Source organism: Candidatus Abawacabacteria bacterium, assembly GCA_016207805.1.
Lineage (GTDB): Bacteria > Patescibacteriota > Gracilibacteria > RBG-16-42-10 > RBG-16-42-10 > JACQZO01.
In genome coordinates this window covers 1-57,671 of sequence record JACQZO010000002.1, presented here as the reverse complement: position 1 = coordinate 57,671, position 57,671 = coordinate 1, and the positions used below count along the sequence as shown (strand labels likewise).

46 protein-coding genes (1 of these 46 running past the window's edge) are annotated in these 57,671 nt (G+C 39.8%); 28 read left to right on the top strand and 18 right to left on the bottom strand.

Annotation, left to right across the window (positions count from 1 at the left end):
- The 6 genes from HY817_00595 to HY817_00570 form a co-directional block, all read left to right on the top strand.
- On the top strand, positions 1 to 455 hold the 3' portion of the coding sequence (locus HY817_00595; GenBank protein ID MBI4835737.1) for a PH domain-containing protein. 154 nt of this gene lie to the left of the window's left edge; 455 of the gene's 609 nt are visible here — the last part of the coding sequence; its start codon lies off the left edge, out of view; it ends in the stop codon at positions 453 to 455.
- The gene (locus HY817_00590; protein ID MBI4835736.1) at positions 452 to 1,402 is read left to right on the top strand and encodes a hypothetical protein; all 951 of its coding nucleotides are present in this window, start codon (positions 452 to 454) and stop codon (positions 1,400 to 1,402) included. The genes HY817_00595 and HY817_00590 overlap by 4 nt, the downstream gene beginning before the upstream one ends.
- Positions 1,403 to 1,550: 148 nt before the next feature.
- On the top strand, positions 1,551 to 4,202 hold the full coding sequence (locus HY817_00585; protein ID MBI4835735.1) for an ATP-dependent Clp protease ATP-binding subunit: 2,652 nt from the start codon (positions 1,551 to 1,553) through the stop codon (positions 4,200 to 4,202).
- Between the two features lie 52 nt (positions 4,203 to 4,254).
- Entirely contained in the window at positions 4,255 to 4,935 is a 681-nt protein-coding gene (locus HY817_00580) for a response regulator transcription factor (GenBank protein MBI4835734.1), read from the top strand.
- A gap of 27 nt (positions 4,936 to 4,962) precedes the next feature.
- A complete protein-coding gene (locus HY817_00575; GenBank protein MBI4835733.1) occupies positions 4,963 to 5,400 on the top strand; it encodes an HIT family protein in 438 nt (145 codons plus the stop codon).
- 3 nt (positions 5,401 to 5,403) lie between these two features.
- Positions 5,404 to 6,282 (top strand): nucleotidyltransferase domain-containing protein, encoded by an 879-nt coding sequence (locus tag HY817_00570; protein ID MBI4835732.1) that lies wholly within the window; start codon positions 5,404 to 5,406, stop codon positions 6,280 to 6,282.
- Positions 6,283 to 6,288: 6 nt separating this feature from the next.
- Here the strand turns inward: HY817_00570 and HY817_00565 are convergent, their stop codons facing one another.
- Both HY817_00565 and HY817_00560 read right to left on the bottom strand, forming a co-directional pair.
- Positions 6,289 to 7,962: a hypothetical protein gene (locus HY817_00565; GenBank protein MBI4835731.1), complete on the bottom strand. Its 1,674-nt coding sequence runs from the start codon at positions 7,960 to 7,962 to the stop codon at positions 6,289 to 6,291.
- Positions 7,963 to 8,019: 57 nt separating this feature from the next.
- Positions 8,020 to 8,364 (bottom strand): cupin domain-containing protein, encoded by a 345-nt coding sequence (locus HY817_00560; GenBank protein ID MBI4835730.1) that lies wholly within the window; start codon positions 8,362 to 8,364, stop codon positions 8,020 to 8,022.
- A gap of 166 nt (positions 8,365 to 8,530) precedes the next feature.
- On the opposite strand from HY817_00560, the gene HY817_00555 reads away from it, so the two are divergent.
- The 7 genes from HY817_00555 (at position 8,531) to HY817_00525 (ending at position 15,401) form a co-directional block, all read left to right on the top strand.
- Entirely contained in the window at positions 8,531 to 9,529 is a 999-nt protein-coding gene (locus tag HY817_00555; protein MBI4835729.1) for a hypothetical protein, read from the top strand.
- A 77-nt stretch (positions 9,530 to 9,606) separates the two neighbouring features.
- Positions 9,607 to 10,722, top strand: a complete 1,116-nt coding sequence (gene recA, locus HY817_00550; GenBank protein MBI4835728.1) for a recombinase RecA — start codon at positions 9,607 to 9,609, stop codon at positions 10,720 to 10,722.
- 17 nt (positions 10,723 to 10,739) lie between these two features.
- Entirely contained in the window at positions 10,740 to 11,708 is a 969-nt protein-coding gene (trpS, locus tag HY817_00545; GenBank protein MBI4835727.1) for a tryptophan--tRNA ligase, read from the top strand.
- Complete coding sequence (locus HY817_00540; protein ID MBI4835726.1) at positions 11,705 to 12,223, top strand: hypothetical protein; 519 nt, start codon at positions 11,705 to 11,707, stop codon at positions 12,221 to 12,223. Before trpS ends, HY817_00540 begins: the two co-directional genes overlap by 4 nt.
- Before the next feature lie 9 nt (positions 12,224 to 12,232).
- A complete protein-coding gene (locus HY817_00535) occupies positions 12,233 to 13,570 on the top strand; it encodes an O-antigen ligase family protein (GenBank protein MBI4835725.1) in 1,338 nt (445 codons plus the stop codon).
- Positions 13,548 to 14,333 carry a prolipoprotein diacylglyceryl transferase gene (locus tag HY817_00530; GenBank protein ID MBI4835724.1) on the top strand — a complete coding sequence of 262 codons (786 nt, stop codon included), beginning with the start codon at positions 13,548 to 13,550 and terminating at the stop codon, positions 14,331 to 14,333. Before HY817_00535 ends, HY817_00530 begins: the two co-directional genes overlap by 23 nt.
- Before the next feature lie 51 nt (positions 14,334 to 14,384).
- The gene (locus tag HY817_00525; GenBank protein ID MBI4835723.1) at positions 14,385 to 15,401 is read left to right on the top strand and encodes a hypothetical protein; all 1,017 of its coding nucleotides are present in this window, start codon (positions 14,385 to 14,387) and stop codon (positions 15,399 to 15,401) included.
- Here HY817_00525 and rlmN read toward each other — a convergent pair.
- A complete protein-coding gene (gene rlmN / locus HY817_00520; protein MBI4835722.1) occupies positions 15,391 to 16,425 on the bottom strand; it encodes a 23S rRNA (adenine(2503)-C(2))-methyltransferase RlmN in 1,035 nt (344 codons plus the stop codon). The two genes, HY817_00525 and rlmN, sit on opposite strands and share 11 nt — an antisense overlap.
- Positions 16,426 to 16,536: 111 nt before the next feature.
- Here rlmN and HY817_00515 point away from each other — a divergent pair, with 111 nt between their 5' ends.
- On the top strand, positions 16,537 to 18,510 hold the full coding sequence (locus tag HY817_00515) for a hypothetical protein (GenBank protein MBI4835721.1): 1,974 nt from the start codon (positions 16,537 to 16,539) through the stop codon (positions 18,508 to 18,510).
- 61 nt (positions 18,511 to 18,571) lie between these two features.
- Positions 18,572 to 19,156 (top strand): LOG family protein, encoded by a 585-nt coding sequence (locus HY817_00510; protein ID MBI4835720.1) that lies wholly within the window; start codon positions 18,572 to 18,574, stop codon positions 19,154 to 19,156.
- Here the strand turns inward: HY817_00510 and ruvC are convergent.
- Positions 19,116 to 19,625, bottom strand: coding sequence for a crossover junction endodeoxyribonuclease RuvC (ruvC, locus tag HY817_00505; protein MBI4835719.1), 510 nt, complete (start codon positions 19,623 to 19,625; stop codon positions 19,116 to 19,118). The genes HY817_00510 and ruvC overlap by 41 nt on opposite strands.
- Positions 19,626 to 19,670: 45 nt before the next feature.
- Between ruvC and HY817_00500 the strand changes: the two genes are divergently transcribed.
- The gene (locus HY817_00500) at positions 19,671 to 19,976 is read left to right on the top strand and encodes a YbaB/EbfC family nucleoid-associated protein (protein ID MBI4835718.1); all 306 of its coding nucleotides are present in this window, start codon (positions 19,671 to 19,673) and stop codon (positions 19,974 to 19,976) included.
- On the opposite strand, the gene HY817_00495 is transcribed toward HY817_00500, so the two are convergent.
- The gene (locus HY817_00495; protein MBI4835717.1) at positions 19,973 to 21,151 is read right to left on the bottom strand and encodes a hypothetical protein; all 1,179 of its coding nucleotides are present in this window, start codon (positions 21,149 to 21,151) and stop codon (positions 19,973 to 19,975) included. The two genes, HY817_00500 and HY817_00495, sit on opposite strands and share 4 nt — an antisense overlap.
- Positions 21,152 to 21,197: 46 nt before the next feature.
- Here HY817_00495 and recR point away from each other — a divergent pair, with 46 nt between their 5' ends.
- Genes recR through HY817_00475 form a run of 4 tightly spaced genes read left to right on the top strand, consistent with a single transcriptional unit; the run spans position 21,198 to position 25,564 of the window.
- Positions 21,198 to 21,818 carry a recombination protein RecR gene (recR, locus tag HY817_00490; GenBank protein MBI4835716.1) on the top strand — a complete coding sequence of 207 codons (621 nt, stop codon included), beginning with the start codon at positions 21,198 to 21,200 and terminating at the stop codon, positions 21,816 to 21,818.
- Positions 21,819 to 21,820: 2 nt separating this feature from the next.
- Complete coding sequence (locus tag HY817_00485) at positions 21,821 to 22,879, top strand: D-alanine--D-alanine ligase (protein MBI4835715.1); 1,059 nt, start codon at positions 21,821 to 21,823, stop codon at positions 22,877 to 22,879.
- Positions 22,880 to 22,883: 4 nt separating this feature from the next.
- Entirely contained in the window at positions 22,884 to 24,020 is a 1,137-nt protein-coding gene (gene alr / locus HY817_00480) for an alanine racemase (protein MBI4835714.1), read from the top strand.
- 47 nt (positions 24,021 to 24,067) lie between these two features.
- Positions 24,068 to 25,564, top strand: coding sequence for a YifB family Mg chelatase-like AAA ATPase (locus HY817_00475; GenBank protein MBI4835713.1), 1,497 nt, complete (start codon positions 24,068 to 24,070; stop codon positions 25,562 to 25,564).
- Here HY817_00475 and HY817_00470 read toward each other — a convergent pair.
- The gene (locus HY817_00470) at positions 25,561 to 27,312 is read right to left on the bottom strand and encodes a hypothetical protein (GenBank protein ID MBI4835712.1); all 1,752 of its coding nucleotides are present in this window, start codon (positions 27,310 to 27,312) and stop codon (positions 25,561 to 25,563) included. The genes HY817_00475 and HY817_00470 overlap by 4 nt on opposite strands.
- A 207-nt stretch (positions 27,313 to 27,519) precedes the next feature.
- Here HY817_00470 and HY817_00465 point away from each other — a divergent pair, with 207 nt between their 5' ends.
- From HY817_00465 to HY817_00455, 3 genes are read left to right on the top strand one after another with little or no spacing between them, the layout of a single operon-like run.
- Positions 27,520 to 28,008 (top strand): nucleoside-diphosphate kinase, encoded by a 489-nt coding sequence (locus tag HY817_00465; protein ID MBI4835711.1) that lies wholly within the window; start codon positions 27,520 to 27,522, stop codon positions 28,006 to 28,008.
- Between the two features lie 57 nt (positions 28,009 to 28,065).
- Positions 28,066 to 28,653: a sigma-70 family RNA polymerase sigma factor gene (locus HY817_00460; GenBank protein MBI4835710.1), complete on the top strand. Its 588-nt coding sequence runs from the start codon at positions 28,066 to 28,068 to the stop codon at positions 28,651 to 28,653.
- Entirely contained in the window at positions 28,613 to 29,476 is an 864-nt protein-coding gene (locus tag HY817_00455; protein ID MBI4835709.1) for a hypothetical protein, read from the top strand. The genes HY817_00460 and HY817_00455 overlap by 41 nt, the downstream gene beginning before the upstream one ends.
- On the opposite strand, the gene HY817_00450 is transcribed toward HY817_00455, so the two are convergent.
- Positions 29,412 to 29,858: a DUF192 domain-containing protein gene (locus HY817_00450; GenBank protein MBI4835708.1), complete on the bottom strand. Its 447-nt coding sequence runs from the start codon at positions 29,856 to 29,858 to the stop codon at positions 29,412 to 29,414. The genes HY817_00455 and HY817_00450 overlap by 65 nt on opposite strands.
- A 100-nt stretch (positions 29,859 to 29,958) precedes the next feature.
- On the opposite strand from HY817_00450, the gene HY817_00445 reads away from it, so the two are divergent.
- Positions 29,959 to 31,512 (top strand): HD domain-containing protein, encoded by a 1,554-nt coding sequence (locus HY817_00445; GenBank protein MBI4835707.1) that lies wholly within the window; start codon positions 29,959 to 29,961, stop codon positions 31,510 to 31,512.
- Here the strand turns inward: HY817_00445 and HY817_00440 are convergent.
- Positions 31,494 to 32,165, bottom strand: coding sequence for a response regulator transcription factor (locus tag HY817_00440; protein MBI4835706.1), 672 nt, complete (start codon positions 32,163 to 32,165; stop codon positions 31,494 to 31,496). The two genes, HY817_00445 and HY817_00440, sit on opposite strands and share 19 nt — an antisense overlap.
- 96 nt (positions 32,166 to 32,261) lie before the next feature.
- Here HY817_00440 and HY817_00435 point away from each other — a divergent pair, with 96 nt between their 5' ends.
- On the top strand, positions 32,262 to 32,891 hold the full coding sequence (locus tag HY817_00435) for a CDP-alcohol phosphatidyltransferase family protein (GenBank protein MBI4835705.1): 630 nt from the start codon (positions 32,262 to 32,264) through the stop codon (positions 32,889 to 32,891).
- 95 nt (positions 32,892 to 32,986) lie between these two features.
- Here the strand turns inward: HY817_00435 and groL are convergent, their stop codons facing one another.
- The 4 genes from groL to HY817_00415 form a co-directional block, all read right to left on the bottom strand.
- Positions 32,987 to 34,639 (bottom strand): chaperonin GroEL, encoded by a 1,653-nt coding sequence (gene groL, locus HY817_00430; protein MBI4835704.1) that lies wholly within the window; start codon positions 34,637 to 34,639, stop codon positions 32,987 to 32,989.
- A gap of 28 nt (positions 34,640 to 34,667) precedes the next feature.
- Positions 34,668 to 34,970 carry a co-chaperone GroES gene (locus HY817_00425; protein ID MBI4835703.1) on the bottom strand — a complete coding sequence of 101 codons (303 nt, stop codon included), beginning with the start codon at positions 34,968 to 34,970 and terminating at the stop codon, positions 34,668 to 34,670.
- Positions 34,971 to 35,099: 129 nt separating this feature from the next.
- Positions 35,100 to 39,470 (bottom strand): right-handed parallel beta-helix repeat-containing protein, encoded by a 4,371-nt coding sequence (locus HY817_00420; GenBank protein ID MBI4835702.1) that lies wholly within the window; start codon positions 39,468 to 39,470, stop codon positions 35,100 to 35,102.
- A gap of 98 nt (positions 39,471 to 39,568) precedes the next feature.
- The gene (locus HY817_00415; protein MBI4835701.1) at positions 39,569 to 40,936 is read right to left on the bottom strand and encodes a hypothetical protein; all 1,368 of its coding nucleotides are present in this window, start codon (positions 40,934 to 40,936) and stop codon (positions 39,569 to 39,571) included.
- A gap of 305 nt (positions 40,937 to 41,241) precedes the next feature.
- Between HY817_00415 and gyrA the strand changes: the two genes are divergently transcribed.
- The gene (gyrA, locus tag HY817_00410; protein MBI4835700.1) at positions 41,242 to 43,734 is read left to right on the top strand and encodes a DNA gyrase subunit A; all 2,493 of its coding nucleotides are present in this window, start codon (positions 41,242 to 41,244) and stop codon (positions 43,732 to 43,734) included.
- Positions 43,735 to 43,826: 92 nt separating this feature from the next.
- Here the strand turns inward: gyrA and HY817_00405 are convergent, their stop codons facing one another.
- Genes HY817_00405 through HY817_00395 form a run of 3 tightly spaced genes read right to left on the bottom strand, consistent with a single transcriptional unit; the run spans position 43,827 to position 47,699 of the window.
- Positions 43,827 to 46,565: a SpoIID/LytB domain-containing protein gene (locus HY817_00405; GenBank protein MBI4835699.1), complete on the bottom strand. Its 2,739-nt coding sequence runs from the start codon at positions 46,563 to 46,565 to the stop codon at positions 43,827 to 43,829.
- A 49-nt stretch (positions 46,566 to 46,614) separates the two neighbouring features.
- A complete protein-coding gene (locus tag HY817_00400) occupies positions 46,615 to 47,298 on the bottom strand; it encodes a HAMP domain-containing histidine kinase (protein MBI4835698.1) in 684 nt (227 codons plus the stop codon).
- Between the two features lie 38 nt (positions 47,299 to 47,336).
- Positions 47,337 to 47,699 (bottom strand): single-stranded DNA-binding protein, encoded by a 363-nt coding sequence (locus tag HY817_00395; protein ID MBI4835697.1) that lies wholly within the window; start codon positions 47,697 to 47,699, stop codon positions 47,337 to 47,339.
- 145 nt (positions 47,700 to 47,844) lie between these two features.
- On the opposite strand from HY817_00395, the gene secD reads away from it, so the two are divergent.
- Entirely contained in the window at positions 47,845 to 50,907 is a 3,063-nt protein-coding gene (gene secD, locus HY817_00390) for a protein translocase subunit SecD (protein ID MBI4835696.1), read from the top strand.
- 3 nt (positions 50,908 to 50,910) lie between these two features.
- The gene (gene recJ / locus HY817_00385; protein ID MBI4835695.1) at positions 50,911 to 52,566 is read left to right on the top strand and encodes a single-stranded-DNA-specific exonuclease RecJ; all 1,656 of its coding nucleotides are present in this window, start codon (positions 50,911 to 50,913) and stop codon (positions 52,564 to 52,566) included.
- 59 nt (positions 52,567 to 52,625) lie between these two features.
- Here the strand turns inward: recJ and HY817_00380 are convergent, their stop codons facing one another.
- The 3 genes from HY817_00380 to HY817_00370 all read right to left on the bottom strand — a co-directional run bounded on the left by HY817_00380 (position 52,626) and on the right by HY817_00370 (position 57,325).
- Positions 52,626 to 53,696, bottom strand: coding sequence for an S-layer homology domain-containing protein (locus HY817_00380; GenBank protein MBI4835694.1), 1,071 nt, complete (start codon positions 53,694 to 53,696; stop codon positions 52,626 to 52,628).
- 156 nt (positions 53,697 to 53,852) lie between these two features.
- Positions 53,853 to 56,048, bottom strand: a complete 2,196-nt coding sequence (locus HY817_00375; GenBank protein MBI4835693.1) for an S-layer homology domain-containing protein — start codon at positions 56,046 to 56,048, stop codon at positions 53,853 to 53,855.
- Between the two features lie 119 nt (positions 56,049 to 56,167).
- A complete protein-coding gene (locus tag HY817_00370; protein MBI4835692.1) occupies positions 56,168 to 57,325 on the bottom strand; it encodes an S-layer homology domain-containing protein in 1,158 nt (385 codons plus the stop codon).
- Positions 57,326 to 57,671 lie beyond the last annotated feature (346 nt).

The window sequence follows — 57,671 nt, the reverse complement described above, 5'->3', positions numbered from 1 at the left end:
TAATTATCCGGATGTTCAATTTACCTTTTAATGGTTATATCCAAGGTTTATTCTTTTCCTTGCTATTTTTGGCAGTTATTACCACCATTATGGCCGCTTGGTCCCTGTGGTATCGTTCAGTTTGTATTATTACTGATTCACGTTTAGTTAAAATTGTGCCTAAAGGTTTCTTTTTTAATTATACTCGGGAACTTAAGTTGGAAGGTATCAAAGACACATCTTTTAGCTATGAAAATTTTTTCCAAGGCATATTTAATTATGGTAAATTACAAGTAATTGGTGGCGGGCAATTTATTGTAAAATACATTCCCAACCCTCGAGACTTACATCACTATATCACTAAACTAGTTCGAACGATTGATACAGTTAAGGCTAAAGGAGGAACAGTTGAGTTTCCTGAATTTATTCCGCGCCCCATTTGGAAAGGCAAAAACTTTCGCGCCCCCAAATTATGAACACTCACGCTTCTCACCTGCTTGCTAGTTTATCTATTTTCGCTCTTTCCGGCTGCACTTTTTTTCAAGGAATTGAGAGCACAACAAATCCGGTACCGCCGGCACCAAGCGCACAAGAAATTATTAGTCAGGCTATCAATACCTTATACAATGTTCACAGTGGCTCCCTGGTAGAAAATTTTGATCTGTACTTACATAGAAACACACGAGCAAGTGATCATTGGACTGCAACTATCCGGGAAAATTGGCGGGATCAACCAGCTCAGAGCATCGCTGATATGCATATTACTTTAGCAGTAACAGACGATGATTCTGCCTCATCTACTCAAGGGATACTTAATATTACCTCAGCGAAAGATGCGAATCGCACTAAATTCATCAAATTAAATACTGTTCATTTTTCTGGTACTGATGGCCATCTACTGGACACAATAGTGGAACAATGGCTTGATCAATGGTTTTCTTTACCAGAGAATATTCAAAGTATTCCTCAATTAAGTTGGTACAATAGTATTATTGCTACTATTGATAACTTCAAAGGCCTGCCAAAAGAACAAGTAGTTGGCAGCAAATACTTCCGTGTACAAGAAGCCCAAGAGGTACAGATGAGCGAGGAGGTTGCTCATCAATTAACAGTAAGCCTGGACCAAGAAGGCATCGCTGCTTTTTTAGCTCGGGTACCAGCGGACCCTCTACTTTCTCGGCTAATTACTTCTAGTACATTTGAAGGCAGACTATATATTGGGAAAAATAGTCATTATTTAAGAAAAATTGATGGCACTTTACAAATCCAATCACCCAATGATGCCGCCCAAAAGATGGTCATACAATTGAGGATTGAAATGAATCATATTAACGAAAATGTTCCTGTAGCTATCCCCTCCCAGCATAGTCCTTTACCATCAGCACTTTTGGATCAGGCCATCGAAAACAAAGTATTAGAATAGTGAATAAAAAATTCAGCAAGCCGAAGCGTGCAGAAAAATAGCAAATGAATGAAGAAAATTAGAATATATTATTTGTAAGGATTGCAAATAATATAGTTAGCAGTATAATTGTCAGAGTGCTAATCACCCTCCAATAATCCCCCAAATTATGAATGATTTTTTTAGCAAGTTTACTTCAGAGGCCAAACAAGCCTTAATTGTTGCTCAGAGAGAAGCTGCACAAATGAAATTACCCTTTATTGGCACTGAGCATATTTTGCTTGGTATTCTCGATCAGCAAAATGGCCTAGGGAGTGTAATTCTACAAAATTTAGGTATCTCAAAAGACAGTGTTAGTCAAATTCTCAATACTCGTACCGGTCATCAGGTTCCCGATAAAGATGTTTTAAAAAATGGCCTTTCCGAATTAGCTAAACAAATTATTGAGAATGCCACTGCGCTAGCATTTAAATATGGGCATAATAATGTGGGCACCGAACATTTATTATTAGCTTTAGTCGGTCAAAAACAGACAGCAGCAGCATCAGTATTAGAAAGCCTTAACGTTTCACCAACTAGAATTCGGGAAGAGATTGAAAAGTTGTTCCAGCAACAAAGCAATGCGCCAGCTACACAAGAAAATGATCCAAAGAATGATCCTTTGGAAGCATTCTTTGGTAATTTCTTAGGAAGCATTTTCAATCAAATGCAGCAACCATCGAAACATCGAAATAGTCGCGCAGCTGTGGCTGATAGGAAACAGAAACGTGAACCTGGTGACACTCCGGCGCTAAACTATTTTACGATTGACCTTACAGCCCAGGCAAGAAACGGTAAAAAGCTCGACCCAATTATTGGTCGTGAAAAAGAGATTGCTCGTGTAACTAGTATTCTTAATCGACGCACCAAGAACAATCCTATTTTAATTGGTGAACCGGGGGTAGGAAAAACCGCTATCGCTGAAGGCTTGGCTCAAAAAATTGTGCAAGAGGAAGTACCGGACAGTTTATTAGGAAAGCGCATACTTACTTTAGATATGGCTGCTTTAGTAGCCGGTACAAAATACCGTGGAGAATTCGAAGAACGTATCAAAGCAGTGATTAACGAGGCTAAAGATGCTGGTAATATTCTTCTTTTCATTGATGAATTTCATACTATAATTGGTGCTGGCAGTTCAGAAGGTGGAATGGATGCGGCCAATATCTTAAAGCCCTCACTTTCCCGGGGAGAAATACAAGTAATTGCCGCCACCACTTTAGATGAATACCGTAAATATATTGAAAACGATGCCGCCTTGGAGAGACGCTTTCAACCAGTGGTAGTTGAAGAACCAACCCCAGAAGATGCCGTGCAAATTTTGAAAGGATTAAAAAAAGCATTTGAAACTCATCATCAGCTGACTATTACTGATGAAGCCATTCAGGCTGCAGTGTATATGTCGAAGCGCTATATTGGTGACCGTTTTTTACCTGATAAAGCGATTGATCTTATTGATGAAGCTGCTTCACAAAAAGGCATTCGCTCTTACAGGACTACCGACAATCTCAAGAAGTTACAGAAGAAACTAGCAGCACTTATCGGGCAAAAAGAACAAGCGGTAGCTGAGCAAGATTACGAAACAGCAGCAAGCTTGCGAGAACAAGAAGTATTACTTAACGAAGAAATTAAGTCAGAAAAAGCAGCGACGGTCTCAACCCCACATGCTGATCAACAAGTATTAACTGAAGACATTGCTCATGTAATTGGACTAATGACAGGTATTCCCATTACTCGCCTATTGAAAACGGAAAGTGAACGCTTACAAAATTTAGAAAAAGCCTTAGAAAAACAAGTAATTGGTCAAGATGAAGCCATTCATGCTATTGCTCGGGCAATTCGTCGTTCACGTGTGGGGATAGCGAGCCATCAAAGACCGATTGGGTCATTTATCTTTTTAGGTCCCACAGGCGTAGGAAAAACAGAATTAGTAAAAGCCTTAGCAAAAGAGGTATTTAATAGTGAAGAAGCTATGGTGACAGTTGATATGAGTGAATTTATGGAGAGACATAATGTTTCTCGCTTAGTAGGTGCTACTCCCGGATATGTCGGTTATGAAGAAGGTGGACAGTTGACCGAATCGGTTCGACGCAAACCATATTCTATTGTGCTTTTCGATGAAATAGAAAAGGCTCATCACGATGTATTTAATCTTTTATTGCAAATACTTGAAGAAGGTCGGTTAACTGATGGTAGAGGCAGAAAAGTAGATTTCAGAAATACCATCATTATTATGACTTCTAATATTGGCGCCCAGAAGCTAACTAGAGAAGCTGCTAAAATTGGCTTTGATAATAGTGAGGATACAACTCAAGAAGAAAAGAATTATGACAAAATTAAAGATACCGTTTTGACTGAACTAAAAGAACATTTTACGCCTGAGTTTTTGAATCGTATTGATCAAACGATAGTCTTCCGTCCTCTAACCAAAGATCATATTAGTAAAATTGTTGATCTAGAATTGGCGAAACTACATAAGCGTTTAGAGGATCATCATTTGACGCTAACTTTTACCCCCAAGGCAAAGACTCTACTGATTGAGAAAGGATATAGTAGCGAATTTGGTGCCAGACCAATGCGTAGAGCTATTCAAGAATATGTGGAAGACTCTTTATCAGATGGCTTACTGTCAGGCATTATCCAACCTCATGCCACCGTGCAATTTGATGTTAACAAAGAAAAAACTCAATTAGAGTTCAAAGTAAAAGGTGGCCTACCTTCAGAAGAAAGCACAGCAAAGCAACTTAAGAAAAAGCGGATTACTAGGAAAAAAGTAAAAGTTTAATCTTCTTTTAAGGAAAGATATTGTATAGTTGGGGCGATCACAGAGCTCTTATATGAAAATACTTTTTGTCGAAGACGAACCTGAAGTGGCCTACACACTAAAAAGAGAGCTCGCCGACGCCCACCACGTCATTGATATCGCAAGTAGAAAAGATGAAGTTTTCTATTTACTAGGCACCACACATTATGATTGCTTGGTGTTAGATTTGATTTTGCAAGAAACCAATGGTTTGGCCATTTGTCGTGAAGTGCGAATGCGAGGCCATGATATTCCTGTGCTGATTTATTCCTTACTAGATGATCCCTATACCAAGATTGTGGCACTAGAATCTGGGGCCGATGACATGATTGGCAAGAACACACATCATCGTGAATTACTTGCACGCTTACATGCCTTGAATCGCCGCAAAGCAAAACCAATCGTGCATTCACTAATTATGTATCGCAATTTGCGTTTGGACGAAAAAAACAAAACGGCCTATATTCATGACCATCTATTACAACTTTCTCCCAAAGAGTTTCAGCTGCTTAATCTTTTTCTACAATTACCAGAAAAAGTTTTTTCTCGATCTGAAATTTTAGAAAACATTTGGGATATGTATGCCGATCCATTCACTAACAAAGTTGATGTCTATATAAACTTTTTACGAAAAAAGCTACAAAAGCATTATCATAAAGATGAGCAGTACTTACAAACAGTAAGGGGTTTTGGTTATAGATTGGCTTGGAAATAATGTGAGACTAATTATTTACCATTAATTATGATGGATGTAACGCTACAAAAGTTCGGCTACCCCGCAAGTATGATTAAAGAATATAAAAGCTGGCAGCTTTTATGTAGACCGAAACAAGTAACTTTAGGTTCATTAATCCTCATCTCAAAAGAGCCCGTTACTGCCTTCTCCCACTTGTCTTCTGCTAGTTTCATTGAACTAGGCGGTATCATCAAAGAAGTAGAGCATGTCCTCAAGGAATTGTTTAATTATGAGAAGATTAATTATTTAATGCTCATGATGGTAGATCCTGAAGTTCATTTTCATATATTCCCTCGATATTCAAGCACTAAAAGTTTTTCTGGTAGGAATTTTATTGATAAAGGATGGCCACTGGCACCCGATCTAAATGTTAGCAATGAATTGGAAGACACCACTTTTGCTGCTTTGAGCAATCATCTAAAAAGCGCTTTTAGTAACTTGTAATGCATGCTAGTTTCACTCCCTACCGAAAAGTTACTTGCTTTCTTAACGCCAATTGCTTTTTTTAGAGCCATTAATGGTTCCTATGAACTTAGTCATATTCGAAGCCTTACCTATGAAGCAGTTCTATCAGATGCTGAGTGGCAACAGTGCCTAGCACTTTATGGGGATAACCTCAGCTTTGAAAAAAATCGTAATACCAAACAAAAGTCAGCCCATACTCAATTACAAGCTGGTCTAGGAAAGAAAATTGATGTCCTAAGAGTGATAGCTAACAAAATTCCTGAGATAAAAGATATCTTACTAGTAAACTCTTATGCCCTAGGAGCTTTAAAACCAACTAGCGACATTGATTTATTAGTAATCACTGCCCCTCAAACATTATGGTGGGCCAGACTGAAATTAACCGCTGCCTTGGAACTTGCTGGCATAAGGCGAAAACCTGGACATGTTGAAGAGCAAATATGCTTAAGTTTTCTTGTAACCGAAAACGCTTTGGACATGTCAAAAATAGCGATACCAAATGATATTTATTTACTCTATTGGACAGCGCAAGTAATTCCCCTATTCGCGACACCTAGAGTGTCATGGTGGTTGAGTAATCAATGGCTACACCAATTTTTACCAAATTTCCCCTTTCCAGAAAGTGCTTATTCATTGCCAAGAAAAGCACATTATATTAGTCAACTGCTTAATTCAGCAGTTCAGTTACCCCTGAAACTACGGCACCAGTTGAAAAAGAAAAAATTAGGAAAAGAAAGTTCTATCATTATTTCTGATAACATGCTTAAGTTTCACAATGAAGACAGAAGAGCGCTCTATCGGCAAAAAACTGACAATGAATTACAGTTTTTGCTTTCACAAGTTGTAAGCCACTTTAAGTGATAGAACTTAATAAGTGACCAGCAAATAGCAGTCTTCACAGTAAATAACTTCAGGCCGATTGGGAGCAAAAGTGGTCTGAAGAGTTTTATTACATTTCATGCACACTCTAGTCCATAACTTTCTAGGATTTTTACGTTCATTGCGAACTTGGTGACGACAATCAGGACATTGCCTGGGAATGGGCAAAGACATTCTTCTATAGAAAGCGAGTTCTGGTTTTACAATTCGATAATTTTTGGTGCATTTTTCACAAGCCAGAATATTGTGGCAAATAGCATCGCTCACCAGCTCAATATCCATAGGAACCTCATATGTCTGCACTTGACATTCCTTACTGTCGTTTTCCTTCCAGTTCCATTTATTTCCTACTACCTGCTCTCGAGTCAGTGGATAATATTCTTGAGCTAATGTTTCATTATAAGCAAATGCTGATAATTCAATAGGGAAAAACTCTCCCCACTCTTTTGTTTTCTGCATATGGGCAATAACTTTGGGTAGTAATTCTTCATACTGCTCCTTGGTATATTGTTTATTTAAGATGCAATACTCCTTATGCCGGAGACCTACGCAGCCGAAACAATTAGCACAATTGTTAAAACACTCTTGGCAATACATGAGATTGTTACAATACCAAGACAAATTTACAAAAGAACAGGATTGACCAGTAAAGCTGGTACACTCATATGAAAGTTGCGAGTCATTGCCACCAGCAATAGTACAATCCATTGAATCGGTCATTTCAAAACAATCAGAAATATTTAGTGTATCTTCTAAACTATTCACAGAAAAACAATGTTGAGCATTTTTACATGACTGTAAATAATCGCCAGTACAGTTCTCAATATTAAAGCCATGATAAAACTTTTGCGGCACAGTTCTTTTGAGATTATCGAGTTGAACTTTTATCTGTGCTACAGCTTCGAAAGTCAAGTTCAGCAAAGTCTTTAACTTCTGCTCATACCCATCAGCTGTATATTGCTGATTAAAAATACAATACTGCTTATTATTCAAGTTAAGACAACCAAAACAATTTTGGCAATTAATACAATTCTCTAAAAAATATGAATCAACACAGCTTCTACAAGATGTTAGATATTGGCAGTTATAACATTGATCGACATCAATACATTGATAACAAAGCTGAGAATTATAGGTATATGTGATATCGACACAGTCCTTACAATTATTAACAAATCTACCATAATAACAATCTTCACAATATTCTCCCCAGCCTAGAATCATATAGCAATTCTTACAGTCGGCTAAAAAGTTATTGTAATAAGAATTCTCATTTTTACCTACCACCAAAGCGATTTTCGGAACAGTTAGTAATAAATCTTGAAATTGAGCAAAGAAGGAACGAGAAAAATCGTATTCTTTGCCATAATTTAAAGGATCCCATTGATCACTCCACCATACTGCCTGATCATAAACTACATAAGGCTTGTCAGAGGAGTAAATAGACAATATTTCTTTACCCGTAAAATGACACCTTCGAGTATATAGCTTTCTCTCATTACGAAAAGCTAGGCGTCTCTGTTCACGGCAAAGCAAGCACAAAGTAGGGACCGGAATCGGATAAACAACACCTCTTATGACTGGCGAAACTTTTCGATAAAAAAACTTTTCTGTTTCACTAATCTTAAATTGAGTTTCACATTGTCTACAAGTGCCCAGCATAGAACATGATTAACAATTGGGGATTATCATAGCCATTTTCTCACCTAATGCAAAATGTTACTCAATCACCACTTTATCATTCTCTTTCGCAGCCAGAACAACAATAAACTCTAATTCTTCGGAAATTATCTTTTGCAGGAAATGGATTTCGCCAGGTTCTACTTGAATCATTTTTTCTGGAACCATTTTTGTCTCTTGACCATTCACATTCAAAGAACCTTCTCCTGCTAAAGTAACAAAAACTTTTTGATGTTTGGTATGATAGTGCTTCTTCTCCATTTGATAATTATTCCTGGTTAATTTCGCCCACGAAATACTAAAAGGTGCCTTGGGATTATCATCAAATTCACCGAAATAATAGGTGCCTGGTACTGTTTTAGCTTTTTGCGGGAAAATATGCATGTGTAAGTTTATTAATCACAGTGGTAAACTATATTAAGATATTTGCCTAATACAAGTGCATCTGAATAACTATTCTACCACTAAAGAAAATGAAAATTTTGTTTCTATTGAACATCGCCAAAAAGAATGCTCTAGATTATAGTGAGACTGGAATTTTAATGATTTTATGCAGGTATTACTTATGGCTGGTGGGGGCGGAACAAGGCTTTGGCCCTTGAGCACAGAGGAGAAGCCTAAACAATTTTTAGCACTTTTTGATGATCGAAGTTTACTGAGAACCACATTTGAACGAGTCCTACCTTTAGTTTCTCCGGATCAAGTATGGTTAAGTGGCAACGCCAAACATGCCGACTTATTGAAAAAAGATTTACCCGAACTAAATACAGAACAAATTATCTTAGAGACTGCAAAACGTGATAATGCTGCTGCCATTTGCTTAAGCCAATTACTGATGAACAAAGCTGGTATTGATGCTAATGAAGTTATTGTGATGCTCCCGTGCGATCACAGAATTAGTAATGAAGAAGAGTTTCGGACCCTGATTCAAAATGGTGAAGCATTTTTGAAGGCCAATCCCGAGTATCTTGTCACTATTGGTATAGTCCCCACTCATCCTGAAACCGGTTATGGTTATATTGCTCACAATCAAAAGGCGTTGAGCCAGCAAAATGATGTTCCCGTACTTGCCGTAGAACAATTTGTTGAGAAACCCAATATAGAAAAAGCAAAAGAGTATGTTGCCTCAGGTAAATACCTCTGGAATAGCGGAATCTATATGTGGACACTGGGTACAATGTTACGGCTATTTGCTGACCTTCTGCCTAATATCTACTCATTATTAAGTGCCAACCTTACTGACTGGGAACAGATTTATCATCAAGTAGACGCCACATCACTTGATTATGGTATTTCTGAGAGAATCAAGACTATTGCTACTATCCCCGCACATAATCTTGGTTGGAGCGATGTTGGAGATTTCTCTGCTCTCGGAGAATTTCATGATGAAAAAATCCGCACACTTGATGTTAGTGATAGCTATTTAAGAAATGAAACCTCAACGCAAATTAGAGTGATTGGTATGAAAAATATTATCGTGGTAAATACGCCCGATGGTTTAGTTATTTGTGACCGAAAAAGGGCTCAAGACATTAAAAAGTTAGCCTAATTTTAGCACTCACCTTGACGGTGAGTTTAGACTCACCTATAGTCCAAATGTTTATTACTAATTGACTAATTTATTTTATGGCTACTACACAAAACCCAATCAATAAAGACAAGAAGCGGGCAATAGAATTGGCCATGAGCCAGATCGAAAAACAGTTTGGTAAAGGCGCCATCATGACTATGTCTGACGGCAATAAAGTGAGTGTAGAAATGCTACCTACAGGTTGCCTATCATTAGATATTGCTCTGGGTGGTGGTGTCCCGAAAGGAAGAATTATTGAGGTATTTGGTCCTGAATCTTCTGGCAAGACTACTTTAAGCCTTCACATAGTAGCTGAATGTCAAAAGAATGGTGGCTTAGCAGCCTTTATTGATGCTGAACATGCTTTTGATCCTGAATATGCCAAAAAGTTAGGTGTTGATACAGAAAATTTGCTTATTTCTCAACCAGACAATGGTGAACAGGCACTAGATATTACTGAAACATTAGTACGCTCCGGAGCCGTAGACATTATTGTAGTGGACTCGGTAGCAGCATTGGTACCTAGATCAGAGATCGAAGGTGAAATGGGCGATCAACACATGGGTTTGCAAGCAAGATTGATGAGTCAAGCCTTACGCAAATTAACCGGTATTGTTAATAAATCAGGAACTATTGTCATTTTTATCAATCAATTACGACAAAAGATTGGGGTAATGTTTGGCAATCCAGAAACCACTACCGGTGGTAATGCTTTGAAGTTTTATGCTTCTGTCCGTATTGATGTGCGCAAAGGAGATAAAATTGAGGTTGGGTCTGGTGATCAACGGGAAATTATTGGCAATCGAACCAAAATCAAAATTGTCAAAAACAAAGTAGCGGCACCATTTCGTACTGCTGAAGTCGATATGCTTTATAATGAAGGTATATCTAAAGCTGGCGATATTTTAGATATAGCAGCAAAGTATCAGATTATCGAAAAAACAGGTGCTTTTTATAACTATGGTGAGTTAAAAATTGGTCAGGGCAAAGAAAATGCCAGATTATTTTTGAAACAAAATCCTAAATTATTAGCAGAAATTGCAGACAAGGCTAGAGAAGCTTCCAAAGCAAGTAATGTAACGGTAGATACCAAACCGACCACTATTGATATTGAAAGCATGCCGATCACTATTGAACATATAGCTACTTCTAAGGTAAAAAGCAGTAGGTAGTAGTCTTCAACGCTTTTATGCAGATATTCTTTTCGGGAACGAAACCAACAGGTGAACACACTCACTTGGGCAATTATTTTGGCGCAATCAAGCAATTTGTTGATTTACAGAATGGTGAAAATAGAACAAATATCTATTTCATTGCTAATTATCATGCCCTTACCACCGAAAGGGATGGGACAAAACTAGTCACTAATACTTGGAATATTCTAAGAGAATATATTGCCTATGGCATTGACCCAAAGAAATCTATCATTTTCATTCAATCGGATGTTCCAGAGCATACAGAACTCGCTTGGATATTCAATTGTCTTACTCCTTTCGGCTTATTAGAAAGAGCCCATGCTTACAAAGATGCGCTCAGCAAAGGAAAAGAAGCCAGTGCCGGCTTATTTGCTTACCCCGTACTAATGGCAGCTGATATCTTAATCTATCAGAGTACGCATGTGCCTGTCGGAAAAGACCAAAAACAACATGTAGAGATCGCCCGAGATATTGCGGAGAAGTTTAACCACTATTATGGTGAAACATTTGTTTTGCCTCAAGCAGTAATCATGGAAGAAACAGCTACAGTTACTGGCATTGATGGTGAAAAGATGAGCAAATCATACCATAATACCATTAGCCCATTTGAGGATGAAAAAAGCTTGGTAAAAAAGATCATGAGCCTCAAAACAGACTCCAAGGGCATAGATGAACCCAAAGATTTGGCAGGCAATATTATTTATCAGTATTTGGAGCTAGTGGGAGACGAACATTTATGTAAGCAGGTCAAAGAAAGATTCCTTAAAGGTGGTATGGGCTATGGCGAAGCCAAAAAGTTATTGGCCCAAGCAATGCTAGATTATTTTGCCCCTATGAGAAAAAAGTATCACATGATTACTCAAACTGATTTGGAAAATATTGTAAAAGAAGGTGCTATCCAAGCTAAAGTGATAGCTAGAAGAACTATCGATACTGTACGCAATAAAGTAGGCATTGTATGAAACAAAAAAGAATTGGTGAAATCATTTTAATTGAGAATGAGAGTATCACTGTCGAATGCTATATGCCCACAGCTGTCCGGATAGGGAGCTTAATCAGCACCGAAAGTAATTCTCATTATGGCATCGTGACTAGTGTTGCATCTGTCTGCATCGAAGAAGGCAAGGCTAGTCAGGCATTTGGTGATGCAGACAGTAATGACCACTCTTTACAACAAAACTTTCCTCACTTAGAGAATAACCTGCGTTTAATTGCCAAAATGTATTTTTGGGAGAAAGAAAATGCCATGCTACAAATTAACCAAGGCATTCATGAAGAAAGTTTGTCTCCTACTATTGGCGAAGACAAATTATATTGGCAAACTCTTGGTAAATTGTCCCAATTTGTCATTGAAAAACATATTAACTGGTTACAATTACAAGATCCTTTATTCAGTGTTGAACAGTTTATTGAAAAGCTAAGTAAAAAGTCTAGACCATTAGCTTGGCACTTATATTTGCAGTGTATTGAACATTAATTCCTTCCCATGCTCTTCGATCACTTATTACTATTAGCACTAGTGGCAGCGGCAGGGGTAGGAATTGCACTATGGTTGCTTTTTTTACGCTATCCGAAGTTTGGCTATATTTGTTTATTTTTAAGTATAGTTGCTGGCCAATTGGCCCGTATTTCTCTAGGAACAGATGAGCGGGGTGGCGCTGCGATCATTGTCACTGACATAGTCGTGCTCTTCATTGGCTCAGCCTGGATCATGCACAAATTGATCTATGAAAGACAATTGACAAAAACTCCTTTTAGCATGCCAATTTTAGTCTTTTGTGTAGTCGCTTTGCTTTCCTATTTGGTGGGATTAGTGAATCTGCTCAATATTGATAGTCTCAATTTAAAATCCGCCATTGTCAGCTTTTCATATTGGTTCCGCTTTGCCGCCTATGCATTGCTTTATTTTATTACTGCTGAATTTGTGCAGAAAAGTAAAAGCAGGCTAAATTTCTTACTAAAGCTAATACTGTGGACCAGTATTTTAGTTAGCATTGGTGGCTTCATTCAGCTAGTGATTATGCCAGATTTCACAGCCTATGCCATTCAGTACGGCTGGGATCCTCATCAAGATCGCTTATTAGGCACTTTTTTTGACCCTAATTTTATTGGCACTTACTTTGCCATGATTATGGCCTTAGCTATTAGTATATATCCCACGAGTAGTAAACATATTAAAGCTCTCATCGTTTTTAGTGTCTTATTTTGTAGTGTGGCTTTATTGCTCACCTTTTCTCGAACGGGTTACATCGCCTTTATTGCTGCATTTTTGTTAATCGGCATATTGCGATCACCCAAAATGCTTTTAATTGGTGCTATTTGTATTACATTAGGAGTAGTCGCTTCCCCTAGAGCCGTACAACGTATTACAGATGGGCTTTCGGTGGATGAGACAGGACTAAAAAGAGTTTATTCATGGGATAAAGGAACGAGAATCTTAAATAATTTTCCCATATTAGGAGTTGGCTATAATAATTTAGCGACCGTTCAAGACTTCTACGCTTTAGTAGATGAATTTGATGTTAATAATCGGGGCGGCTTAGAAAATACTTTACTAACTATTTTTGTCACTACTGGCATTACTGGTGGTCTTGCCTATATATGGCTATGGTGGGTTTTTCTATCAGCAAGCTTTAAAGCTTGGTATCGAAAAAAGTTATTTAATTCAGCTGACCGAGATCTGGGCCTCGGTATTGCTAGCGCTTTTATTGCATTACTAGTGAGCTCAATGTTTATGAATAGCCTTCTCTACCCTTTCCTTTTGGTCCATATTTGGATTCTTGCTGCTTTAATACCATCTTATGATAGAGCTCTTACTTATTGATTTTCCACCGATTAGTCCTATTGCTTTTCAGTGGGGCACAATTGCCATCCACTGGTATGGAATTATGTACTTGTTAAGTTTCATTTTGATATATATTGCTTTAAGCAAGTCGAAACTAAAATTAACACAGGCGGAAATTACTGATTATATTTTCTATGCTGCCTTAGGAGTCGTTATCGGCGGCCGCCTGGGATATGTGCTTTTTTATAATTTAGGCTATTACTATCATAATCCACTTGAGGTGATTGCTTTGTGGCAAGGGGGAATGTCTTTTCATGGAGGATTTATCGGTGTGGTGGCAGCAACTTATTTATTTTGTCGTAATTACAAAATTACCTTCAGTGGTTTGGCTGATTATGTGGTGATGTTTGTACCATTTACCCTAGCTTTAGGTAGGATTGGAAACTTTATCAATGCCGAATTGTATGGCAGACTAAGTACCTTACCATGGGCAATACAATTCCCAACAGCAAGTGGCTATCGTCATCCAGCTCAATTATATGAAGCCCTTCTCCATATTATTGTCGGAATATTACTACTTAGGATTCACCGTTTTACTGCAAAACCTTGGTTGCGAACAGCTCTATTCTTACTCTTCTATAGTATTATTCGAATAGTAGTAGAATGTTTCCGTGAGCCAGATCGACAAATTGGCTTGATCGGTGGAATTATCACTATGGGACAAATACTCACTTTTCCGATCTTGGTATTCGCCATCGTATGGATACTACAGCTTTCACGGAAGACAGATGGACGAGGATGAAAGAGTAGATTATCTTGTTCAGGCAATAATTATTTTATTTAGTACAATTTTATGAAGAAAGCTCCTTTGCTTGTTATATGTCTCTTCACCTTAATACTCACTGCCTGTGGCGGTAGCGTTACTGCTAATTATGAACTTACCTACCGCCCCATTCCTAAACCGGGCATGACAAATAACGATATCGAGACCATAAAAACTCATCTCGAGTCACGTTTGAAACTTTTAGCGATAGATGGTAGTGAAGTAAAAGTTAACAATAATGATCTTGTCGTCGCGCTAGACACTGATAATTTTGATATTAGCAAGGCGATAAGCTTAGCAACTTCTTATGATCTTACCCTACAAGAACCCAGACAGACATTGACTGCTGCTGAGAAGGAAGAGGTTGCTAATTACAATCAAGGTCAAAAGAATATTATTAATGAAGCTTATAAAAAAGTAACTGAAAAGAAATTGAGTATGGACGAAGTGGTAATGAGCTTTAGTGAAAAAGTGAATCACTTAGAAAAAGGGATGCGTGGACCCTGGCTACAAGCTAGGGTAAAAGAAAATGCCTACTGGAGTGCTTTACAGAAAACTGGCATAGGTGAAATGACTCCTATCGTTGAACTCGATACTACTATTTGGTTCGCTAAAGTATTAGAGAAAATCGGCAATGGTGAGACTGAGCAGATTCGTTATCAAGAAGTATTGCGTTATCTCAAACGCCCTGAACCTAGACTAAACTTCGCCCCCATTACTTCATTAGCAAAATTTATCACTAAAGCCGAAGTGATAAAGAAAGATCCTAATTCAGACCGAAATAAGAACTATGCTGTCAAGATCACACTTGATGAAAAGGGTAAAGCAGAACTAGCAAGAATTAGTGAGCAATATCGAAATAAGGAATTAAAGATCTTTGTCGATGACTTTCCTCATGCTTCAATCACTTTTACTACCAGAGTAGATGATGGTACCTTTCTCATCTTCGATGATTTCAATCAAGAGGAGGCAACAAAGATAGCAAGTCAGTTAAGTATGCCCTTTATGCCAGCATCTTTGAGTTTGATCTCATTTATCAAACACTAATCTGTTCCTGAGAGCGATTGGCTAGTTGCCCGCAAGCAGCATCGATATCAGAGCCAATTGTGACACGAATGGTTACTGGCACACCATAATCTTCCAGAATATGGGCAAACTTAAATATTGCACTACGAGTTGATGGTTTAAATGTAGGATGTGTAGTTTGATTCCAAGGAATTAGATTAACATGACATAATTGATTTTTGATCTTTTTCCCCAATATATGAGCCAATTCTTCGGTATCATTGAGACCATCAATCAATAGATACTCATAGGTAACACGACGATGTGTTTGCTCAATATGATGATCCACTGCAGCAAATAATTCTTTTAAATCATACTTTTTCGCAATCGGCATAATTTGGGCTCGAATTGTTTGATCTGGTGCATGCAAACTAATGGCTAAGTTGACTTGTGGTAAATCCTTAGCTAGATCATAAATACATGGTGCAATACCTGAAGTGGATATGGTGATGTGCCGCATACCCAAACCAATTAGATCGGGGTTATTGATCATTTTAACTGCTTCAATTACTGCATCGTAATTTAATAAAGGTTCCCCCATCCCCATAAATACTAAATTTGAAATACGTTTACCTTCTTTTGTTAATTCGCTTTGTAAAGACCAAACCTGCTCCAAAATTTCCAAACTAGAAAGATTTCGTTTGAAACCAAAGTCACCAGTAGCACAAAATGAACACTTCAAAGCACAGCCAACTTGGCTTGATATACAGGCTGAATACCTACCATCTTCGAACTCCATAAGTACTGCCTCTACCATTTGACCATCAGCACAAGCAAACAATATTTTAGTACAATTATTATCTTTTGAACGAGATACTAACTTTCTGACCATAGTAGTCAGAGAAAAAGTATTTTCTAAGTCAGTACGTAAGGCTTTTGGTAAAGTAAGAATTTCAGCAAATGATTGCTTCCCTTCTTTAAAAATTGCCTGCATTATCTGTTGATAACGATAAGCAGGCTGTCCTTTTGTGATAAGCCATTCCTTTAATTGATCAGGAACAAACATAAAATCCAGTTACTCTAATGTTATACCACAAAATCGTGGGCTTTGTTCTGGTAATTCTTTTAACCCCCACGGTTTTTTGCTACCATCGCGATGTATTTGCTTTACTTTTCCATGTTTTCGCTTAAGCAAAGTTCTCTTACCCTGGGCAAACGAGACCCACAACACCTTATTGTCACTAGTTCATATGTGCCAGACGATAGTATGGAGGCTCAATATGGATCCGTCTTTTTTACCTTTGTTCTAAAAGATCATCGAGAACTGGCTGCTGAGCTTAAAAATATTATTATTGAGTGCTTTAAGCAGCATTTTTATCAAGATTTAGACAGAAATCCTGAACAAAGCTTTGAAGAAACCTTACAAGTAGTCAATGATTCTGTCCTTCAGTTAACTGAGGCTGAAGGTATCGTATGGCAAGAGAGTCTCAGTATTGCCTTGGGTGTATTTTCACAAAGCGATTTACACTTATCGGTGGGAGGTATGGGTAGTGTTTATTTAGTCCGAGGGCAACACATTACATTGATCAGTGAAGGTTTGGTCGCTGAATCCAATGAAAATAAAATTTTCCATTCACTCGCCAGTGGTAATCTTTTGGCCAATGATCATATTTTGTTGAGCACAGAAAAATTAGATGAGATCGTAGATATGGGCGCTTTGAAAAACAAGATTAAAGGGAAAGGGGACGATGAGGTAGAGATTCCATCTCTGCAACATGCGCATGTACAAGTGATTGAATGTCGGGCAACAACAACTGCTCCAACAATGGTTGAGGAGCCTGCTAGTAAAGAAAAACCTGTTGTTGGTCATGCTCATGCCACTTCAACTACGAATGTTGGCAATCTATCTTCGGCAAGCAGATTGGTAAATACTCTTGATATTCTAAAAGAAAATTTGCAAAAAAGTTTAGAGCGTATTTTTAATCGTGATCGGCCTTTAGTTAGAAAAGGCTTACCATTAAATAAAATTATTGCTGGAGCGCTAGTTGTCATTGTCGTCATTGGCGGTATTTATTGGTTCAGTGCTGTTCAGCAAAGTAATGCAGCAAAAAAAGACTTACAGAATCTGCTGACTCAAGTAAGTAGAGATCGTGAAGAAGCTAAAACGCGACTTAATATCGATAGAGAAAGTGCTAAAAATTTATTGGTAGCTGATCAAAAAAAGCTTAATGATGCTCTAGCCACTACTAGTGAAGGAATTTTGGTTGCCCAAATACGAGGCGAGCTGGGAGAAATAAAACAGTTATTGGAAACAGCTGACCGTGTGTATCGGGTAGATAATCCCAAGGTAGCTTATGATCTTAGCAAAGAGCGGAGTAATTTTGAGGGCAAGGGTTTGGTGAGATTGAACAATGATTTATATGCATTTGACAGTGATGCTATCTACCGATTAGCGATGGACAAACCAACTCGAAGAACAGTAATTGTCAATGGCAATACCGTTAATGAGTTACAATTAGCTACTGCTATTAGCAAAGAAAATAGTATTGAGCTTTATACCAAAGATCATCAATTGGTTGAATTCAAAAATGACACCTTCAGTTTAATAAAAGCCCCTGGAACAGAAGAAACCAGCTGGAAAAATGCCGTAGATATTACTGAATATAGTGACCGTAAATTCATGTACTTCCTGGACCCAGCAGGAAATACAGTGTGGAGATATGGTCGTGATAGTGCAGGATTCCAAGCTCCCGTGAGTAAGAATGTTGCTCAATTACCTATGGAGAAAGCGGTGTCTATTGCAGTTGATGGCGCTGTATATATTCTTTCCAGTGATGGCAAAATTTACAAAACATATGCTGATGAGAAAAAAGACTTTATCATTGATGGCCTGACTGATCCATTCAATGAACCAACGAAGATACTAGCTGATAAAAATCCGGATAGCGGCGTACTATATGTCTTGGACGCTAAGAATCAACGCATAGTAGTACTTAGTAAAAGCGGCAAATATCAGGAGCAGTATGTATTCGCTGATACTTCTGATTTGTTAGATATAGAGTTGCTACCAGGCCTTACCAAAGATCAGTTAATGGTGATGACCGCATCGGGTAAAGTCTTCCAAATAGAGCTTAAATCACTTAGTAATTAGTTCTCGCTTAAGATGAATATTTTGTGTTACAATGATATGAACACAAAAACTCATCTATTGTATGGCGGAAAATCAGGTTTTACCGATAAGAATTGGTATAATGGGCTCAGCCAAAGGCCATATCACCAAAACAGCTGAAAGAAAAGCCTATCATTTAGGTGAGCTCATTGCTGAGCAAGGCCACTATCTAGTTACTGGTGCAACGAATGGTTTGCCATTGGAAGCAGCAAAAGGTGCTGCTAGCAAAAATGGCAAGGTATTTGGTATATCACCAGCAAAAAATGCCACTGATCATGTTTATCATTGGCATTTGCCATTAGAGCCACACACTTTTATTACTTATACCGGCATGGGATTTGATTTCCGTGATCATTTTAATATTTTCAATAGTGAGATCGTGATTTTTGTTGGTGGCGGTATTGGAACCCTCAATGAATTTACTCTTGCTTATCATGAGAACAAGATAATCGGCATTCTGGAAGAAAGTAATGGAGTGAGCCGCATGATTCATCAAGTAATTGACTCATTGGCTTATAGAACCAATGCCCGTATCTTTTTTAGCGCTAGTCCGGAAGAGCTATTGGAATTGACTATTAAGAGCCGTATCACTGAAGGCCTGGATGAATCCACTTTTTATTACGAGTAGCCAGATAGCCACAAATAGCAAGAGCAAGGCCATCAGCAGCATCATCCGGCTTAGGTATCGTATCGAGTTGCAAGATAGACTTTATCATTTGCCCCACTTGTAACTTTGACGCATGGCCATGGCCAGTAATCAATGCTTTCATTTCTAGTGGAGTGAACTCTAATAATGGGACACCGGCTTTTACTATTTCATATATAATTACTCCTCGCGCTTGGGCAACAGAAATACCATTAGTAATATTCTTAAAAAAGAATAATTCCTCTACAGCACAAATATCAGGTTTTTGTTCAGCAATAAGTTGTGCAATATCGGTACCGATTTCATGTAGTCGATGCTCCATATTCATACTTTTCTGAGTTTCGATTACCCCACATTCAAGAAACTGTGGTTTATGAGCCTCAACTTTTATAATACCATAGCCAACGGTAGCAGTGCCTGGATCAATTCCTAAAACTTTTATCATTGCCATAAGCTTTTCAAGCAGATAATATCAATTTGCTTTAATACTATCTACATGTTTGAAAAGCTTCAGAATTTATACAAGTTACAGAAACAAGCAAAAACGATGCAAAATGAGCTCCAAAAAATGACTTTCACTGCCCAGACTAGTGACAATATGATTATGGTCGTTGTAAACGGTGCGATGGAAATTGTAGAGCTAACCATTCAGGAAGGTGCATTTACCCATTACTCTGAAAAAAGTCTAAGCAAAGCAGTCAAAGAAACCATAGACAAAGCAATGACCAAAGCAAAAAAGGCTAGCTCTGAAAATATGAAGAAAATGATGGGTGAAATGGGAGGACTACCAGGACTTACTTAAACAGAGGAAATAAGAGTGCGAAGTTCTTGATAAGAGAAATTGCACTGCTGAGTATCACTATATTCTTGGGCTGCCATTAAATATGTTGGGCCCAAGTTATTATGAGTCAGCCCCAAAGCATGACCAATTTCATGGGCCAAGGTTTCTCCCGGTCGTAATGTTTGGTCAGTAATAAATATCACGTTTCCTACACCAGGAAATCGATAATTCATACCTACTTTGCTTTCACGATCAAGAGTATAATCCCAGACAAAAAATACTGAGGCGGCAGCAGTAGGATTTACCATACTACTTTGTACTACTAAATTTTCTTCGAAAGAAATCGCATCGCTAGCAGCATCGACAGCAAAGCCCACACTATTAGGCAAGTAGACATCTTTCTGCTCACCAATGGTAATAGTAATACCTGCTTGGTTAAGAATCTTTTCTGTTTGTTGTAAATAAGCGATCATCTCTGTTTGTCTTAATCTCCAAGCAGAATAACCAGCCGGATCGTGGATATGATAAAAGTTAACCACCACGCTCTTACTAGCAATAAATTCTAATGACAGTTGATTGAGGATCACTTCTCCTAAAGAAGTATTTTGGATTAGTTTCAATATTGCTTTTCCGGACTTTTTATAGGAAATTTCCACAATGCCCGGCATTGAAGTATTGATATTGCCCAATGTAGCGTCAGAAAGGCTTACTTGAAAATTATCAGGATTAGTTTTTGTTGGTATACCAACCAGGCTGAACCGCATTGGCTGAACAGGGGAAACTGAGCCAAAGTTTTCTTGCTGGTTAAAACCATGGCAAGCCTCTGCCTGAAAAGTCACCTGATAAAAAGTAAATAGTATTGGCCGAGAAACAACTTTTTGGCCATCAGCCCTAGTTTCTTCTACTTGCATATACATACTGCCAGTTCGATGGGGAGTGATATATAAGATATTTCCTCTGACCGCATGGAACGCCGGTAATGCATTGACATCACCCAGAGGAGAAATAGCACTGATAAAGCTGTCTTGATAGCTCGTTACAGCATGCAATTTACTAGGAATATTAGAGACATTTAACGGTATACTGGTCTCCCCCACTAAATATGGCGTGCCAAAAACAAATGCATTTGCTACAGTAGGATTGCTGAGAGAAAGCATTATGGCTGCCAAAACTGTGTAGACGCGCAATGACAACATAAGTAATTACAAAAGACACATATTACAATAATCACCAATAATGTCAATGGACTTACAATTACCGCTCAAAATTACAACCGCCATCCAGGCTTTAGCCAAATTACCTGGTATTGGACCAAAGAGCGCTTCTCGATTGGTATATCACCTAATCAAGAAACCTTATAATGAAATTGAAAGCTTGGGACAAGCAATAATAGCTCTTACCAAGGATCTGCATTTCTGTGAACTTTGTTTTCAAATAGCTGATAGCAAAAGATGTGGCATTTGTGGAAATGAAAAGCGCAATCATAAACAGGTTATGGTTGTTGAAGAGCCGTTAGATGTATTAGCTTTTGAGCGCACCAAAGATTTTCAAGGGGTCTATCATGTTCTTCATGGCATACTAAAGCCGATGGAGGGCATTGGTCCGGAACAGTTAAAAATCGCCGAATTGGTACAAAGAATAAAGATTTTAGCCCATAACTCTCAGCCAATTGAAGTAATTCTGGCCATTAACCCTAGCCTTGAGGGGGAATCAACCTCAGCCTATATAGCACAATTATTACATCCTATTGAGCATATTAGTATCAGTCGCATCGGTGTCGGCATTCCAATAGGATCAAGTGTAGAGTATGCCGACGAAATTACCCTGACTCAGGCGCTCCAGGGCAGAAGAATTATTCAATAAATATGAAACCCATTATTGCGGTGATCTTTGGCGGTGTGTCAGTTGAACATAAGATTTCCTTGCTTTCGGCAATGAATGTAATTGAGCATATCAATCATGAGGTGTATGACATATTACAAATTGGTATCGCCCAAGATGGCAAAATGTATGTTGGTCCTGAAGTGCTTTTGAGCCTTCAGCACAACAAACCTTTGGAGCATTTGCCACAATGTATTATTAGCACCAATCAATGCTTGCCAGGAATACATATATTCAGCAAAGGAAAAGATACATTTCAACAAAAAGTGGATTTATTTTTTCCAGTTGTTCATGGGACCCAAGGAGAAGATGGCAGCTTACAAGGAATATTAGAATACACTGGCATCCCTTACATAGGTAGTCATGTATTAGGATCAGCCCTAGGTATGGATAAGATTATTATGAAAAAAGTCTTTGCCACCTACCGACTCCCACAAGTACCATTCTTGCCTTTTACCAAGAAGCAAATCAATACTGATATTATATCGGTAAAAGAAGAGATTTTAGCTAATTTGCGCTATCCCCTATTCATCAAGCCAGCAAATTTAGGTTCTAGTATTGGAGTGAAAAAGGTCAAGACTAATGGGAAACTGGAAGATGCTCTTGAAGAAGCTTGTCATTTTAGTGAACGAGTAATTGTAGAACAAGGTCTTACTAATATTAGAGAAATAGAGTGTGCTGTACTCGAAACTGAGGGGGAATTAGCAACAAGCATGGTAGGAGAAGTGATACCTTCAGGAGAATTCTATGATTATGATGCTAAATATAATGATGAGAATACCCAAATGATTATCCCAGCATTACTAGATAAAGTGACTACCAGTAATATTCAGAAAATGGCCAAGGACGTCTTCACAATGCTCGACTTACGGGGTGTCGCCCGGGTAGACTTTTTTGTTAATGATGAGCAAATTTTTATTAATGAAGTAAATACTTTACCCGGCCTTACTGCCGCAAGTATGTATCCCCGGCTTTTTGCCGCCCAAGGTATGAATATCGAAACGCTCTTACAAAAAATGATCGATAATGTATTAACCAGTTAATCCAGTGATTTCTATTATTCCTGCTACTAGAGTAGAAGTCTCACTTTCTGCGCTAAGGTATAACTTGTTACAATTTAGTAATATTTTAACCGAGCCCACTAAAATACTTTCAATAATTAAGGCTAACGCCTATGGCCACGGGTTAGAAATAGCCAAAGCATTAGAAGAGTTAGTGATTGGTTTTGGGGTGGTTACGGTAGAAGAGGGTGTCAGATTACGCCAATTAGGAATCAAAAAAAAACTCATTGTCTTAGGCTTGATTGAGAATGCTAAAGATTTTTTAGCCGCACAAGAGTTTAACCTCGAGGTAGCTTTAATGGATTTAGACAACTTACAATCATTGTCGACACAATTACCACCACTAGCTATTCACATTAAGCTAAATACGGGACTGAACCGTTTGGGAATATTACCTGAACAATTGCCAGCCTTTCTGCACACTTTAGGCAACAACCCGTTAATAAGGGTACAAGGAATATATTCACATTTAGCTGATGCAGAAAATCCGGCATCATTCCAAACAAAAGAACAATTAAAGAGCTTTCGGTTAGCTCTTGATACCAATCAACCCTTAGTTGAGAAACTAGAGAAACATATTGCCAACTCAGCCTCGACACTCCTTTTCCCTCAAAGTCATTACGATTATGTCCGTGTTGGTATCAGTACCTATGGCATCTGGCCTTCCCAAGAGACATTAGATGCCTGGGAGTATACGGATAAAAAGTCTCACGACTTTCAACTCAAACCTGCCCTTAGTTATCGGACAAGCATTGTTGCCATACAGGAAATCTCTGCTGGAAGCCTGATTGGTTATGCTGGCACCTACAGGACAAGACGGAAAAGTCGTATTGCCACAGTACCAATTGGCTATTACGAAGGTGTCATGAGAACCTTAAGCAATAAAGGGATTATGCTTGTGAATGGCAAGCGAGCGCCAATCATAGGTAATGTGTGTATGAATATGACCATGCTAGATGTGAGTGATATTCCCATGGCCAGAAAACATTCTGTTGTTACTTTTATTGGCAGTGATGGAGCGGAAACAATTAGCGCTACTGAACAATCAGTTTTCGCGGACACTATTCCTTACCTATTATTAAGTAATATTCCCCCACATATCCCCCGAATTTATCAAGAATAAGTTTTCATAATTTCTCCGGTAGCATAGAGATTGTCATTACTTTCTTTATGGCCATTATCGTTGCTTCAGGCTGTGTGGTAGGAGTAGAGGGAAAAATTATTTTGGTAGAAGTAGAGATATTTAATTTGCTCAATAAGTTTATTATTGTCGGTTTAGCCGACACAGCGATCCAAGAAGCACGTGAACGCGTACAATTTGCCATTACTAATAGTGGCTTTTATTTCACCAAAAGGGGCATCATGGTAAATCTTGCTCCTGCCCAAATGAGAAAAGATGGTACTCAATTAGATCTAGCGATTGCTGTTGGAGTATTAAGAGCAACCAAGCAAATCTGCATAGAGGATCCTACTCATACTATTTTTTTGGGTGAGTTGGGATTGGAAGGTACAGTACGCGCTATACCAGGGGTCTTGGCAATATTAATCCATGCCATTTCTTCCGGCTATAAGTACGCTTACATTCCTGAGAAGAACAGTCAGGAAGCAAGCCTCATTGCCGACAAAGTAGCTGTTTTTTCAGTGGCAATATTAGGTGAGCTACAATCTGCTCAAAGGGTGAATAAATTGAATCTAATCGAACTTTCACAGCTTGCCCCATGTGACATCAACTTTGCTGATATTATTGGTAATTCTCATGCCAAAAGAGCACTCACTATCGCAGCCAGTGGCGGGCATAATGTATTGCTAATTGGGCCACCAGGTACAGGAAAAAGCATTTTAGCAAAGGCTTTCGCTGGAATATTACCCACTCTAACTGAGCAGGAATTATTGACTATCATCACTATTCAATCTATTAGCGGTAAACTGATAGAGAATACAAATGATCTAAAGTTACTCAGACCATTCTGCGCTCCTCACCATAGCGCCTCAGCCAATGCTATCCTTGGTGGTGGCGCTATTCCAAAACCAGGAATCATCACATTGTCGCACCTGGGAGTACTTTTTTTAGATGAGTTTCCAGAATTTCATCGTGATGTCCTAGAAAGCCTACGAGAACCCCTAGAAGAGAATGTGATTACTATTGCACGGACTCAAGGCAGTGTCACCTTTCCAGCATCATTTCAACTCATCGCTGCCATGAATCCCTGTCCATGCGGCTATAGTGGAGATAAAGAGAAACAATGTTCATGTAGTCCCTATCAAAAAGCACGGTACCTCAAAAAAGTATCCGGCCCCATCTTAGATAGAATAGACTTGTTTAGCTATGTACCCAGAATTAAACATGCTGAATTCCACAATTACCATGCAGCACTCAGCTCCACCCTCATGCAACAAAAAGTGCAAAATGCTTATCAACTGCAAATAACGCGCCAAGGAAAAAGTAATAGCAAACAGAAATATACTTTGGCGACAGCCCTACAAGGACTCGATTTGTCATCCGAAGTAAAAAATCTAGCAACTAGTAGAGATGATATATCACCTCGTAGTTTAGTGCGAATTCTGCGAGTAAGCAGAACTGTGGCAGATTTGGCAGAAAGCAAAAACGTTGAGCTAGAACATTTCCAAGAAGCGATAAACTTTCGCTGTCCAGAATCGCTGCTCTAGAAGGTGATAGTTACTTGCGCTCCACGGACATTACCTAATACTGGTGTCACGTTGAAAGACACAGGAGCAACACTCGTTCTTCGTCGAGCTGCCGGAAGAACAGGAGTCCCTCGTGGCGTATCGATAGGAGTATTCTCAACTCTAGTGGTAGTGGTTCTATTCCAAAAAAGGACTGTACCAACACCACCTATCGCAGCAATACCAACACCAGCCCAACCTAGCCCAGTGAGAAGATTAGCACGACCATTCAATGACTCTAAGTGTGTTATTGCCGATTCAGAACAGCCATTCCTTTCACATTCAGTCACTCTATCATTGGCTTCTCCACTAGTTACCGCCCAACCGATTCCCCCAGCTAAGGCGGCTCCAACACCAACCCCGGCAACAATCATAGCTGGCAATCTCAATGGATGAGCTTCAGTGACGGTAACTACTCTTGGATTAGCTCCACGTGGATGTGGAGTAGAGTTGATCGCTAATGGATTAGGTGAACCTACACCTTGATTAATGTTAGTTTCTGGTGAACTCCAAGCTGTTTGATTACGACGAACATCAAGCAAGCGGTCTCGCAATGCGTTGAGCAATGCCACTCTATTATGATTTTTATTTATAGCACCTTCATACTCTGCTCTTTGAGCTGATGTGGGATTTGCTGCTAAAGGTGGAACAACAGCAGCCAGATCACTACCCATCACTCTACTCAAGGTCAAGGCTGCTTGGCTAACTAGATATACCAAACGATCAAATCTTGCTTGATTTATTTCACAAAAGCCCGAATTCGGATTAGATCGAGTCGAACATGCGGATGCCAAGCCTATGGGAGCTTGACGTTGTTCTGTGTGTGGTGTGGGAGTGCTCACTTGAACTGAGTATGGGATTGCTGGCGCCGTAGATATCATTACAGGTTCCCCTACAGCCAGCCTGCCAGTAATAGATGCTAATACATTATTAACAAAAGCCCGTTGAGGTTGGGTGATATCACGCGATGCCTCAACCCTTTCGGACAAATCAAACATAGTTAAAACAGCTATAGCGAGATTGTAAGGCATCTGGGGAACCTGAGTCACCTCATAGGAATGTAGGAAACCTTCTGCTGCAGCAAAGAACTCTCTTCTGCTATGTTGTTCAATCGCAACTGTAAAAGAATTGCTAGCTTCTCGCCAAATCTGTCTCGCACTTCGGATACGTTGTTGATCAGCACTATTAGGCAAGCGTGCAAGTTGCGCATCACTGATTTCCGCTAACCAACCGTTACTTAGTCTAGGACCAAACTCTGAGCGTAGTATAGCGGTTAAATGAGCGGGAACAAGACATCTAATTTGGTGTTCATCCATTTGGCGTATTTGCTCATACGTCATACCCCGAATACCAGCCCCCCAGCGTTCTCTCATTTGAGAATCACTGACAGAACCGATAACACCTGGTGTGACACAGAGTAAATTCGGCTGTGACAAGGCAGCCCTGGCCTCAGTTGAGGCATTATCCCACTGACTCTGTGAGACACAACGAACCTGACGAGGTGTAAGAGAAGAAATCCTTGCCACGTTTAATGAGCCATTCACCACATCTGCACTAGTACAAGGTCGGTTTATATCATCCTCTACTACTATTGGCTGTTCAGCAGCAGAGGGAGGAGTTTGGGCGGCAACTGGACTAGCATAAAAAACCGCGCCAGCGAGTGCGGCCCGCACTGTTCTTGGTAGATTTTGCCTTACGATAGAGATTTTCTCGCGGTCAATTGAACTCATAAAAGTTGAAATTTGAATAGTTATTTAAGCACTAAGAGCAAGGCTTGTCAATAATGGGGATTTATTGCGTGGCTATATTAGTAAGAGTATTACAACAATGCAAATTACCAATTGAGCAAGATTGGAACAAATGGATTTTCCCTTCACATTTCAATTCTCTTGGGAGCGTGCTAGTATGCTGGTGAAATTAATTTCTGTTTACCTGTTATGGAAAGAACTTTAGTGCTTATTAAACCGGATGGCGTACAAAGAGGCCTTATTGGTGAAGTGATTAGTCGCTTCGAAAGAGCTGGACTGAAAATTGTCGGCTTAAAAATTGTCCAAGTAAGCGAAGACTTTGCTCGCAAACATTATACTGAGGACATTGAACTCCGCAGAGGTGCAAAAGTAAGAAAGTTGCTTACTGATCTTCTCTCCAAGCATCCAGTAGTTGCTATTGCCCTGGAAGGCATTGGTGCTATTGAAGTAGTACGTAAAATTGTTGGCAGTACAGAACCAAGAGCAGCGCTACCAGGTACTATTCGGGGTGATTATTCTCATGTTAGCTATGCCCATGCTGATAAAGAAGAAAAAGTGGTCTTCAATATTGTCCATGCCTCAGGAGATAGCAAAGATGCCGAGCACGAAGTTCCTTTATGGTTTAGTGATGCAGAATTGGTGGGTTATAAAACAGTTCATGAACACCACGTTTTCTAGAGTGGAAATTCGTGTAACGAATATTCAAATTAGTCGTACTTATTAACGCCTGGTCAAGTGATTACTTCTAAGCATTATAAAGCTTTCACCCAGTATTACGAACAGTATTTTCAACAAGTGTATAAATACGTGTTCTTCCGTACTGGAAAGCATAAAGATCTAGCCTTTGATCTTACATCAGAACTTTTTCTTAAGGCATTAGAAAAGTTCGACACCTACCAGGAAGCGAAAGCGGATTTCAAAAATTGGATCTTTACCATAGCACGCAATCATATCATTGATTACTACCGTTCACATAAAGAAGTGGTAGATATTGATGCGCTCAGTAATATTCTAGCTTCACCAGAAACACTAGCTTCGGAGCTTAGTCTCGGCCTGGATACAGCCTATGCTCTATATGCCCTGGATTACTTACCACCAACCCAACAAGAAGTATTGAAGCTGAAATTTCTCTCCGACTGGAGCAACAAAGAAGTAGCTCATTTTCTCAATAAAACTGAAGGAAATGTAAGGGTACTAGTACATCGCGCACTGCAAACACTTAAGCAAAAAATACTCAGTTTATTCTCACCGATTCATGCTCAAACAACCACTCGAAAACAATTTGAAGGAGTTATCAAAACTTCGCCCTCCATTTCTAGCTAAGGCACGCTTACGTTGGCGTTTATGGAGACACTACCTGCAGCTCAGAAAAGAACAGGGTAGTGTCTTTCTCAGTTTAAGTCGAGCTGTAGCCTTTGGCTCCCTAGCTGTTATTATTGCAAGCTCGATAGGACTAACTACTATTTATGCCTATCGCAGTGACGAAGTAACTACCTTTAATACACTTTATCCTGTAAAACACACTTTAGAAAATTGGGCATTGGCGATCACCCAAAGCCCATTAGATAAAGCTCAAATGTATCTAGAGTTAGCAACTAAGCGTAGTCGAGAGGCCAAAACACAAGTACAACAGAATCAAAAAGTTGATCCCCACACCTTGGCAGCGATTACCAGTAATAATACCCAGGCATTGATTGCCACCAAAAGCATTGAGGATAGTAAAGTCCGCAAAGAGATGGAACAAAAAATCATTGCCACGTCTCAAGAGCAGGTTATTACTCTAAAAGAGGTAAAAGCAGCTAGTATTAAAATTGCTGCCGAAGCACGAGAAATATCAATAGAGGAAATTGCCAAAAAAGACATTAGTTTGGGCACACCCGACATTGGTGCCAATCCTCAGAACACTAATGAAGAGATACGATTGAATGATATGCCAACAACTTCTGAAACCCTAATAGCAGAAACTCCTGAATTAAAGTTAGTTGAAGAAGTGATTAATGAAACGAAGAAATTAACTAATGAGTCCCCCGTGTCAGAAGAGACACCTTCTATATCAGAGGGAAGAAAAAGCTCAACCACAGCTAGTGGGGCCAATATACTTGATTCCCAACTTGAATCTGTTTCTCTTTCGACAAACCTGCCTTAATTTCTAATACATATTTAGCAGGACCTGATGAATAGTACATAGTACACGGATCTAGCAAACAAGGCCCAGAGTTTTCCGCAATATTTATTATTCGCCAATCATCACTAATAAAAATTATATCCAAAGGGATATAGGTATTTTTCATCCAGAAAGATTGTATGGCCGGACGCTCAAATATAAACAGCATCCCTTGATCATCAGCCAACTCCTTTCTGTACATTAGGCCAAATTGTAATTCTTTTGGTGTAGTAGCTAATTCTACCTGAAAAACGTTTTTTCCTGCTGATGAAATAATTTCGAGATACTGACCATTTGAATATCGATAAATTAAAATTGGCAGCGCTGCGAGCAAAATTACTAGTGAAAGTTTTAGGAGCTTCATGTTTGAGTATTTTCCTGGTCAGGTCCAATCTATAATTTTTCTAGCTCTCTTGCCAATAGAATGATCTTCTATATAGTAAAAATGTTGTAAGATCGAAGTTATGGATTTATGGGGACTAATTGTTGGCACAGGCATCGGTGTAGGTGTGGCCTTATTTATCAACTATTGCACTCAGAGAAGTTCATTATCTAGTACCGCTCACAGTGCTAAGACTATTATTGAGCAAGCCCAACTTAGAGCGAAGTTACTCGATCAGAAGGCCCAGAGTGAGCAGGGAGCCAAACAGGCTTTATTTGAAAGTAGAGAAAAAAGTGCTCTAGAGCTTCTAGAAGATCAAGAACAAAAGTTATTGAATAATGAAGAATCGTTACTTCTTCAAGAAAAAAACCTTGCAGAGCTAAGAAAGCTCTTTACTCTTGAGCAAGAACAAAGAGAAATACACATTGATAATTATCAGAAAACAGAACTAATGCAGATTGAAGCTTTAGAAAAGACGGCTAAGTTTTCCGGTAGTGAACTATGGCAAAAACACTTAAAGCACTATTGCACGACAGAAGAAAGTGTCCAACAGCAAAGATTAGAAAAGTCTTTACTAGTAATGGAGGACCACATCGAAGACAAAGCGAAAGCAATCATGAACGTTATCCACCAACGATATAATGGCGAAAGTACTCGCGATCCAACTCTTATTGAAATTGAATTTACCGCCAAAGAATTTGAACGCATTATTGGCGATGAACAGATGAGCAAAATTATTCATTTACAGAAATCTCTTGGTAGTGAACTGAAATTAGAGTATAGCGCTGATTATCGGGTACGCGTATTTGGCTATGACTTATGGCGTAGATATATTATCAAAGGCGCATTAGAAAGAATGAAAAAAAACACCAAGTTACATTTAGAACAAGCCTTACTAGAAACTCAAAAGTTTACTGAACAAAGAATGTTGCGTATCGGTAAAAAAGCATGTGATTATCTAGGTATCAAAGATTTCCCTCCAGAATTGATGAAATTGGTAGGAAGATTAGATTATCGTACTAGTTTTGGTCAGAATATTTATCGTCATTCTATTGAAGTGGCCGTATTAGGAAGAATGTTTGCTGAAGAACTTGGTTGTGATCCATATATTTGTATTGTTGGTGGTTTGCTACATGATATCGGTAAAGGTATCGATGCTGATATTGCTGGTGCTCATGATGCTATTGGTAGAGACATAGCCCTTGAATACCATTTACATCCCGATATTGTGCATTCTATTTTTGCCCATCACGAAATAGAACCGTATCGAAGTGTTGAGGCTAGAGTAGTGCAATTAGCTGACGCCATATCTGCTGCGCGACCAGGAGCACGTCACCATGAGCCTTTGGAAGAATACTTGGCACGTATGAAAACATTGGAAGAAGCAGCTTTAAATCAGGATGGTGTAGAAAAAGCATTTGTCATGCAAGCCGGTAGAGAGATTCGTGCCTTTGTGGATGCCCAAAAAACTGATGATCAAAAGGCTCAAGAAATAGCACAAAACATTGTAGCTGCAGTGCAAGTAAGTGATGCAGTTCGTTCTGGCGAAGTAAAAATTCAAGTTATTCGCGAATTGGATGTATTCGCTTATGCTGGGATAAAAAGAAAAAGTACTAGCTACAAAGCAAAGCGATAACCCATACCATGCACGGTATGAATAAGCTTGAGGCCAAGATTCTCATCCACTTTTTGCCGTAATTTTCGTACCGAAACATCAACAACATTGCTACTTTCATTCACACTAGTATGCCAAACTGAATTAATTAATTCATTTCTGCTTAATGTTCGCTCTGGATGATGAAGAAAGTATTCAAATAATGTTGCTTCTTTATTTTTGAGAAAAACTTTTTGTTTATCAAAGTGAATGCAACGCCTCTCTACATCATAGGTTAAGCCTCGGTACGAAACTTGAGTAAGATACGGACGATTAATTCTGCGATACAATCGGTGTACTCTCGCCGCTAATTCCTGGAAATGAAATGGCTTAATGATATAATCATCAGCACCTGCCGCAAATGTGCTCACCTTGGTTTCGATATCTTGTAATGCCGTCACTGTAATTAACGGAATAGATTTATCAACCTTTCTAATATGGCGGATGACTTCTAAGCCATTAAGTGCAATATTCAGGAGCAAATCTACTAACACAACATCATAATAACCAGTTTTCACTAGTCGCACCCCTTCTTCTCCTGTATAAGCAATATCTACATGCATTTGAAAAGCACCTAAGTGATTTTTGGTCAAAAGAGCTAATTCTTTATCATCTTCAATGAAGAGAATTTTCATGGTAACGTAAAAACAAAGCTGCTATGAACATACGAATTTATAGTCAGAGATGCAAAGTAGAAGCTTAAAAAAGTCTAAAAAGTAAACTAAATTTTAATGCTTGCCCGTATATCAGACGCTGTTTATAACTTTCAAAAGTATGATGATGCATTTATGGCAAAGACTTTTGATAAACTCTGGGTTGCGCTAGGTATTACACCCAATGTGCTTACCGCCTTGCGCTTCATTGGCACTACTATATTGTGGGTACTATTTCTCAATGTTCCTGATCCTAATACTTTTTGGAATACTAGTATATTACTTTTGTTTATCGTCACTGCACTTACTGATCTTTGGGATGGTGCTCTGGCTAGAAATACCAATCAAATTACCGAATTAGGAACCTTATTGGATCCCTTAGCCGACAAACTTTTGATTGGCAGTGTTCTGTTTTTTTTAGCCAGCACCTTACACCATTGGACTTTATACATGATTATTTTTTTGGAAGGGATTATGATTGTGCTCAACGTTATTTTCTACACTCTATGGAAGGGCAAAATTCGCGGCGCTAATGCATTTGGTAAGCTCAAGATGGCCCTAGAAGTAATTTTTGTCATACTTCTATTGGTCGGTGTTTATCAACAGAGCCTTACTGTTCTTAATATAGGCTATATCGTGGGAAGTATTGCAATTTTATTGGCTATCATAAGTATTTTAAAGGGAATCAAAGATAGCGGAGCACTGTAAATAAGGAACAAATAATTCATCACAAAAGAAAAAAGGCCCAGTATCATTACCTAGACCTTTTTCTTTTGAAAACACTGAATAATCAGTATTGCTTTTTACATATCCATCCCGCCCATACCACCCATTCCTCCCATACCACCAGGCATACCTGCTGCTGGCTTTTCTTCAGGCAATTCACAGACAGCTGCGCCAGTAGTCAAGAACATTGCTGCTACTGAAGCGGCATTTTGTAATGCTGAACGTACTACTTTTGCGGGATCGATAATTCCTTCTTTGTACATATCAACTATTTCGCCAGAAGCGGCATTGTAGCCTCTACTGTCGCCTTTCTCTTTTTCCATGGTGAGCCGACTAATGACTAGAGCAAATTCTTGGCCCGCATTTTCTACAATTTGTTTAATAGGAGAATACAATGCTCGACCAACTATATTAACACCAATTTGTTCACTCTCATCATCACATTTAAAGCCCTTTAAAGCTTCCGCTGCGTTGTAGAGGGCAATTCCTCCACCAGGTACAATTCCCTCTTCAATAGCTGCTCGAGTAGCAGAAACAGCATCTTCAACACGATGTTTCTTTTCGGTGAGCTCTACTTCTGTAGCTGCTCCGACACGGATAACCGCAACTCCACCAGCTAATTTTGCTAAGCGTTCTTGCAACTTCTCTTTATCATAGTCCGACTTAGTATTCTGAATTTCTGCTTTTATTTGCTCAACACGTTTTTCAATTTCGGCATTTTCTCCTTTTCCGCTAACAATAATAGTCTTGTCTTTGGTAGAAATGACTTTTGCTGCTTGGCCTAGATCGGCTAATTGGGCACTAGCTAATTTAAGTCCAATTTCTTCTGAAATAACTTTGCCACCAGTCAAAATAGCAATATCTTGAAGCATTGCCTTGCGACGATCTCCGAAACCTGGAGCTTTGATTGCTAAAGAGTGGAATGTCCCACGTAGTTTATTGACAATCAAGGTTGCCAAAGCTTCACCATCGACATCTTCGCCAATAATGACAAAATTCTTTTTGCCTGCCTGAGCTGCTTGTTCGAGCACAGGAAGAATATCCTGGATACTACTAATCTTTTTGTCGGTAATTAAAATAACAGGATTTTCCATCACCGCTTCCATACGAGTAGGATCAGTGACCATATAAGGAGAAATATAGCCATTATCAAACTGCATTCCCTCCACATATTCTTGGGAAAGACCAAATGTCTGACCTGCTTCCACAGTTACCACACCATCCTTACCAACCTTATCCATTACATCTGCGATCAAGCTACCGACTTCAGGATCTGCGGCTGATATTGCTGCAATTTGGGCAATTTCTTCCTTAGTGGTTACTTTTTTTGCGGTTTTTTGCAAATGATCAACAATTTTTTGTACTGCCTTATGAATACCATTTTTCACTGATACCGGATTGGCACCTTCACTTACTAAAGAAAGACCGCTGCGAATTAATTCTACAGCTAAAACAGTCGCAGTAGTGGTACCGTCACCAGCTGCATCATTAGTTTTGGTAGCTGCCTCGCGGACCAATTGAGCCCCCATGTTTTCAAATGGATCAGTTAATTCAATTTCTTTAGCGATGGTGACACCATCATTAGTATTTACCGGAGCACCATACTTTTTCTCAAATACTACATTTCTACCTTTAGGCCCCATAGTAATACGCACGGCCTGAGCGAGCTTCAAAGCTCCAGACAGTAATTTTGTGCGTGCATCTGTATCAAATAAAATTTGCTTTGCCATAAAAAGTTTAAGGTTAAAGATTAAATAATTACTCTAAAACAGCTAAAATGTCATCTTCTTTCAATACTAAGTATTCTTCACCCTCAATTTCAATTTCATCAGGACCATATTTGGTAAAAAGCACTTTTTGCCCAACCTTAACAGTCAAAGCAATCAAGTCTCCCTTCTCATTACGTTTCCCCTCACCTACAGCAACAATCTCTCCTTGCTGAGGACGCTCCTTGCTCGCCGTATCAGGCAATACAATACCTGACATTGTTACCTCTTCACGCCCAAGAGGACGCACTACAACACGATTCCCTAAAGGAATGATCTTGACTTTTTGAGCCATAGAAAAATATTAAAGTTAAGGCTACTTTCGAGGTTAAAACCCCTTAGCACTCGGAATTATAGAGTGCTAAGAAGCTAGCGTCAAGAATCCTCTAGATAAAAGGCCCCTAATTGAGGAACTATACAATAACTATTTTTTCTGTTTTTGCAATCGTCGTGCTAATAGAGCAGATATACTCAATATGGCACCAATTAATAAACTTTCCGATCCTGTCTTTGGCAATTCAGTTTGTGGTACAGGAGTGGGAACAATAGGTGCTGATGGAGCTGGCAATGAAGGTGGCACCAATTCAAGAGTGCGGGCTACTTTTGTTATTGTTTCTTCCTCTTCACAATCACTCTTTTTCAATCGATTATCAAAGGCTGAAGTAACATCAAGGTAAACTAAACTTTGGGAATTATGATTCACAGAACCTGAAGTGACTCGAGCATTATTTTCCACTGGCACACCAATATTCAAAATACATACAGCGTCCAAATCGACACCTGGAGCCTTAGGCTGTACCTCGCTACTTTTATCTTCAATTTTTACATAGCGAGCCCAAGCTAATTGTGTTTTGCCTAAATCATAAGCACCATCACCACTAATACGAACGAAAGTATCGCCGTCTTGTGACACAGAGACTTTATAAGCTTCACTTTCACTATCAGCATCATCAATATGATTATTAATTTGGAATAGGGCGAAATCTACTCCAGAGCCATTGACGATTACTTTGTCCTCACCAGTATCTACGACAATGCTGCCATCATCACCCAGGGAAACGAACTTGCCATCTGGAGCTTCAGTAATATCTTCCTCATCATCGTGATCATTACCTTCAGTAGAAATGTCGGATTCTTCAACCGCAGTAATATAAAAGTCATTATCATCTTCTTCAGCGTCAGCATCCAAGCTAAAGCTATCTAAGGGAAAATCCGATTTGTCTTCTAGGGATAATAGATAACGAACTGTTTTCACTTCGCCTGAGGCTAAAGTAATATTATTAATAGTAATTTCTCTACCGGTGGTGGCATTGGTACCTCCAGCTAAGTCTGTGATTTGAGCAGTAGCTAGAAAACCGGCAGGAATTGTATCTCTAAAGTTATAAACATGGGCAGCAGAATCAAGATTAGTAATTTGTACTTGATAGCTTATTTGCTCCGCGGCTAGTGAATACATATCCTTACCATCGGTAGTAGTTTTTACTACGCTGAATGGTCCACCTTCGGTAGCAGTTGGGGTAGAACCTGGGAAGGTGAGTGTGACAGTATCACTATCCACACTACCATTACAATCCTGCTTGAGTAATGTCACTGTGGTTTGAGTGGCAAGAGTACGAACTAGTGAGTTGCCACTTTCTGGTTGCAATTGGTTATTGAGGAACCAACGGTACACAATTGTACCGTCACCAGTAGTACTACTATTAGCAAAGGTGAAGATGCCACTAGCACTAGCTTCATAAGAAAGCTCGGTGGTTAATTGAGTGTTTAAGGTAAGTTCAGCATCCACGGTAGTGTTCCCAGAGCAAGCTTGCGTAGTAGCAATAACAGCATGCTGAGCAGATACCTGAGCTGGAGCAGAAGCTACGGTAGGAGTAGAGCTCACCAGACTTAATGAATTAGTATAGTTTCCAGGGCTACCTACTACCGTAGTAAGATAGCGAATATGAAGCTTATGCCCAGCCTGTAATCCTCCCGAGGGCAGTGTTAACAAAATATTACCGCCAGCTGTCACTGAACAACTACTTGAGGTAGCAATCGGTAAAGCATCAATAGCAAAGGTACACACTGGCACAACAGGACTTAGTCCCGTGAATGTATCATGTAGTGTAAGTGCAGTAATAGTATTGCTAGTAACAAGGTTAGAAACCCCTAAGTCGACGGTGACAAGATCTCCATTGCGCAAGTTACTCGCGGGAGATATAGTTTTACTTAATGTCACTGCAGTAGTGGTAGTGGTGCTAGCCGTAACGGTAATATAGACGCTATCAATTACAATATCCCCATCACAATCACTAACGATATGCGTTACTGTATGAGTACCAGCAGTCAATGCAATTGATTGAGTCGCATCAGCCACATCAGTACCATTAGCGATTTCCTCACCATCGAGTAACCAGCGATAGGTGATCGGATCATTGCCTGTAGTAGGAGTTGTATTAGCGAACTCAGCAGTATGTGGAGTGGTAGTCAAAGTCTCATCATGCTCGTCTTCATCTATGGTGAAGGTGGCATTGGGAGTTACATCTGGTGTGGAACATTCCTCAGCAGCAGTAGCTGTGATAGTAAAATCTGCAGTAGACTCAGCCTCAATAGCATCTTCACCAAAGAGCACCGATCCTGTATTGGTACGAGCACCAATAGTTGCATCAGAATCAACAGCAGCGTCGAAAACAACGTAGATCGATTCTATAGGCAGCAAGGTCGTGAAATCTTCCAAATCGATATCATCTGAGACAAAAGAACAGTTGCTGTCACCTTCAGTTGAGGGAGTAAAGTTTAGTTGCCAACGACAGCTATCAGGTACATAAGTAAGGCCATCAGGCAAAACATCAGTCAAAGTCAGTAAAGATATTGCTTCAGTACCAGCATTATTGAAAGAGAACAAAAAGGTTTGCGTTCCTCCTTGGGCCACAGAGGCTAGGGCCGCAAACTTATTGAATATAGCAACAGTGTTTAAGTTTTGCGCTAAGAAATTGGCACTGAATTCGGAAGTATGACATGGCGATACGCCAGCACCTGTTTCGGCAATCAAATCAGCAATTACCAAAGGAAATATTCCAGCACAATCAATATCATCATCTAATGAAGTAGTAGTGGCAGTGAGTAAACCGCCTGGGAAACCTGCAGATAATGGAATATCCATTGTCCAACTAAAAGGCCCCTCTTCATCAGCCACAATAGTGCGACCCAGATAGTTTTCTCCTGAACCGAAACCATAACCTGTAGCATCGGTATCATCAATATCACAAGTTGACTCTACCAATACATCAACACATGCTATGCCATAGAGTTCTATTATTGCACCAGATCCGGCATTATCTGCCGTGCCTGAGATGGTCCATATACCAGTAGGCTCATCAAATGTAGCACTAGTGATCACCGGAGCATTGACAACAGCATTCCCCCCCTCATCACTATCATCTGTATCATTGGTAGAAATGTTAGTGTTTTGATTGCTATAAGATCCAGCCTGAAGATCGTCATTACTTTGTAAGTCTATTCCAATACCATCATTCTCCAATAATGCTCCAGTTGCAGTGCTACCATTTTCAAAAATGCTATTTTCCAGAAGAATATTGAAGTGATTACCTTCATCATCTTCAGTACAATCTTGAGCAATAAATATGCCATTATCGGCATTATTATTGATAGTATTCTGATAAATGAGATTGTCACTAGCACCCGCGATAGTTTCTGTGGCACATAAAAGGGCAATACCATTACCAATGTCATCTGTAGGATCTGACAAATCATCTCCATTGTCACCATTAGACTCAATTGTATTTTCGAGAATTTGATTTTGGGAGCTGGCGATCAAAGCAATACCAGTACCAATATTTCCAGAGATAAGATTGTTTTCCACTATTACCTTATTTATAGACGTTTCTTCACCTTCAACACCAATAACTATTCCCGCACTCAAAAAAGGCGCCACTGAAACACAATCTCCAGTTTGATCAGCAAGTAGGGAACCATTGTCTTTAATATCGTTGCCGATGATTCGAACATCATCTTCACCAGATAATAGCTGAATACCAGCGGTGTAACATTCATTATCATCTATCGACGGCGAGATCTCGTCATCCAAAGAAGTGTTTCCCTCTATATCATTATTCGTAATCAATAAAGAACTAACCACTCGACCAGTGATTCCCTTTCTAAAACAGCCAATATCATTGTTACTAATGATTGTTCCCGAATTCACCGTGTCACCAGCTCTACCACGGACACTAATACCCACTTGCCCAGTATTATCACAAGTATCACCCAAAGCATTGCCATGCAAAGTGGTATCATCTACACGATTATTGTCTCCATAGATAATAATACCATTGGGAAAGCCAGTAATGGTAAGATTTTTAATAATATTGTTAGTAGAGTTGGTACCTGTCGAACCAATTTGTAAAAAGTGCGTATAGGTTCCACTTACAGGACTAATAGCGACTTTATTACTTCCACCATCAATAGTGATTGAATGGTCAGTATTGATAAAATTCGATAGGCTGTCTACTGAAGAGTCCCCACTAACATCACCCAACTCAATCTCTGAAATATCTGACGCAAAAGAAATGATAACATCTTCATCGCTAAGTATTGCATCTTGAACAGCTTGTCTAAAGTTACAGTTATCATTATCCGTTGCATCACAAACAGGACTGGTACCAGTTGATCCATCATCGGCTAAATCAACTAAATATACCTGTGCTGCAGCTTGGGTAGAAAGAGGTTGTTGAAAATCTATCGAAAGGGCAGACAAAAGAGTTATAAAGATAACTGCCAAAATAAATTTTTTCATTTGTTTTTGTTTCACTCCCATCATTATACAATAAACTAGACATTATTTCTAATGCTATGAAGGGAGGCTTCAAAGGCTCGCAATTAAAGTGCAAAATTTTATAGGGTCATTTCAACCGGTCCAAATTGAGCAAACGAGGAATTTCCAGTAGCATCTGAAAAATACACCCTAACATAGCAGCTAGAGATTGCCATTGTTCTCATAACCCCTCTCAATTCATCTGTTTCTCCACGTGTTAGGTTGATAAACATTGTTCCTCTTGTTGCATCTGGGGTGTATGTAAATACTCGTGAACTAAAGTCACATCCAAATCTTGGCACCATTGGGAAAGCACCTGAAGAGTGATCCACAGCACAAGACTGAGCCCGAGACACACCACCATCTGTACTTACTGTATCAGGACATGGCGCTCCCCCAAGAGTACAGGTCTGAGCCATATTACCTCTTGACAAAAGAACTGTGCTACCCGAAGCATTTGTAAAGAAAATTAAACTTAAATTATCTGGAGATGGAGGAATTATTTGAACTTCAGTTGAGAAACTTGTGCCAGCTCCAGTACCACCAATTCTCACAATTCTTCCCATTGGGGCCACTCTGTCTACAGTTGTCATTCCAACACCCTGAACACCATCAACCATTTCTGTCGTAACATTAACTCTCGTACCATTTGCAGTATTAAATGCCATCATATTAAGACGGCCATCGATGCGTGATTCACCAGAACCTAGTGTACCAACAGTAACTGTTTGACTATTGTCACTGGTGAGACCATCTGTCATACCAATACGCAAAGCTCTTCCTGATAATGCTGCACAATTAGTTACTGGAATTCTTACTGGCACATTTCTGATATCTGTCACAGCCAAATTCACTGGTCTGCCACTATTTATTTCTACAGTGCCCAATCTACAAGTGGTACTAACAACGTCTATTGGTGGCATACCAACATCAGTAACATCACGAGGACCGTCGGTACCAGTGTCTACACCTGTATCGGTACCAGCATCATTGCCTGTATCCACACCAGCATCTACAGGATTATCTCCAGGAATATCTCTTGGGGGTGTCGGTGTGTCAGCATCGATTATTACAGGAACATCGCTAGCATCAACCGCTACTGGGACATCATTGACGTCGCTGACATCATTCCCAGTTACATCTGGTGTAACTACTACATCTGCTGCCCCATCTGAAGCATCCGCTACTGGCCCAACGTCTGGCTGAACGGGCTGCTCAGAATTATTAGTGTCTGTAGGGCGAGGGCCGTCCTGAGCTGCAGCATCGAGCCTATTTCTCAAAGCTTGAATTCTTTCATCTGCCACCACATCTCCACAACCGTGTACTACTGAAGTGAGTCCCAACAATATAGCCAAAGCTTTCCCTCGGAAAGGAACGACTACGCCTGGTCTTAAGGCAATAGGAGCACTTATTTGTTGAGGTTGCGTGGTGATAGTTGGTGCTGACATAGTCTTATTGATAAATTTGAAAAAGATTTTATGATAACATTTATTTTTTGTTTGTCAAACTTTCACCGGCAGTATAGCACTGATAAAGACTGAAGTTAAATCAACAACTCTATCTATAACTGATAGCCGAAAACCTTAGCCAATTAGACAGAACTATTATACTTAATTTGTTCTTTGAATTTTGTATTACCATCCATTCTATTCACTTTGCTCTTTGTCCTCTTATTATGCTATTCTTTGGCCGTTAAAAGTCCCTAATTTTTAGTGTTCAAATTATGTCTAATGAAGAGAATCTTCTGACCCCCATGGACAATGGGAAGGTGGAAAATCGTGAGATTTCGACAGAAATGCAGGATAGCTACTTACAGTACGCAATGTCAGTCATTATCGCCCGCGCCTTACCCGACGCCCGCGATGGTCTCAAACCCGTGCAAAGAAGAATTGTCTATGCGATGCATGAAATGGGACTTGGTCCCAACTCCAAATATCGTAAATCAGCTAAAATTGTGGGAGAAGTGATGGCAAAATTTCACCCTCATGGAGATATGTCCATTTATGGCACCGTGGTAAGAATGGCACAGCCTTTTTCCATGCGTTATACACTAGTAGATGGCCAAGGAAATTTCGGTTCTATCGATGGCGATTCTGCTGCAGCCCAACGTTATACTGAGGCTCGCATGACTGATTTTGCTCAGCAAATGGGCAGTGATATTGAGAAAGAGACAGTAGACTTTCGACCTAATTACGATGCCACCGAAGAAGAGCCAATGGTACTCCCCACCCGTATTCCCAACTTGTTGCTTAATGGCAGTGAAGGTATTGCTGTGGGCTTAGCAACCAAAATCCCTCCTCATAACTTAAATGAAGTAATTGATGGCTTGCTTTTGGTACTCGACAAACCTGAATGTACTATTGAGGAAGTGATGGAAAAAGTACCCGGTCCAGATTTTCCTACTGCCGGCGTAATTTATGGTGGCGAATCACTCAAGGAAGCTTACATGACTGGGCGTGGTAAATTTACTATTCGTGGGGTAGCGGAAATTGAAGAAAAAAAGACCGGACGCTTTGATATTATTATTACCGAGATTCCTTACCAGGTTAATAAGGCACTATTAATTGAACGCATTGCTGAATTGGTTAATGACAAGAAAATTGTGGGCATTTCTGATCTGCGTGATGAGTCTACTGAAGATATTCGGGTGGTGATCGAACTCAAGAAAGATGCCTATCCTAAAAAGATATTGAATCAATTGTTTGAGTACACAACCCTACAAACAGACTTTCATATTAATATGATCGCCTTGGTTGACGGCTGCAAACCAAGACTTATGACCTTAAAAGGGTTATTAGAAACTTTCATAGGACATAGACGTATTATTGTTACTCGTCGCACCCAATATGAACTTAAGATAGCGAAAGATCGGGCTCATATTTTGGAAGGATTAAATAAAGCTCTCGATCATATCGATGAAGTGATTAGCACTATTAGAAATGCACCAACCAAAGAAGAGGCCAGCCTAACCTTACAACAACGCTTTGCTTTGAGTGAAAGACAAACTCAAGCAATTTTGGAAATGCGTCTCCAACAACTAGCAGGGCTGGAAAGACAAAAGATTCAGGATGAATATCAAAAGAAGCTGGCATTAATTGCTGAGCTAGAAGGCATTCTCGCTAGCCAAGAGAAAATTACTGCCATCGTCAGACAAGAATTATTAGAGATTAAAGAAAAGTATGGTGATGCCCGCAGAACCAAGCTCATGAAGCGTTCACTGAAAGATTTCTCTGAAGAAGATTTAATTCCCGATGAGGCAATGGTAGTGATGCTGACAAAGAGCAACTATATCAAACGTTTACCACCATCTACTTACCGTTCACAACATCGTGGTGGCAAAGGCGTATCTGGTATTACTACCAAAGAAGAAGATAGTGTAGAGCATATTCTCACTACTACAACCCATACCGAAATCTTTTTCTTCACTTCCATAGGCCGAGTATTTAGATTGAAAACATGGGAAATACCTCAGGCATCTCGTATTGCCAAAGGCCAGGCCATAGTAAATTTGTTGCAATTACGACCGGAAGAAAGAATTACTTCAATGTTGCCTGTGGAAAAAGAAACGGAAGCTAAGTATTACTTTATGGCTACCACTGGTGGCACTATTAAGAAAACTGCGATTTCAGATTTTACTAATGTGCGGGCATCTGGCCTCATTGCTATTAAACTGAAAGAAAATGAACAGCTGTCATGGGTAGAACCAACCACTGGAAAAGATCACTTAATGTTGATTACCGCTCAAGGACAAAGTGTTATGTTCAATGAATCCGATGCTCGTCCAATGGGAAGAGCAAGCCAGGGTGTTCGGGGTATCAAGCTTAAAGGTAATGATAAAGTTGTTCAGCTGCTTAAAGTTCCTGAAACAGAAGGCTCAATCTTAGTATTGATGAAAAATGGTTATGGAAAAATGACCAAGAAAAAAGAGTTTTCCGCTCAAAAGCGTGGCGGTAGTGGTGTCCGAATCGCTAAAGTAACAACCAAAACTGGAGTAATAGTGGGTGGCAGATTCCTCTACATGCCCGAAGAAAATGCTGCTGATATTATGGTTACCTCCACTCAAGGACAAATTATTCGCCTGCCTGTTAAGAGCATTCCTACTATTGGTAGATCTACTCAAGGAGTAATTGTAATGCGTCTGGATAGCAACGATCATGTAGTATCATTCACTCTTTACAAAGAAGATCCGAACGCACCTATTAGCGTCGAAGTGCCCGAAACAACTGGAGCAAGTTTAGCAGTTTAGTAATAAAAAAGAACTCTGTGAGTAAACTCACAGAGTTCTTTTTATCCATCCCCTTCCTTCATGCGTAATTTGTAATCCGTAATCCGTAATTATTAAATCTCTCCCATTTCAGTCCCAGGATAATAATATTGCAATATTTGGGCAGCAGTATAGCCTCTTTTAGCAGCTTCTTCAGCGCCACAACCAGACAGACCTACTCCATGACCCGACAATTTACCTTCAGGGTTCTGACACAATGGATCTGGCACAGATGATAAATAGGGCGTATGCGTCCAGCCCCAGACTTCTTCAGCACTGCGGGTACGACCATCACTTTTACTGAAATAAGGTGTCTTGACCACTTCTCCCTGATATTTGAGTACTTGGCCCTTGGTCACATGTACCGCTTCCACAAAAGCTGGTGAACGTTTTTCATAACCATAACCCAAGTACTTTTGGGAAACATTAGGATTATCATCTAAGTCATAAGGTAATCCGGGAAACTTTTTATCCTTGATTAGGTAGAAAGATGCATATGATCTGGCAATGATAGCCATTACTTTTTGCTTTTCCATGGGAGCACTATTAGAAACCTCAGCCAAACCTTGCAAATATTCTTCCAATGGCAATTCATTGATAGTGGTTAATTTGCCACTAATAATGCGCCACTCCATTATGCCCCGATATTGATTATCATTAAGATTAAGATTCCATTCTGGGCTATGTTTAAAATTCACTAGGGTGACTATAGGATTGTCGCCTAATGGTACCAGTCGAACCACCTTTCCGTGATATACATTGGTACCAACTTTAGCCATTAGACCCTGGAGTTCAGCGGAAATTGTTATTTCTTCTGATGAAACACCTGCATGTTTCATTGATTCATCGATAATCAATTGATAACTGTTATTTGCCTGAGCAATTACCGCTGCATCGGGAACAGAAAGCTTTACCCTGATCTTGCTGGGGACGACATTGGGCGTTGTCTCAGTTACAGGTTCACCCCCTATATCTTGAATGATAAAACGGGAAAAACTATCGGTCGATCTTTTTACCTGAGCTGCTACCAAGTTTTTCTTCAATGCAGCCTTCACCTGATCAGGAGCAGATACACCATTCAAAGAAATATCTTGATTGACGGGAACAGCTCCAATCACAATATCAACTTTTGTTTTGTAGGAAGACAGATCGACCATACCGTTAGGAACCACATAAAGCTCAACCGTCGCTTTACTTTTAGCTAAAGATTGATCGACCATGAATTGAGGTAAAAAGGTCGCAGTGCCATCGGGAGATACTAAATCCTCATTTTGTTTCGCTTGTTTGATTAATGTTAGACCGGTAGGTAAAAATGTTGGTCTTACCATAGTATCGCTATTCCACACGGTGTTGCCCTCATTGCGGAAATGGATATTGAGAGTCAAGATTTCACCAGGAACAGCAGGCGCCACTTGAGACATTAGCAGCGGGGATGCTTTGTAGACCTTCTTTGTTTCCTGAATAGTGGGTAGTGGTTGGGGCGGAGAATAGGTACGAGATTCACTGACTGTGGTTGTAGGAAAAGTAATTTTTGTAGTATCAGTTAAATTACCATCTCGCAATGAGGGTAATAAACCATATAATCTTTCTCCAGGACAGCTGGTGGCTCGGGCATCACGATGGCCAATAATGTTGGGCAGCAAGCTGCCATAGAACATGCTCTGGCCTTGAGGATCAATGCCATATTCTTTTGATTTAGCCTTGAGAAGACTTTGCAGACTGACCAAAGCAGCTTCACTAGGATAACTGTCTTGGAAGCGACCAAGCAAAGCAATGCCTAAGGCTCCATTATTTTTACAAAGAGTATGAGCTGCAATTGCCATATCTCCTCCCGCTCGACCTTCATAAATATGACCAGCTGGATCAATGAGATAATTGTAGCCGATATCACCCCAATCTCGAGAAATAGTGTGAAAATAGTAAATAGCTCGGACTGCAGCCTTATAATCATCATTATCTATTACTCCATTCTGATCGTAATCTTTGATGTCCATGTCAGTATGATGAACCACAAGTTTTCTTAACTTTGCTGCATATGCCACCGGCCAAGTATATTCTTCGCCAGCTGGATTATTACGACTAACACTTACTACTTTCAGTTCTTGGGGATATTTTGCTTCCAATTTTGAACAGTTCGGACCATACTCACTTTCTTCAGTGGGTTTCTTTGGTTCGTCACTTTTGGGGGTGGCGGGAATAGGATCAGGTTTTGCTAACTCAACCGGTTTCTTTTTTGCCTGCTCTGTTCGAATCCGATCTCTTGTCGTACGCAAACGTAATGATTCATCTGCTCCCCACGTAGTTCTAGTGATAACAGCCTCATCAGCTTGTGCTGAGGAAATAGCTAGAGCACTTTTACCAGGATCTACTAAAGATAATCGCACTGATGAAATTGCTGGTACTTGATTGGCATCTTTCCTCAAATCAGCCTTAATCTGTATTTGTTCACTCATCTTGGTAAATACTGGTAAAGCAATACCATCAACACTATCAACATCTTGAACAAAAGGCTCCCATTGAGCATTAAGTTGAGTGCGATATGAGAATATTACAGATTGGGCGCTTGTCGCCTGCCAAGTTAATTGCAAGCCATAGAAAGCCTGTACAGAAAACCAGTTAGAAATGTACGTTGCATTTTCTTCTTGGGCTGGAATAGTCAAAACCTGGTCATTGAATGGCAATAATTCGCTAGCAGCATAAGAAGGTTGAATAATTGTTCTCAACAAATTGTCAGTTATCAGGAAGCTAGAAAAGTTGTCTCCCAATAACAGCGCAACTAAAGCGATAAGTGCTATTTTCCGTAGCAATAACATGTGGGGGGATAAAGAGTATCGTGAAATTGTACCACAAATGAACCAACTTTTACAGGGGTATAGTGATGAGAACTTCCACCCCTTTATTTTTCTTGCTAACTAAAATCACTTTTCCGCCATGCAAGCGGATAATTTCCTGGCAAATAGCTAAGCCAAGGCCAGAACCTTGATTATTCATACCCGAGCGTCCCCGATAGAATGGTAGAAAAACTTTGGGTAAATCTTGAGCATCAATACCCTGTCCCTGATCAGCTATTGAGATGATACAAGCATTTGGTTCAGAGCTAACAATCAACACTATTTTGTTTTTGTTGCCACCTTTGCCCAAACCATACTTAATAGCATTATCCAGAACGTTTCTTAGTGCCACAAGCAACTTTTCTTTGTCTACTGCCACAAACAGTGCTGCTGGAATAGTAATAACAAAAAGGACCGAAGGAAATGCTACTCGATACTCTTGCACTAGAGAGAGTAATAAAGCACTTAAATCAACACTCTCTTTGCGCAAGAGTTCTCCAGTAGCATTCTCATAGAGCATTAATGAATCAAGTAAACGACTGAGTCGTCGAGTATTGAAGTAAATAGCTTGCGCCTCTTTCACAATTAGCTTGGTAGCATCATCCCTTTTCGCTTGTTCGAAAAGCATTTCGGTGTGAGCTTGCAAAATAAGTAGCACATTTTGCATAGCATGAGCAGCTTTTGTTACTTTACTGATTGAGATATTTTGCGCCATGAAACCAAAGTTAAGAAGTTTGCCTGTGAGGAAGAAGATTATTGCAAAGTACCAAGTTCGGGAGAAGAGCCCTTTTTCCAGGTGATAATGTTGAGGTCATCGGCAATTATTTCGGTGATAAATCTTTTTTCCCCAGCTTTGTCATCAAAGGCTCGGTTGACTATTCTACCCTCGATATACACAGCAGAGCCCTTCGCTAAATACTTTTTTGCTACTTCCCCTAGTTTGCCCCAAATAATAATGCGATGGAAGTCGGTGACTTTTTTCTTCTCTCCATTGTGTTCATATTCACGGTTGGTAGCCAGAGGGAAGGATATCATAGCACCACCTTTAGCAAGAGGGGTGTCGGTAGGATCTGCTGCCAAGTTGCCCATTAACATTGCCTTATTGAGGCTACGCATAAAAAAAGTTAAGTGCTGCCAGCGTAGCAAGAAAAAAATGAAATAATTCTCTTTGACATTTTGAGGGCTTACAACTTAAATAAAACCATAGATTCTAATAAAAGTCTGTGTTATATTCGCCCAGGTCTTATTTACTATAACCTCTATGTTTAAGCGTCTGTGGGTACGAAATACTATCATTATTGTGCTAGCCTTGGTTTTAGGTTTCCTGGATTTGCCAGGGTCATATAAAAAGCAAGTATTAGGTGATTCCAACACGGGAATTGCTGGCTGGGCAAATAGCGTAAACTTTCACTTAGGGTTAGATCTACAAGGTGGTACGCAATTGCGTTACCGTGTAGATACTAGTAGTGTGCCAGCATTAGATAGAGGTTCTGTAGTAGAAGGTATCAAAAATGTCATCGAAAGACGTATCAACAACTTAGGCATAGCTGAAGCTGTAGTTCAAAGTTCTCAACTAGGAGCGGATCATTACATCATTGTAGAGCTACCTGGTGTAAAAGATATTAATGAAGCAATTAAACGTGTTGGTAAGACAGTTCAGCTGGAGTTTAAAGAACAAAGAGAAGATTGGACAACGGAAGAGAAAAAAGCAAATGATCAATTTAATGCCGGGCAAACCAAGAAAGGTAATGATATTTTGAAAGAAGCACAAAAATCTGGCACTGATTTTGGCAAATTGGTTCGGGAAAAGTCGGAAGGGAGAAATATTGCTCAAGATGGTATTATCGACTTTGAAACAGAAGAATATGTAGATCCGGCAGTTTGGCCACAGTTAAGCCAGCTCAAAGTAGATCAAGTAGCTATGGTTGAGGCTGAGAATGGCATTTATATCATGAAAGTGCTGGAAACTAAGAAGGAGCCAAAAGAAATTAGTAGCGATGAAAAGATCACTGCCAATCATATTTTAGTTGCCTATAAGGGCGCCACACGAGCTGATAGTGCGGTAAGTCGTTCTAAGGAAGAGGCAAAACAATTAGCAGATGAAATTAAAGGAAGAGTAAATAAGGACAACTTTGGTGTTCAGGCTAAAGAATATTCTAATGATACTAGCAATAAAGATAAGGGGGGCTCATTAGGATCTTTTGCTAGAGGACAAATGGTGAAAGCATTTGAAGATGCTGCCTTTGGCGCTAATAAAGGGGATATTATTGGCCCGGTAGAAACTGAATTTGGTTATCACATTATTCAAGTGACTGATAAAGTGGCTCCTGAGAAGAAAATGGAAGAAATCCTTAAGATTAAGCGTCAAGAAATCTTTTTGAAGAAAATGCCACCAAAACCACTCGATGGTTGGGTGAGTACCGGTCTTACTGGTAAACAATTTACCCATGCAAGTGCACAGCCTGATCCAAGTGGCCGTGGTTTTGCGGTAGCTTTGCAATTTAATGAAGAAGGGAAAAAGCTTTTCGGTGATATTACTAAACGCAACCTTGGTAAGCCTGTAGCTATATTTTTAGATGATGTGCTCATCTCTCAACCTAAGGTAAACAGTGCCATTACAGACGGCCAAGCTATTATTCAAGGAACATTTAGTGCCGGTCAGGCAAGTCAACTAGCCAGTGACCTTAATACTGGTGCATTACCGGCACCAATTGTTTTGATTGGCCAAAATACTGTGGGTGCTACCCTCGGACAAGACGCTTTACATAAAGCATTACAAGGAGGTGCCTTAGGTTTATTGCTACTGGCACTTTTCATGATTATTTATTATCGCTTGCCAGGTTTGATTGCTATCCTTGCCTTGGGTATTTATGGCATTATCTCTGCTGCTATTTTCCAATTGGGGTTACCTTTTATTGGTCCCATTACATTAACGTTAGCTGGTATAGCCGGCTTTGTTCTTTCTATAGGTATGGCAGTCGATGCTAATATTTTGATCTTTGAAAGATTAAAAGAAGAGCTTTTGAGTGGGAAAACATTGGATGGTGCACTAAAAGCAGGTTTTGCTAGGGCATGGTCATCAATCCGTGATTCCAATCTTTCAAGTTTGATCACCTGTGCTATTCTCGCCTTTTTCGGTACTGCAGTGATTAAAGGTTTTGCCATTACACTGGCTATTGGTATTTTAGTTAGCATGTTCACTGCCATTACTATTACTCGCAGCTTTTTAGAAGTTGCTTTACGTTGGTTCAAGCAACCTAATTTGTGGAAATGTGGCTTTAGCGATAGGGTTGCCCAATTTCCATTTGTAGCTAAAAGCAACTTGTTCTTTGGCATCACTGGAGTATTGGTACTAATTACTTTGATCTCATTATTTACCCGTGGCCTTGTGCAAGGCATAGACCTTACTGGTGGCACTTTGATGGAAGTTCGCTTCAAAGAAAGTGTTACTACAGAGCAAGTACAGCAAGCCTTAGAATCGACCTATGTTGAGAAGCCAGCTGCATTCATTCCCGTCGCTTATGCACAACAAAAAGGTGAGAGTGCTCAGGAAAATCCAGCACTAGAAAACGCACCATTGCAAGAAGCGGAAAGTAATCCAGATCTATCCAACAGTGTTGTTCAGCCAGCTGAAAACAATACTTTTATTATTCGCATGAAGCATATTGGTAGTGAAACTAGAACCAAAATCATGGAGGCCTTCAAAGCAATTAATGGCAATACTGATGTAGAACAATTGCGCTTTGAAACTATTGGGCCAACTATTGGAGCAACATTACGCGAGAATGCTTATAAGTCTGTTGGTCTAGCAATCATTTTCATGATTCTCTTCGTGGCTTATGCTTTCCGCAAAGTGCCGAAAACATTGAGTCCTTGGCGCTTTGGTATAGTTGCAGTAATAGTTCTGCTTCATGATGTAATACTTACTTTGGGATTGTTTTCACTATTAGGATTAGAAATTGATACCCTTTTTATTACGGCAATACTTACTGTGATGGGTTTCTCTATGCATGACACTATCGTTGTGTTCGATCGCATTCGGGAAAATGTGGCCAAATCTAGTGGCAAAGAGTCTATCGAGAACATTGTGGATGCGAGCCTTAATCAGACATTTGCTCGTTCACTCAATACCTCATTTACTGTTTTGATTACATTGGCAGCTCTCTATATCCTTGCTTCAAGTGCGATTCAGAATTTTGTCTTAGCTCTGCTTTTTGGTATTGCCATGGGTACTTATTCTTCAATTGCAGTAGCAGCACCATTATTGGTGCTTTGGTACAATGCAGCAATGGCGAAAAAGCCTATGATTAAACAGAAACGTTAATTCGTGAATACCCCCGCTTTATTTCAACACTGGGAAATTCGTCAAAAACGGACTCCATATCAAGCCCTCGATCAGGTCCTGCTCAGCAGCAGAAATATACAAGATAGCAGTTTTTTTTCTCTTAATTACAGTCAAGGTATCTACGATCCATTTCTTTTCCGGCATATGGGAAAAGCAGTGGATCGTATTGTGCAGGCAATCAAAGGCAATGAAGGTGTTTTAATTGCTGGTGATTATGACTTGGATGGGATTTCGGGCACTAGTTTGCTATTGGATTTTTTTCGCTATATTCGTTTTCCCGCTCAATTTAAATTGCCACATCGAGTAGAAGATGGCTATGGTCTACATACGAAAACAATTATTGAAGCGCATAAAGCGCATATCAAGGTGATCATAACAGTGGATAATGGTATCAGCTGTCAGCAAGAAGTAGCTCTGGCCCAGTCTTTAGGCATTGATGTGATTATCACCGACCACCACACTATCCCAGAAAAGATCCCTCCAGCTTATGCTATTTTGCACCCTAAAATAGCTGAAGAAACTTACCCGGATAAAGAACTTACCGGTAGCGGGGTTGCCTATAAGTTAACCTGCGCTTTAGCAAAAAAATTGCTGCCGGAAGCTGAAGCTGAAAATTATTGTAAATGGTCACTGGATTTAGCTACTTTGGGAACTATTGCGGATATGGGCCTACTAGTGGGTGAAAATCGGCATATAGTACATTTTGGCTTGCAAGTATTGAGTAAACAAAGAAGGCCTGGCATAAAGAAGCTTTTGGTATTCGCTGGTCATCAGGATGCTAATTGCAATGCTGATGTAGTAGGTTTCAAATTGGGACCTAGATTGAACGCTGCAGGTAGAATGGAAAGGGCAGACTTAAGTGTCCAATTATTAATGAGTAGTAATGAGCAAGAAGCAGAACAATTGGCAGCTCATTTAGAAAAGTTAAACAATGAACGCAAAAATGAGGCTGAGAAGGCTTTTTTACTAGCCGATCAGAGTATTGCTGATAAAAGTAAAAGTGTACTTATTGCCCAGAGTAATCTGTTTCATCCTGGAGTGATTGGACTAGCAGCAAGTAAATTGGTAGAACGGTATCAAAGACCGGTACTTATTTTAGAACTTAGAGAAGATGTGGCAATTGGTTCAATGCGTAGCATTCCTGGCATTGACTTGATGCCTATTCTCTATGAACTAAAACCATTTTTTATTAAGTTTGGCGGCCATGCTCAAGCAGCTGGATTTTCTGTGACCAAAGAACAATTAGCAGGCTTTATTGTAGCTATGGAAACGCTTTTTGATCGGCATCTGCCACTCCCCCCACCCACCTTAATGCTGGATACTGAGCTTTATGCTAGTGATATAACCTTGGAAGCTTGTAATCAACTGGAGAAATTTGAGCCTTTCGGGATTGGTAATACCAAGCCGTTATTTTTCATGGAATCGGCAATACTAAAAAATGTCATGCCCCTTGGAAGCTCTGGAAAACATTGGAAATTACAGTTAATGGATCAGCGAGTACAGCAAGGGTTCCAGGCAGTTATTTTTAATACCATGGAAGCACAGTTTAAACCAGAAATGAATTTAGCGGTACGACTAAATATGAACATTTGGAATAATCAAAAGTCGCCACAGATCATTATTGAACATATTCAGTAGCAATTCAGAATGCAGAAAGCTGAATTCAGAATTTTGTTCTGAATCCAGCTTTCTTTTTTTTAGAGACTTTTATCTTTCATATAGCCTTCCTGTAACATAGTAGTAGCTTTGAGAGCATACCATTGTTCATAAGTAAGGCCACTTGTTTCAAATGGCGTATGCCAGAATGTACGATCAAAAGGATAAGCCATTGCAGCATAGTTTTTACGCGCCAATTCAATTCCCTCAATAGTAATGTCCTTTTTAAATTTTGCCCGTGCCACTGCTTTTGCCTCTTCAAAGTTTCTTGCCGTGTACACGAAAAGATCCTTATTTTTTACTTTTTGATAATGATTATCACTATCGACTTCTTTAGCATCATTTGATGTACGACCGAACTTATCACTATTAATTTGTGAACTTGTAGGAATTGTAATCGTAGGATAACTCATACTAGGATTGAAACGGGAACCACTACTTGCAGGAGTAATGCTTTTTAGCCGAAAAGCTAAGTCAGTAAATTCACCTCGAGGAATGACATCCCCCAATGCATCTAAATTAGTAAAGGGATCTTCGGTGAAATTAGCAAGGTTGTGATTGGCTGCATATTGCACATAAGGCAAGAACCAATCTTCCCCTTCTACTGGAGCATCGCTTAAGGTATCAAATGCTCTAAAAAGCATCTTATATGCTTCTATACGAGTAACAAAAGTTTGGGGGCGGAATAGACCATCTGGATAACCATGAATTATTTCTAAATTTTCTCCAGCATTCACGTATGGTGCATACCAACTATCAACGGGAATATCAGGAAAGCTAACACCTTTGTGAGCACTCACAGGAGAAGTGGGCATGGGCAGGACATTTCCATGGGTATCTACTGGCGGTGCAACATACTGGGTATTAGAATAATTGTTATAAGGAATATTGGCGCTATTCAAAACAATTTTTAGGGCCTCTATGCGTGACAGCCCACGATCAGGACGAAATAAATTATCTTCATATCCCTTTACTAACTTAGCATCAGTCATTGCCACAATGCCACGGATGTAGGGATGACTATAATCTACATCTGGATAAACCATAGCATGGGCTGGAATGACACTACCGAAAAGAAGAATGCTAGCTACTATACATTTGCGGAGTGACATAAAGAGTTGTTAAAGATAAATACATCATAGTTACTTAATTAACAATTGACAATTAGCTACCAACAAATGAGAACCCCCAAAAAGGATTATATGAAATATATTTAAAAAGCGCCCCCTTAAAAAATTTAAGAGAGCGCTTTTTTGTAGTACAAAGAACTAATCGTCTTCTTCCTCAGCAATGAATTGAGCCTCGACTCGATATTCACTACTGACAATTGGCGCAAATGAATCTGAGCTACCAGGAATCAATTGTACCAAGAATGTGCGACGAACAGTAATATCATCATCTTCATTGTCAATGTCGAAGAAACTATCATCTAAGCGGTAATACTTAAGATTGTTCTTCACTGAGCCACTGATGGTATCACCATCAGTAGATAAACTAAGACCACTACTCAAGACATCACTGACAGTGCGATTATTGCTATCTAAAACTGTAACCAAAACAATTGTTTCAGCATCACTAGTATCATTATCATTTTCATCAACTACTAATTTCTTCTTAGTAACGTCGATTTCCATGCTACGTGGTGAACCGATGCGATCAGATGAAGAAACATCAAAAGAAAGTTCTAGTGAAGGGATTTCCACTTCATCATCATCACTGGTGCTGCCATTGTTATCAGATTGAATACGAATAGTAGCTGTATCAGTAGTGTTGATCTCATCATCAGGAGTATAAGTACCAATATATATTCCACTATTGTTACCAACTTCTTGTGGATCACTAAAGTCCGCAGCTGGTCCATCCACTCTGCTCATACGCAAGTCTAAATCGCTAATAGGATTACCATTACGATCTGAAACCTTCACTACAATTGATTGATCCTCACCATCAGCAAGAATAGGAGACGCCGCATAAGCTTGAACGATTACATCAGTAGCAGTTTCCATAACAGTACGAGCGCGAATACTTGGAGCCGTCATATCTGTAGTCAAACCCTTGTATAATTCAGTATCCTGAGCTGCAGTAGTGGGTGTTGTTGTACTTGTGGTGGTAGTAACAACTCCACTGGCTCTACCACTCCAAGGAATAATACCTGAAGGCGCATCGCTATCATCAGGATTTGGTTCTAAAGAAACCTTCACCTCAGTAGCTTGCATCAAATCAGATGGTAGCTCTGTACTCTTGAAGAAAGAACGTGTGCCATTACCAACAAAAGCTCCAGCAGTTTGTGCTTGGCCTCCAATTACATACCAAGCTTCATAACTCCAACCAATAGGGCGGAGATCGGGCAATTGTGAAATTTCGATATTTAGCACATTGTCCTGACCGGCAGGACCTTTTGTTACATAGGCTCTAGCAGTGGATTCGGGAAGACCAATAGGGAAATCTATATCAAAACTGGTAGCACCAGCGACAACATTGCCACGTACAATTCGGGTACGAGCTGCTGTTGCTTCAGTATCATTATTGGGTTCAATACTAACTTCTACAGAAGTAACACCACTCCATGCTACAGGAAGATTAAAATTACGACTCATAGGAATACCTCGAGCGTCAGAAATAGAGCCATTACGAAAATTGAACTTTCCTGCAGAGTGAGCGCCAGCCGTATCAATTACCCAAAGCTCATACATAAAGCCCTGTGCAAGATAAGGGAAGCGTTCAGGATTTAGCTCAAGACGAGACGAACCGCTGGCTGGCTTGATATTCATGCGGGGTAAACCTCCATTGTAGGTAAGAGGAATATCACGGCTGATCACAGCACCACCAGAAGCACGACCGGCTAAAGTGCCAGCTTGTGATTGCATTGCTAGGCTAACAATTTTAGCCATTTGTTCACGAGTAATTGGATCATTGACACCAAAACGGATAGTACCGTTATAACCGCTAGCAATATTACGATTGTAGAGTGTCTCTACGTAAGGATAGAAAACACTGTCTGCAGGGACATCAAATGAGAAATGTGGCCCACTAGCAGTATTAATATCAAACCCAAACGCACCAATCACCATTTTAGCGAACTCTCCTCGAGAGACATTCGCATTGGGACGGAATGTGCCATCTGCATAGCCACGAACCGTACCACGATTAGCTAAAGTGCTAATGTAATCGAAAAATGTGTGAGTAACAGGAACATCAGGGAATCTTTGACCACCAGCAGCATTCGTTGTGAGATTAGCAGCCTTGGTTAGTACCTTTGCTAATTCACCTCGAGTGAGATTGAACTTAGGATAAAAGTACGCTCCATTGCCCGCGATCACACCTTTGCTACTAAGATCGTTAATGTATTGCGCGAAATCTCCTCCAGAAACATCAGAAAATGCTGCTTGAGCCAGAGGCGCAAACACCACCATACCGATGAATGCTAAGGAGACAAAACGCGTAGGAAGACGCAGTTGCACCATAGGGTATAATTATTAAAATACAAATTTATTGTAAGCTAAAAGGAAGCGAATGATAGAGAAAAGCTTAATAAAAACTTTACAATTAGGATCAACGTTTTATAACCAATGGACCATCAAGCCTATCTCACTGTTCCGGTAATTACCGTTTGAGGACGTGAAGCAAGGTTATTGATTCTTACCGTAATTTCTATTTGGCTACCACTTTGACCTCGTGCAAGGTATTTACCCACATATACGCCACTACCTAAAGGGGTCTCAACTACTGGATCCACAATATCGCCGGAACCCCTAGTCACTTCGGCCACAATATCTAGCCCACTTACTGGACGTCCCCGACCATCTTGTGGTGTAATCAGTATTTGCGCCTCTTCACCAGAAGAAATGCTATTTGGTATCAATTGGGCTAAAGAGATTCTAGCACTATCGACACGAGCAGCATTTTTCTTCTGTAAAAACTCTTTGATATCTGTGCGATAAACGCTACCAACCATAGCAATAATCTGAATATTAATTGATCCTGCTGGAACATACGAAGGTGCCCGAAAAAGCACTTGATACAAACCATTACCCAATTCGGAAACGCTGGCAATAATGACACCGCCTTCAAGTACTGACACATGATAATCATTATTGTTTACCAACCCACTCAAGGGATCGCCATGATTACGAATAGTAAAGATGAGACTACCAGTGCCAGAAGGCGCTAGGCTCATCGGAGAAACATCGATAATCTCCACCACATTTTGACTGATTCGGACACTGGAATCCGCTGTAGGTGCTAGTATTATATTTCTAGCTAATAACAGGATTTTAGCGGCCTCAGCACGCGTCAAGGTTCCTTGAGGAAGAAATAAACCAGCAGATCTGCCCTTGATTACTAAACGTTGCTCAAAATAAGCCACCATAGATTGATCTTCAGTACTAATATCAGAGAAATTACTAGTCGCATTGCTAAAGCTTACTTGCCACAAATTGCTCATCAAGCGGAGAGCATTAATACGAGTTATTGGCGATTGTGAATATATGCTCACTGATTCTGGCAAACCTTTAGCACGTAACACTAAACGAGCCCATTCTTGCTCAGATATTGTTGCCTGCGGTCGATATGTTCCATCACCATAACCATGGATAATCCCCTCCCCTGCTAAAACAATAACAGCAGAGCTTAAGTCGGGATGAATAGTAGCTAGATCAGAAAAGCTGGCTGCTTGGACAGGCCAAGATAATTGAAAAGCAACAAGAAGAGTTGTAATAAACAAAGCAATATACTTTTTCATGACTATTAAAGTTAACGTACCTTGAAAGTCTTAACAAAAGATTGGAATGGAGGCAACCAAGAGATAATGCGAAATCTGCAGTCTTCTGCGTTATTTCATGCTTACAAAAAAAGCCCCCTCCAATCCCCCGCATAAGCGGGAGCAGGAAAGGGCTTTTTTGTGAGGTTAGTCCTCAACTACGAACCTAATGAATTAGTCTACTGCAACAGTAAGGCTATCTTCAATTCGGCTAGAAATTGCGTTCACACGTCCTACAATCTCAACACCTTCTGTTACTGATGATCCTTCGAATGAAGCTATGTAAACTCCATCGTCTGCATCAGCTACTGTTACTCTCAATCCAGCT

Excerpts from the sequence above, each read along its gene's own strand:
- HY817_00470 (MBI4835712.1), bottom strand. The coding sequence starts at position 27,312 with ATGAGTTCAATTGACCGCGAGAAAATCTCTATCGTAAGGCAAAATCTA.
- HY817_00395 (MBI4835697.1), bottom strand. The coding sequence starts at position 47,699 with ATGCGTAGCCTCAATAAGGCAATGTTAATGGGCAACTTGGCAGCAGAT.
- HY817_00485 (MBI4835715.1), top strand. The coding sequence starts at position 21,821 with ATGAAACCCATTATTGCGGTGATCTTTGGCGGTGTGTCAGTTGAACAT.
- HY817_00400 (MBI4835698.1), bottom strand. The coding sequence starts at position 47,298 with ATGGCGCAAAATATCTCAATCAGTAAAGTAACAAAAGCTGCTCATGCT.
- HY817_00510 (MBI4835720.1), top strand. The coding sequence starts at position 18,572 with ATGGCGGAAAATCAGGTTTTACCGATAAGAATTGGTATAATGGGCTCA.
- rlmN (MBI4835722.1), bottom strand. The coding sequence starts at position 16,425 with ATGTTTGTTCCTGATCAATTAAAGGAATGGCTTATCACAAAAGGACAG.
- HY817_00445 (MBI4835707.1), top strand. The coding sequence starts at position 29,959 with ATGGATTTATGGGGACTAATTGTTGGCACAGGCATCGGTGTAGGTGTG.
- HY817_00530 (MBI4835724.1), top strand. The coding sequence starts at position 13,548 with ATGATAGAGCTCTTACTTATTGATTTTCCACCGATTAGTCCTATTGCT.
- HY817_00370 (MBI4835692.1), bottom strand. The coding sequence starts at position 57,325 with ATGAAAAAGTATATTGCTTTGTTTATTACAACTCTTCTTGTTGCTTTT.
- HY817_00405 (MBI4835699.1), bottom strand. The coding sequence starts at position 46,565 with ATGTTATTGCTACGGAAAATAGCACTTATCGCTTTAGTTGCGCTGTTA.
- HY817_00420 (MBI4835702.1), bottom strand. The coding sequence starts at position 39,470 with ATGAAAAAATTTATTTTGGCAGTTATCTTTATAACTCTTTTGTCTGCC.
- HY817_00475 (MBI4835713.1), top strand. The coding sequence starts at position 24,068 with ATGGCCATTATCGTTGCTTCAGGCTGTGTGGTAGGAGTAGAGGGAAAA.
- recR (MBI4835716.1), top strand. The coding sequence starts at position 21,198 with ATGGACTTACAATTACCGCTCAAAATTACAACCGCCATCCAGGCTTTA.
- HY817_00570 (MBI4835732.1), top strand. The coding sequence starts at position 5,404 with ATGCTAGTTTCACTCCCTACCGAAAAGTTACTTGCTTTCTTAACGCCA.
- HY817_00575 (MBI4835733.1), top strand. The coding sequence starts at position 4,963 with ATGATGGATGTAACGCTACAAAAGTTCGGCTACCCCGCAAGTATGATT.
- HY817_00495 (MBI4835717.1), bottom strand. The coding sequence starts at position 21,151 with ATGTTGTCATTGCGCGTCTACACAGTTTTGGCAGCCATAATGCTTTCT.
- HY817_00380 (MBI4835694.1), bottom strand. The coding sequence starts at position 53,696 with ATGTCACTCCGCAAATGTATAGTAGCTAGCATTCTTCTTTTCGGTAGT.
- ruvC (MBI4835719.1), bottom strand. The coding sequence starts at position 19,625 with ATGGCAATGATAAAAGTTTTAGGAATTGATCCAGGCACTGCTACCGTT.
- recA (MBI4835728.1), top strand. The coding sequence starts at position 9,607 with ATGGCTACTACACAAAACCCAATCAATAAAGACAAGAAGCGGGCAATA.
- trpS (MBI4835727.1), top strand. The coding sequence starts at position 10,740 with ATGCAGATATTCTTTTCGGGAACGAAACCAACAGGTGAACACACTCAC.
- HY817_00450 (MBI4835708.1), bottom strand. The coding sequence starts at position 29,858 with ATGAAGCTCCTAAAACTTTCACTAGTAATTTTGCTCGCAGCGCTGCCA.
- HY817_00465 (MBI4835711.1), top strand. The coding sequence starts at position 27,520 with ATGGAAAGAACTTTAGTGCTTATTAAACCGGATGGCGTACAAAGAGGC.
- HY817_00435 (MBI4835705.1), top strand. The coding sequence starts at position 32,262 with ATGCTTGCCCGTATATCAGACGCTGTTTATAACTTTCAAAAGTATGAT.
- HY817_00500 (MBI4835718.1), top strand. The coding sequence starts at position 19,671 with ATGTTTGAAAAGCTTCAGAATTTATACAAGTTACAGAAACAAGCAAAA.
- HY817_00555 (MBI4835729.1), top strand. The coding sequence starts at position 8,531 with ATGCAGGTATTACTTATGGCTGGTGGGGGCGGAACAAGGCTTTGGCCC.
- groL (MBI4835704.1), bottom strand. The coding sequence starts at position 34,639 with ATGGCAAAGCAAATTTTATTTGATACAGATGCACGCACAAAATTACTG.
- HY817_00375 (MBI4835693.1), bottom strand. The coding sequence starts at position 56,048 with ATGGTGCAACTGCGTCTTCCTACGCGTTTTGTCTCCTTAGCATTCATC.
- HY817_00590 (MBI4835736.1), top strand. The coding sequence starts at position 452 with ATGAACACTCACGCTTCTCACCTGCTTGCTAGTTTATCTATTTTCGCT.
- HY817_00440 (MBI4835706.1), bottom strand. The coding sequence starts at position 32,165 with ATGAAAATTCTCTTCATTGAAGATGATAAAGAATTAGCTCTTTTGACC.
- HY817_00415 (MBI4835701.1), bottom strand. The coding sequence starts at position 40,936 with ATGTCAGCACCAACTATCACCACGCAACCTCAACAAATAAGTGCTCCT.
- HY817_00585 (MBI4835735.1), top strand. The coding sequence starts at position 1,551 with ATGAATGATTTTTTTAGCAAGTTTACTTCAGAGGCCAAACAAGCCTTA.
- HY817_00560 (MBI4835730.1), bottom strand. The coding sequence starts at position 8,364 with ATGCATATTTTCCCGCAAAAAGCTAAAACAGTACCAGGCACCTATTAT.
- HY817_00580 (MBI4835734.1), top strand. The coding sequence starts at position 4,255 with ATGAAAATACTTTTTGTCGAAGACGAACCTGAAGTGGCCTACACACTA.
- HY817_00425 (MBI4835703.1), bottom strand. The coding sequence starts at position 34,970 with ATGGCTCAAAAAGTCAAGATCATTCCTTTAGGGAATCGTGTTGTAGTG.
- HY817_00525 (MBI4835723.1), top strand. The coding sequence starts at position 14,385 with ATGAAGAAAGCTCCTTTGCTTGTTATATGTCTCTTCACCTTAATACTC.
- gyrA (MBI4835700.1), top strand. The coding sequence starts at position 41,242 with ATGGACAATGGGAAGGTGGAAAATCGTGAGATTTCGACAGAAATGCAG.
- HY817_00515 (MBI4835721.1), top strand. The coding sequence starts at position 16,537 with ATGTTTTCGCTTAAGCAAAGTTCTCTTACCCTGGGCAAACGAGACCCA.
- secD (MBI4835696.1), top strand. The coding sequence starts at position 47,845 with ATGTTTAAGCGTCTGTGGGTACGAAATACTATCATTATTGTGCTAGCC.
- HY817_00565 (MBI4835731.1), bottom strand. The coding sequence starts at position 7,962 with ATGCTGGGCACTTGTAGACAATGTGAAACTCAATTTAAGATTAGTGAA.
- HY817_00540 (MBI4835726.1), top strand. The coding sequence starts at position 11,705 with ATGAAACAAAAAAGAATTGGTGAAATCATTTTAATTGAGAATGAGAGT.
- HY817_00535 (MBI4835725.1), top strand. The coding sequence starts at position 12,233 with ATGCTCTTCGATCACTTATTACTATTAGCACTAGTGGCAGCGGCAGGG.